Source organism: Candidatus Woesearchaeota archaeon (genome assembly GCA_021735165.1).
Classification (GTDB): domain Archaea; phylum Nanobdellota; class Nanobdellia; order Woesearchaeales; family 21-14-0-10-32-9; genus JAIPET01.
In genome coordinates this window covers 1-57,671 of record JAIPHP010000002.1, presented here as the reverse complement: position 1 = coordinate 57,671, position 57,671 = coordinate 1, and the positions used below count along the sequence as shown (strand labels likewise).

At 31.1% G+C, this 57,671-nt stretch carries 57 protein-coding genes and 7 tRNA genes (1 of these 64 running past the window's edge); 30 read left to right on the top strand and 34 right to left on the bottom strand.

All coding sequences use genetic code 11. The annotated features are described in order from the left end of the window. Positions 1 to 1,272: the 5' portion of a hypothetical protein gene (locus K9L97_00950; protein ID MCF7871576.1), read on the bottom strand. The gene continues 369 nt to the left of window position 1, outside the view; the window shows 1,272 of its 1,641 coding nt (coding positions 1-1,272); its start codon is at positions 1,270 to 1,272; the stop codon falls past the left edge of the window. A 130-nt stretch (positions 1,273 to 1,402) separates the two neighbouring features. Here K9L97_00950 and K9L97_00945 point away from each other — a divergent pair, with 130 nt between their 5' ends. Continuing rightward, the gene (locus tag K9L97_00945; GenBank protein ID MCF7871575.1) at positions 1,403 to 1,759 is read left to right on the top strand and encodes a hypothetical protein; all 357 of its coding nucleotides are present in this window, start codon (positions 1,403 to 1,405) and stop codon (positions 1,757 to 1,759) included. A 46-nt stretch (positions 1,760 to 1,805) separates the two neighbouring features. Here the strand turns inward: K9L97_00945 and K9L97_00940 are convergent, their stop codons facing one another. The 8 genes from K9L97_00940 to K9L97_00905 all read right to left on the bottom strand — a co-directional run bounded on the left by K9L97_00940 (position 1,806) and on the right by K9L97_00905 (position 8,679). Then, positions 1,806 to 2,750, bottom strand: coding sequence for a DUF1385 domain-containing protein (locus K9L97_00940; protein MCF7871574.1), 945 nt, complete (start codon positions 2,748 to 2,750; stop codon positions 1,806 to 1,808). A gap of 40 nt (positions 2,751 to 2,790) precedes the next feature. Beyond that, on the bottom strand, positions 2,791 to 3,966 hold the full coding sequence (locus tag K9L97_00935; protein MCF7871573.1) for a PD-(D/E)XK nuclease family protein: 1,176 nt from the start codon (positions 3,964 to 3,966) through the stop codon (positions 2,791 to 2,793). 91 nt (positions 3,967 to 4,057) lie between these two features. Further along, positions 4,058 to 5,809, bottom strand: coding sequence for a signal recognition particle-docking protein FtsY (ftsY, locus tag K9L97_00930; GenBank protein ID MCF7871572.1), 1,752 nt, complete (start codon positions 5,807 to 5,809; stop codon positions 4,058 to 4,060). 2 nt (positions 5,810 to 5,811) lie between these two features. Further along, positions 5,812 to 6,183, bottom strand: coding sequence for a prefoldin subunit alpha (pfdA, locus tag K9L97_00925; GenBank protein MCF7871571.1), 372 nt, complete (start codon positions 6,181 to 6,183; stop codon positions 5,812 to 5,814). Next, complete coding sequence (locus K9L97_00920) at positions 6,176 to 6,856, bottom strand: translation initiation factor IF-6 (GenBank protein MCF7871570.1); 681 nt, start codon at positions 6,854 to 6,856, stop codon at positions 6,176 to 6,178. Before K9L97_00920 ends, pfdA begins: the two co-directional genes overlap by 8 nt. A 148-nt stretch (positions 6,857 to 7,004) precedes the next feature. Further along, positions 7,005 to 7,790, bottom strand: coding sequence for a segregation/condensation protein A (locus tag K9L97_00915; protein ID MCF7871569.1), 786 nt, complete (start codon positions 7,788 to 7,790; stop codon positions 7,005 to 7,007). A gap of 52 nt (positions 7,791 to 7,842) precedes the next feature. Continuing rightward, on the bottom strand, positions 7,843 to 8,121 hold the full coding sequence (locus K9L97_00910) for a hypothetical protein (protein MCF7871568.1): 279 nt from the start codon (positions 8,119 to 8,121) through the stop codon (positions 7,843 to 7,845). Between the two features lie 483 nt (positions 8,122 to 8,604). Next, positions 8,605 to 8,679 (bottom strand) — tRNA-Glu (locus K9L97_00905). On the opposite strand from K9L97_00905, the gene K9L97_00900 reads away from it, so the two are divergent. Further along, positions 8,652 to 8,897, top strand: coding sequence for a hypothetical protein (locus K9L97_00900; GenBank protein ID MCF7871567.1), 246 nt, complete (start codon positions 8,652 to 8,654; stop codon positions 8,895 to 8,897). The genes K9L97_00905 and K9L97_00900 overlap by 28 nt on opposite strands. A 95-nt stretch (positions 8,898 to 8,992) precedes the next feature. Here K9L97_00900 and K9L97_00895 read toward each other — a convergent pair. The 3 genes from K9L97_00895 to K9L97_00885 form a co-directional block, all read right to left on the bottom strand. Next, a tRNA-Ile gene (locus K9L97_00895) sits at positions 8,993 to 9,098 on the bottom strand. A 3-nt stretch (positions 9,099 to 9,101) separates the two neighbouring features. Beyond that, a tRNA-Gly gene (locus K9L97_00890) sits at positions 9,102 to 9,173 on the bottom strand. Between the two features lie 50 nt (positions 9,174 to 9,223). Further along, positions 9,224 to 9,571, bottom strand: a complete 348-nt coding sequence (locus tag K9L97_00885) for a hypothetical protein (GenBank protein ID MCF7871566.1) — start codon at positions 9,569 to 9,571, stop codon at positions 9,224 to 9,226. A gap of 447 nt (positions 9,572 to 10,018) precedes the next feature. Between K9L97_00885 and K9L97_00880 the strand changes: the two genes are divergently transcribed. Both K9L97_00880 and K9L97_00875 read left to right on the top strand, forming a co-directional pair. Further along, positions 10,019 to 10,127: transfer RNA gene (locus K9L97_00880), tRNA-Thr, on the top strand. 41 nt (positions 10,128 to 10,168) lie between these two features. Continuing rightward, a complete protein-coding gene (locus K9L97_00875; GenBank protein MCF7871565.1) occupies positions 10,169 to 10,348 on the top strand; it encodes a hypothetical protein in 180 nt (59 codons plus the stop codon). 6 nt (positions 10,349 to 10,354) lie between these two features. Here K9L97_00875 and K9L97_00870 read toward each other — a convergent pair whose 3' ends face one another. Next, positions 10,355 to 11,863 (bottom strand): hypothetical protein, encoded by a 1,509-nt coding sequence (locus K9L97_00870; GenBank protein MCF7871564.1) that lies wholly within the window; start codon positions 11,861 to 11,863, stop codon positions 10,355 to 10,357. 197 nt (positions 11,864 to 12,060) lie between these two features. Between K9L97_00870 and K9L97_00865 the strand changes: the two genes are divergently transcribed. The 5 genes from K9L97_00865 to K9L97_00845 all read left to right on the top strand — a co-directional run bounded on the left by K9L97_00865 (position 12,061) and on the right by K9L97_00845 (position 19,283). Beyond that, positions 12,061 to 13,281 carry a lytic transglycosylase domain-containing protein gene (locus tag K9L97_00865; protein ID MCF7871563.1) on the top strand — a complete coding sequence of 407 codons (1,221 nt, stop codon included), beginning with the start codon at positions 12,061 to 12,063 and terminating at the stop codon, positions 13,279 to 13,281. Positions 13,282 to 13,322: 41 nt separating this feature from the next. Beyond that, complete coding sequence (locus tag K9L97_00860) at positions 13,323 to 13,784, top strand: hypothetical protein (GenBank protein MCF7871562.1); 462 nt, start codon at positions 13,323 to 13,325, stop codon at positions 13,782 to 13,784. Positions 13,785 to 13,857: 73 nt separating this feature from the next. Continuing rightward, positions 13,858 to 13,978: transfer RNA gene (locus tag K9L97_00855), tRNA-Leu, on the top strand. A 215-nt stretch (positions 13,979 to 14,193) separates the two neighbouring features. Next, entirely contained in the window at positions 14,194 to 15,072 is an 879-nt protein-coding gene (gene eutD / locus K9L97_00850; GenBank protein ID MCF7871561.1) for a phosphate acetyltransferase, read from the top strand. Beyond that, entirely contained in the window at positions 15,069 to 19,283 is a 4,215-nt protein-coding gene (locus K9L97_00845; GenBank protein ID MCF7871560.1) for a S8 family serine peptidase, read from the top strand. Before eutD ends, K9L97_00845 begins: the two co-directional genes overlap by 4 nt. Positions 19,284 to 19,609: 326 nt before the next feature. On the opposite strand, the gene K9L97_00840 is transcribed toward K9L97_00845, so the two are convergent. Further along, positions 19,610 to 22,276 carry a calcium-translocating P-type ATPase, SERCA-type gene (locus K9L97_00840; GenBank protein ID MCF7871559.1) on the bottom strand — a complete coding sequence of 889 codons (2,667 nt, stop codon included), beginning with the start codon at positions 22,274 to 22,276 and terminating at the stop codon, positions 19,610 to 19,612. A gap of 234 nt (positions 22,277 to 22,510) precedes the next feature. Here K9L97_00840 and gnd point away from each other — a divergent pair, with 234 nt between their 5' ends. The 7 genes from gnd to K9L97_00805 all read left to right on the top strand — a co-directional run bounded on the left by gnd (position 22,511) and on the right by K9L97_00805 (position 27,894). Further along, positions 22,511 to 23,419 (top strand): decarboxylating 6-phosphogluconate dehydrogenase, encoded by a 909-nt coding sequence (gene gnd / locus K9L97_00835; protein MCF7871558.1) that lies wholly within the window; start codon positions 22,511 to 22,513, stop codon positions 23,417 to 23,419. Continuing rightward, on the top strand, positions 23,419 to 24,102 hold the full coding sequence (gene pgl, locus K9L97_00830; protein ID MCF7871557.1) for a 6-phosphogluconolactonase: 684 nt from the start codon (positions 23,419 to 23,421) through the stop codon (positions 24,100 to 24,102). The genes gnd and pgl overlap by 1 nt, the downstream gene beginning before the upstream one ends. Next, positions 24,099 to 25,421, top strand: coding sequence for a hypothetical protein (locus tag K9L97_00825; GenBank protein ID MCF7871556.1), 1,323 nt, complete (start codon positions 24,099 to 24,101; stop codon positions 25,419 to 25,421). Before pgl ends, K9L97_00825 begins: the two co-directional genes overlap by 4 nt. 41 nt (positions 25,422 to 25,462) lie before the next feature. Further along, entirely contained in the window at positions 25,463 to 25,840 is a 378-nt protein-coding gene (locus tag K9L97_00820; protein ID MCF7871555.1) for a hypothetical protein, read from the top strand. A gap of 48 nt (positions 25,841 to 25,888) precedes the next feature. Next, positions 25,889 to 26,233 carry a peptidyl-tRNA hydrolase Pth2 gene (gene pth2 / locus K9L97_00815; protein ID MCF7871554.1) on the top strand — a complete coding sequence of 115 codons (345 nt, stop codon included), beginning with the start codon at positions 25,889 to 25,891 and terminating at the stop codon, positions 26,231 to 26,233. Positions 26,234 to 26,425: 192 nt separating this feature from the next. Continuing rightward, on the top strand, positions 26,426 to 26,839 hold the full coding sequence (locus tag K9L97_00810; GenBank protein ID MCF7871553.1) for a RimK/LysX family protein: 414 nt from the start codon (positions 26,426 to 26,428) through the stop codon (positions 26,837 to 26,839). Beyond that, on the top strand, positions 26,821 to 27,894 hold the full coding sequence (locus tag K9L97_00805; protein MCF7871552.1) for a RimK family alpha-L-glutamate ligase: 1,074 nt from the start codon (positions 26,821 to 26,823) through the stop codon (positions 27,892 to 27,894). The genes K9L97_00810 and K9L97_00805 overlap by 19 nt, the downstream gene beginning before the upstream one ends. On the opposite strand, the gene K9L97_00800 is transcribed toward K9L97_00805, so the two are convergent. From K9L97_00800 to K9L97_00780, 5 genes are all read right to left on the bottom strand, one after another. Then, a complete protein-coding gene (locus tag K9L97_00800) occupies positions 27,891 to 28,541 on the bottom strand; it encodes a GNAT family N-acetyltransferase (protein ID MCF7871551.1) in 651 nt (216 codons plus the stop codon). The genes K9L97_00805 and K9L97_00800 overlap by 4 nt on opposite strands. A 90-nt stretch (positions 28,542 to 28,631) precedes the next feature. After that, complete coding sequence (locus K9L97_00795) at positions 28,632 to 29,186, bottom strand: YdcF family protein (protein ID MCF7871550.1); 555 nt, start codon at positions 29,184 to 29,186, stop codon at positions 28,632 to 28,634. Then, on the bottom strand, positions 29,183 to 29,725 hold the full coding sequence (locus tag K9L97_00790) for a ZPR1 zinc finger domain-containing protein (protein MCF7871549.1): 543 nt from the start codon (positions 29,723 to 29,725) through the stop codon (positions 29,183 to 29,185). Before K9L97_00790 ends, K9L97_00795 begins: the two co-directional genes overlap by 4 nt. A 101-nt stretch (positions 29,726 to 29,826) precedes the next feature. Then, a complete protein-coding gene (locus K9L97_00785; protein MCF7871548.1) occupies positions 29,827 to 30,222 on the bottom strand; it encodes a cell division protein SepF in 396 nt (131 codons plus the stop codon). 104 nt (positions 30,223 to 30,326) lie between these two features. Then, on the bottom strand, positions 30,327 to 32,054 hold the full coding sequence (locus K9L97_00780) for a tRNA uridine(34) 5-carboxymethylaminomethyl modification radical SAM/GNAT enzyme Elp3 (GenBank protein MCF7871547.1): 1,728 nt from the start codon (positions 32,052 to 32,054) through the stop codon (positions 30,327 to 30,329). 77 nt (positions 32,055 to 32,131) lie between these two features. Here K9L97_00780 and K9L97_00775 point away from each other — a divergent pair, with 77 nt between their 5' ends. Then, positions 32,132 to 32,905 carry an HIT domain-containing protein gene (locus tag K9L97_00775; protein MCF7871546.1) on the top strand — a complete coding sequence of 258 codons (774 nt, stop codon included), beginning with the start codon at positions 32,132 to 32,134 and terminating at the stop codon, positions 32,903 to 32,905. Positions 32,906 to 32,909: 4 nt separating this feature from the next. Next, a complete protein-coding gene (locus K9L97_00770; GenBank protein MCF7871545.1) occupies positions 32,910 to 33,407 on the top strand; it encodes an HIT family protein in 498 nt (165 codons plus the stop codon). On the opposite strand, the gene K9L97_00765 is transcribed toward K9L97_00770, so the two are convergent. Further along, positions 33,404 to 34,267, bottom strand: a complete 864-nt coding sequence (locus K9L97_00765; protein MCF7871544.1) for an A24 family peptidase — start codon at positions 34,265 to 34,267, stop codon at positions 33,404 to 33,406. The genes K9L97_00770 and K9L97_00765 overlap by 4 nt on opposite strands. Positions 34,268 to 34,320: 53 nt before the next feature. On the opposite strand from K9L97_00765, the gene K9L97_00760 reads away from it, so the two are divergent. Beyond that, complete coding sequence (locus K9L97_00760) at positions 34,321 to 35,013, top strand: undecaprenyl diphosphate synthase family protein (GenBank protein ID MCF7871543.1); 693 nt, start codon at positions 34,321 to 34,323, stop codon at positions 35,011 to 35,013. Positions 35,014 to 35,020: 7 nt separating this feature from the next. Here K9L97_00760 and K9L97_00755 read toward each other — a convergent pair whose 3' ends face one another. Genes K9L97_00755 through K9L97_00745 form a run of 3 tightly spaced genes read right to left on the bottom strand, consistent with a single transcriptional unit; the run spans position 35,021 to position 37,077 of the window. Next, positions 35,021 to 35,611, bottom strand: a complete 591-nt coding sequence (locus K9L97_00755; GenBank protein MCF7871542.1) for a methyltransferase — start codon at positions 35,609 to 35,611, stop codon at positions 35,021 to 35,023. Position 35,612: 1 nt separating this feature from the next. After that, positions 35,613 to 36,419, bottom strand: coding sequence for a hypothetical protein (locus K9L97_00750; protein MCF7871541.1), 807 nt, complete (start codon positions 36,417 to 36,419; stop codon positions 35,613 to 35,615). Then, positions 36,412 to 37,077 (bottom strand): hypothetical protein, encoded by a 666-nt coding sequence (locus K9L97_00745; protein ID MCF7871540.1) that lies wholly within the window; start codon positions 37,075 to 37,077, stop codon positions 36,412 to 36,414. The genes K9L97_00750 and K9L97_00745 overlap by 8 nt, the downstream gene beginning before the upstream one ends. 83 nt (positions 37,078 to 37,160) lie before the next feature. Between K9L97_00745 and alaS the strand changes: the two genes are divergently transcribed. Together alaS and K9L97_00735 are read left to right on the top strand one after the other, a co-directional pair. Next, the gene (gene alaS, locus K9L97_00740; GenBank protein MCF7871539.1) at positions 37,161 to 39,671 is read left to right on the top strand and encodes an alanine--tRNA ligase; all 2,511 of its coding nucleotides are present in this window, start codon (positions 37,161 to 37,163) and stop codon (positions 39,669 to 39,671) included. 227 nt (positions 39,672 to 39,898) lie between these two features. Then, positions 39,899 to 40,990 carry a hypothetical protein gene (locus K9L97_00735; GenBank protein MCF7871538.1) on the top strand — a complete coding sequence of 364 codons (1,092 nt, stop codon included), beginning with the start codon at positions 39,899 to 39,901 and terminating at the stop codon, positions 40,988 to 40,990. Here K9L97_00735 and K9L97_00730 read toward each other — a convergent pair. From K9L97_00730 to K9L97_00720, 3 genes are all read right to left on the bottom strand, one after another. After that, positions 40,987 to 41,343 carry a hypothetical protein gene (locus K9L97_00730; GenBank protein MCF7871537.1) on the bottom strand — a complete coding sequence of 119 codons (357 nt, stop codon included), beginning with the start codon at positions 41,341 to 41,343 and terminating at the stop codon, positions 40,987 to 40,989. The two genes, K9L97_00735 and K9L97_00730, sit on opposite strands and share 4 nt — an antisense overlap. Positions 41,344 to 41,493: 150 nt before the next feature. Next, the gene (locus K9L97_00725; protein MCF7871536.1) at positions 41,494 to 41,946 is read right to left on the bottom strand and encodes an NUDIX domain-containing protein; all 453 of its coding nucleotides are present in this window, start codon (positions 41,944 to 41,946) and stop codon (positions 41,494 to 41,496) included. A 329-nt stretch (positions 41,947 to 42,275) separates the two neighbouring features. Beyond that, positions 42,276 to 42,527: a hypothetical protein gene (locus K9L97_00720; GenBank protein MCF7871535.1), complete on the bottom strand. Its 252-nt coding sequence runs from the start codon at positions 42,525 to 42,527 to the stop codon at positions 42,276 to 42,278. Positions 42,528 to 42,716: 189 nt separating this feature from the next. Here K9L97_00720 and K9L97_00715 point away from each other — a divergent pair, with 189 nt between their 5' ends. Beyond that, positions 42,717 to 46,229 (top strand): hypothetical protein, encoded by a 3,513-nt coding sequence (locus K9L97_00715; GenBank protein MCF7871534.1) that lies wholly within the window; start codon positions 42,717 to 42,719, stop codon positions 46,227 to 46,229. A gap of 110 nt (positions 46,230 to 46,339) precedes the next feature. On the opposite strand, the gene K9L97_00710 is transcribed toward K9L97_00715, so the two are convergent. Together K9L97_00710 and K9L97_00705 are read right to left on the bottom strand one after the other, a co-directional pair. Further along, on the bottom strand, positions 46,340 to 46,855 hold the full coding sequence (locus tag K9L97_00710) for a HEPN domain-containing protein (GenBank protein ID MCF7871533.1): 516 nt from the start codon (positions 46,853 to 46,855) through the stop codon (positions 46,340 to 46,342). Then, complete coding sequence (locus K9L97_00705) at positions 46,830 to 47,405, bottom strand: nucleotidyltransferase domain-containing protein (protein ID MCF7871532.1); 576 nt, start codon at positions 47,403 to 47,405, stop codon at positions 46,830 to 46,832. The genes K9L97_00710 and K9L97_00705 overlap by 26 nt, the downstream gene beginning before the upstream one ends. Positions 47,406 to 47,720: 315 nt before the next feature. Between K9L97_00705 and K9L97_00700 the strand changes: the two genes are divergently transcribed. Then, positions 47,721 to 48,725 carry a Fic family protein gene (locus K9L97_00700; GenBank protein ID MCF7871531.1) on the top strand — a complete coding sequence of 335 codons (1,005 nt, stop codon included), beginning with the start codon at positions 47,721 to 47,723 and terminating at the stop codon, positions 48,723 to 48,725. 199 nt (positions 48,726 to 48,924) lie between these two features. Here the strand turns inward: K9L97_00700 and K9L97_00695 are convergent. After that, positions 48,925 to 48,998 (bottom strand) — tRNA-Ala (locus K9L97_00695). A gap of 81 nt (positions 48,999 to 49,079) precedes the next feature. Between K9L97_00695 and K9L97_00690 the strand changes: the two genes are divergently transcribed. Next, positions 49,080 to 49,709, top strand: coding sequence for a hypothetical protein (locus K9L97_00690; GenBank protein ID MCF7871530.1), 630 nt, complete (start codon positions 49,080 to 49,082; stop codon positions 49,707 to 49,709). Continuing rightward, positions 49,678 to 49,917: a hypothetical protein gene (locus K9L97_00685; protein ID MCF7871529.1), complete on the top strand. Its 240-nt coding sequence runs from the start codon at positions 49,678 to 49,680 to the stop codon at positions 49,915 to 49,917. Before K9L97_00690 ends, K9L97_00685 begins: the two co-directional genes overlap by 32 nt. A 3-nt stretch (positions 49,918 to 49,920) precedes the next feature. On the opposite strand, the gene K9L97_00680 is transcribed toward K9L97_00685, so the two are convergent. Further along, a tRNA-Ala gene (locus tag K9L97_00680) sits at positions 49,921 to 50,052 on the bottom strand. Between the two features lie 140 nt (positions 50,053 to 50,192). Between K9L97_00680 and gltX the strand changes: the two genes are divergently transcribed. After that, positions 50,193 to 51,866, top strand: coding sequence for a glutamate--tRNA ligase (gene gltX, locus K9L97_00675; protein MCF7871528.1), 1,674 nt, complete (start codon positions 50,193 to 50,195; stop codon positions 51,864 to 51,866). Here gltX and K9L97_00670 read toward each other — a convergent pair. Continuing rightward, positions 51,860 to 52,165, bottom strand: a complete 306-nt coding sequence (locus K9L97_00670) for a hypothetical protein (GenBank protein MCF7871527.1) — start codon at positions 52,163 to 52,165, stop codon at positions 51,860 to 51,862. The genes gltX and K9L97_00670 overlap by 7 nt on opposite strands. A gap of 107 nt (positions 52,166 to 52,272) precedes the next feature. Here K9L97_00670 and K9L97_00665 point away from each other — a divergent pair, with 107 nt between their 5' ends. Further along, entirely contained in the window at positions 52,273 to 52,443 is a 171-nt protein-coding gene (locus K9L97_00665) for a DUF1931 domain-containing protein (protein ID MCF7871526.1), read from the top strand. A gap of 10 nt (positions 52,444 to 52,453) precedes the next feature. Here K9L97_00665 and K9L97_00660 read toward each other — a convergent pair whose 3' ends face one another. Genes K9L97_00660 through K9L97_00650 form a run of 3 tightly spaced genes read right to left on the bottom strand, consistent with a single transcriptional unit; the run spans position 52,454 to position 54,953 of the window. Next, positions 52,454 to 52,699, bottom strand: coding sequence for a hypothetical protein (locus K9L97_00660; protein ID MCF7871525.1), 246 nt, complete (start codon positions 52,697 to 52,699; stop codon positions 52,454 to 52,456). Between the two features lie 4 nt (positions 52,700 to 52,703). Next, a complete protein-coding gene (locus K9L97_00655; protein MCF7871524.1) occupies positions 52,704 to 53,321 on the bottom strand; it encodes a hypothetical protein in 618 nt (205 codons plus the stop codon). A 39-nt stretch (positions 53,322 to 53,360) separates the two neighbouring features. Then, positions 53,361 to 54,953, bottom strand: a complete 1,593-nt coding sequence (locus K9L97_00650) for a thermosome subunit (GenBank protein MCF7871523.1) — start codon at positions 54,951 to 54,953, stop codon at positions 53,361 to 53,363. A gap of 123 nt (positions 54,954 to 55,076) precedes the next feature. Between K9L97_00650 and K9L97_00645 the strand changes: the two genes are divergently transcribed. From K9L97_00645 to K9L97_00635, 3 genes are all read left to right on the top strand, one after another. Then, entirely contained in the window at positions 55,077 to 55,619 is a 543-nt protein-coding gene (locus K9L97_00645) for an AAA family ATPase (GenBank protein ID MCF7871522.1), read from the top strand. Positions 55,620 to 55,685: 66 nt separating this feature from the next. Continuing rightward, a complete protein-coding gene (locus K9L97_00640) occupies positions 55,686 to 56,366 on the top strand; it encodes a ThiF family adenylyltransferase (protein ID MCF7871521.1) in 681 nt (226 codons plus the stop codon). A gap of 97 nt (positions 56,367 to 56,463) precedes the next feature. Beyond that, positions 56,464 to 57,501, top strand: coding sequence for a DHH family phosphoesterase (locus K9L97_00635; protein MCF7871520.1), 1,038 nt, complete (start codon positions 56,464 to 56,466; stop codon positions 57,499 to 57,501). The last annotated feature ends 170 nt before the right edge of the window (positions 57,502 to 57,671 follow it).

Sequence of the window (57,671 nt, the reverse complement as noted above, 5' to 3'; positions counted from 1 at the left end):
TTCTTTTTCAGTAATAAACTTGGCTTTTGCTTCAATTTTTACAAATAATTTGTCTGCATTTTGAGAAATTTCAGACAATTTATCTGCCAAAGAATTAATCTCTCCAGAAAATCTCTCTTGTTTTGCTTTGAATAATTTCTCTGCTTTTTCGGCATTGATGTTCCAAACATGTTCTTCTTCTTCTGCATTTTTAAGGTTTTCTTTTAACTTTGATTTTTTTTCATTTAATTTAACAATTTCTTCTTTTAGTTTTTCCTTATTTTTTTTCATCTTTTCTTCGTCATTGCTAAGCTTCTTAAGTTCTTTTAGTGAATCCGAAAATTTTTTTAATTCGGTATTGGCTTTTTCTCTTTCTTTCTTATTTTTTTTAGTTTCAGCATTAAGTTTTTTTATTTTAGCATTCAATTCAGTACTTTGCTTTTTTATTTTATCCATAGAAGTTTTTAAAACAGATCTGAGCTCTTTATTTTTATTTTTAATTAAAAGCTTGACTTCTTTTTCTACGTGCTTAATTATTTTATCTTGAGAGTCGTCAAAATTAATGGTTTGGCCAATGGTTTCAATTAATTCTTGATGATCAATTTTGGCTGCGTTATGCAAATCTTTCAAATAAATATTTGGGTTAGAAACAACGTCTAATTCATCATTTTGTTCCGCATTATTTTTAGTGTTGTTTTTTTGAACTTTGGCTTTTTTAGAAGAGTGTTCATCAACATCGCTGGTGAAATCAGAGTCTTCTTCATCATAAGGTTCTTCTGATGCGGAATTTGGCATGCTTTCTTCAATATGTGACTCATCATCAGAACCATCAATCCAAGCATCTGTATCTTCGTTTTTCTTATCTTCAAAATCAACATAATTGTTTATTTTGTCTGAATTTGTTGAAATTTTATCTTTAGTTTTAGATAAGCCAATCAAATTTTCTGATTGGTCTAAAGCGTCAGATTCGACTGCATCTTCGAATTTGCCTTGAATGGATTCTTTTTTATTGTCTAAGCCAAATGCATTTCTTAAATTACTGATATCTTCATCAGTCAAAGTATCTTTAGAACTCTTAGCATTTTTCTTTGCAATCTCGCGTTTAGAATTGTTCTTCTTTGGTTTAAATAATTTGGAAAATATGTTTTGCTTTTCTGTCTCATCCTGAGGAATGTCTTGAGAAAAATATTCATCTCCAGTATCTAAATTAGAATCTTCATCAGCAAAAGCATCAATTTTGTCATTCTGACCCTCAAACCCCGGTTTTTTCGGAGGTAGAATATCATCGCTCAAGTATATTACCTCTTTTTTAACTCCCAACTTAATATGCAATCAGAATTTTATTATTTAAAGATTTGCAACTACTCTAAAAAGATAACTACATATGGAAAGATTTTTTAACAAACGCGAAACAAAAAATAATATGACTCGTATAGATTTAGAAGCCGCAAAGGAATTAAGAACAAAACTAGACGACTTAACAAAAAGATATAATGAAATAGCAAAACTATCTTTAGAACTGACAAACCAACAAGATTTAAGAGAATTAAAAGCAGAACAAACTGAACACGAAATAACTGAAGAACTGGATGTGGTAAAAAAAGTTATGGAGAAGATAGATGACGATATTAAAAATTTGACAATAGAGAAAAAAATATTAGGTAGAGAGTTAAAAGAAATAGTAAAAGAAGACCAAATAAAAAATTTAAATAGAAAAATAGATCAATTCAAATTCGAAGAATATGCGTCTAAAGATCAATTTGAACGGGAAACAGAATGAGTTTTTTCTTTATTGCTCCCTAGCATAGGGGTTTAATACTCCGCATTCAGGTTGATAGCACGCAATTTGAAAACGTGAATGTTGTTAAAATGCTCTGTCTTTTAGATCGGGGATTAATCCGCGTTTCTTTATTCATACAAACAACTAATGAATTAATTGCAACTTCTAATTGTTTAAGCGTGGGCTCTCTAGTGGTTAATTTCTGAAATTGCAAACCAGGCCACATGACGATTCTAACGAAAAGATTTTTTTCATAATACTTCCCAGAAAATCTTATGATTTCGTAAGAAATACCTGCAATTAAAGGCAATAATAATACTCTAATCAATAAATTACTCCAAAAATCCAACGATTGTGGAAGCAAAATGTAAACAAAAATGCTCACTACAAAAACAATAATTACGAATGTTGTGCCGCATCGTGGATGTAGTGTTGTAAATTTTTGAGCGTTTTTAGGTGTCAACTTTTTTTTATGTTCATAGCAATTAACAACTTTATGTTCTGCGCCGTGATATCTAAATAAAGTTTTAACATCTGCCATCAAACTTATTAAATACAGATATAAAGAAATAATGATTATTTTAAGAATGCCATCCATTACATTCAAAATAAAGTAATTAGATTTCATGAGATTGGATAAAGAATTTGCCAAAAACCAGGGAAATAACTTAAACAAAGCCACGCCGAATATTATTGAAATTGCTATTGTTAAAAAAATCTCTTTTTTAGATAATTCCTCATTTTCGTCAACACTTTGATTGCCGCTCCATTGAAGCTCAGAAAAACCTATGGACATCATTTCAACAAGATTTACCATCCCCCTAATAAGGGGCCAACCTAGTGGTTTATATTTCTTTGAGACAGAATTAAAAGCTCTGATTTTAGAAACAATAGTTCCATTTTCTTTACGAACAGAAGTGCATACATAATTCTCGGAGCGCATAGTGACTCCTTCAATCACTGCTTGTCCACCAATCTTAATTTCAGACATACAATTTAATAAAAATTAATCATTTATAAGGTTTCTGAAATCAAACATCTCGTTCCTTCAAATAAAGCCTAAATATTGTTTGTTTTTTACCAAATTTTTCTAATACTGATTTATCAATATCTGATAGCTTAGGATAATCTTTTTCAAGAACCCAATTATCAATTTCTAAATATTTTTCGTATAAATTAAGTCCTTTAAGAGCTTCCTTAAATTGATTTCTTAATTCATCATTTTTTCCGGGAAACTTAATTGATTCTTTAGACCAAATAGTCAAAGCGTTATTTGTGCCAAAAAGAACTCTACAATTATTTTTTTCAGAATATCTTTTTATTTTTTCAGAAATTTCATCCATTTTTTTTTGAACTTTTTTTTCGTATTGTTTTAATCTAGCATAATTGTCTGCTAAATCTTTTCCATTTAAAGTTTCTTCTGCAATTTCTTCTTTTTTTTGTTCAAATAAATGTTTCCATAAAGGACAAATGCTCTGATACTCACAGTAGTTACATAATGCAGATTTAGTTGGTTCAAAATTTATTTCTTTAAGCATTAATTCTATTTCTTCAATAATTTCTTTTTTTAATTGATCTAGTTGTTCATTTGTTCTTTCACTTACAACTTCTCTGTCAAATGCAAGCATATGCCAAATTAATTTTATTTTCTTAGCATCAGGATATAATTTTTTAACGCCCATTGCATAAACTGCTAATTGTCTATCAGAATCAGCTTCTTCCTGGGTTTTCATGTTGCTGTTTGTTTTATAATCATGAATTTCATAAACTCCAGGTTCTGGACTTGAAAGTCTATCAATTCTTACGTGAATTTTGTATTTATCATTTAATTCATAGTAATCTTCAGTTTCCAGACCTATAGTTTTTGCTTGATTAAATGGTTGATAGTGTTTATAGTAATCTTCAATCATTTTTTGACCCATGATCTTGTAATTTTCTGCTGTGTATTGTTCTTTAACTATTAGAATTCCATCTTCCCAGTTTTTTATCCATAAATTGTTATAAAACTCTATTAATTCTTGCAGCTCATTTAATTTCTGAAATTTTAAGTCTTTATACAATTTTTCAAGGGTTTGATGAACTATATCGCCCATGAAGGTTTCTATAGTTCTAACAATTTCTGTTTCGACTTTGTCAATATAGTGGTATTTATATTTGAGTTTGCATTGTTCAAAACTAGATATTCTGCTATGGGAAAAAGTTGTCATTAGTAAGATGAGTATTTAATCATTAATAAGGGTTTTGGTAATTTGTCTAGTGGTGAAATTGTTTATTGGGATGTTTTTATTGGCGTGTTTTTTATAATCCCAAACTTTCAAGAATTTTTTCTTTATCAAATGTTTCTAAATCTTCGTATTTTTGTCCTGTTCCTAGAAACAATATTGGTTTTCCTGTAACATGACTTATAGATATTGCTGCTCCGCCTTTTTCATCAGTATCTGCTTTTGTTAATATTATTGCATCAATACCTATTTGTGCATCGTATATTTTTGCTTGTTCTACACAGTCATTTCCAGTTATTGATTCTCCGACGTAAATTTTAAGGTTTGGAGGGTTTACACGAATTAGTTTTTTTAGCTCTTGCATTAAATTATCATTTGAATGCATTCTTCCTGCAGTGTCTATCATTACAACGTCTATTTTTTTGGCTTTTGCGTGTTTTATTGCGTCGAATGCTACAGCTGCAGGGTCTGATTCATAGTCGTGTTTTATTAGTTTTATTTCTAATTTGTTTGCGTGTTCTTCTAATTGCTGTATTGCTGCTGCTCTGAATGTGTCTGCTGCAGCCCATACTATTGAAAATCCTTCTTTTTTTAGTTTGTTTGTTAGTTTTGCTATTGCGGTTGTTTTTCCAGCACCATTTATGCCTATTACAGATATTATGTATGGGTTTCCTTCTGCTTTTGATTTTTTTATATCTTCTTCTAGGTTTATTTGATATACAGTAAGCACTTTGTCTAATGTTTTTTTTAAGGTGTCTTGTATTATTTCAGACACGTTTTTTCTTGATAGTTTTCCCGTTGTCAGTTCTTCTTTGAGATCTTTTTTTATTAGATCTATTACTTGTAATGCCACGTTATTTTCTAGTAGTGTTAATTCTAGTTCCCAGAATAGTTCTTCGAATTTTTCTTCGCTTAGTTGTACTTTTGTGAATGTATCTGATACTTTTGAAAAGAATGATTTTTTTTCTTTTTTTATTTCTTCTATTATTAAGTCCTGATTTTTTGTTTCTGGTTCTTCTTTTTTTTCTGCGGTTTTTTGAATGTTTTTTTCTTTTTTATCTTCTGAGATTTTTGTTAATTCTTCTTTATTTTTTTTATTTTCTTCATCTTCTTGTTTTTTTTCGGTTTCTTTTTTGAGTTCTTCTTTTTTTGTTTCAGTCGTTTTTTCTTTTTCGATATCTTCTTTATTTAATTCTTGTTTTTCTTCTTCTGCAAGTTCGTCTATTTTTTGTTCTTCTTTTGTTTTTCTTTTGAATAATTTTGAAAAGAAACTCTTTTTTTCTTCGTTTTTCTTATTGTCCTCTTCGATTTCATCAAATTCTTCTGTTTCTTCTATTTCCTTTAAGTTTTCCTGATTTTTAGATTCTTCAGGTTTTATTGAGTCTTCATATTTTTTTATATCTTCTTTTTCAACTCGGTGTTCAATTTTTTTTGATTCTTTTTCTTTTGTTTTTTGAGCAATTTCTTGTAGATTTTGTTTGCTCTTTGGTTTTTCTGTCGTTATTTCTTCTGCTTCTTTTTTAAGCGCTACATCCCTCTCTAATAGGTCAACATTTTCTTCTTTTTTTGGTTTATGTGTTTGTTTGTTTGATTCGAATTCTTCTTTATTTTTTTTATTTTCTTCATCTTCTTGTTTTTTTTCGGTTTCTTTTTTGAGTTCTTCTTTTTTTGTTTCAGTCGTTTTTTCTTTTTCAATATCTTCTTTATTTAATTCTTGTTTTTCTTCTTCTGTAAGTTCATCTATTTTTTTCTCTTCTGCTTCTGCTTCTACTTCTTTACTGAATTTTTTTACTACGCCATTTAGTTTTTGTTTTAAGAATTTGAACATTTTTAATTTCCTTGAAACATCATTTCTATTTCTTTCAGTTTCGTTGTTGCGTCTTGCAAACTTTTATCTATTTCTTTTTCTTGTTTTTGAAGTAATTCTCTGGTTTCATCTATTGTTTTATCAATCACTAAATCACTGCCGACATTTACTTTTAGTTTTTTTGAATCTAATAACTTTGCGTTTATGAATATTCCATTTGCAATTGGTGCTAATATTTCTTCGTTTCCTTGTATCTTTTCGAATTCGTCAATTGCTTGTTTTGTGTTTTCTAATTGTTCTTTTGCATTGTTTAGTTTATTTATATGGTCATTTAGTTGTTGGTATTGTTGGTATAGTTGTTGCATTATTGCTTCTTGATTTTTGTCTTCAGTCATTGTCTAATCCTCCAAGAGCTTCTTCTGCATTTGCAACTTCAGGTCCTCCGCTTGCTTTTCCAACGGCTAAACCGTTGACATTGACTAGTATTCCTGATTTTAAGTATGGACTTCCCATATTTATTGAGCTAGGCGTAAGTTCGTATCCAATTAAATTTTTCATTAAATCATACTGCTCATCAGTTATGTCGTTTCCTATGATTGCTTTTTGTTTTGCGTGATTTATTGCGACTAAGGATCCTATTGCTTTTAAATTTAAATTTTTTAATTTTATTACAGGTTTTTCAAAAAAGGATTCTATTTTTTTTATTTGAGGCTCTGTAAAATCATTATTTACTAATATTTTTTCTTTGGCGATAATTATGTTGTTTCCCAAGCATGTTTGTTTTGTTTCAAGTACTTCTACTTGGAGATTCATGTTTTTTAGTTCTTGAAGTTCTTCTTCAAATATTATGCTTGGAACCATTATTTTTTTGCCATCTCCTATTATAAATACGTTGATAAATGATGCTCCTGCTATTGTCGTTTTGCAGATTGGAACTTGAAAAATGTTTTTTAGTTCTTCATCATACTCTTCAGGAATGTCTTTTCCGACTAGCATGATGTTGTCATTTACGTAGGCGTATAAACCTATGTTGCTGTTATTTTGGAAATCTATTATCTTTGTTTTCATATTTATTGGAAAAAAATACCCTTATAAAAATGTTTACTTTAATAGGTCTTTATTGTTAAATTGTCATTTAAATTTAAAGATAATTGCTTTTAGTTAGTGTTATGGCGCGTTTTAGAATGTCATAAATGTGTGTTGAGTAGATATTAGTTTAATTATAATCCTTTATGATGCCTGTTAAAGAGATGCTTATATCTCCAAAGTGAGATTTTTGGTCAATATCTATTTTTCTTTGAGTATCTAAGTGTAACAGAGGCACAAATGCCGTTATTTTATCTGATTTGTCGGTGGTTGTTAATAATTCATGAAACCATACAATTTTTACTTTTTTTAGCGTTAATCTTATTTGTTGGTATAAATCATTCATGATTATAGTCATATCTTTTGATTTTGCTGGTCGCTTTATTTTTGGGGTGGGTTTTATTCTTATTATTCTTTTTTGTTCTGTTTCTAGAGCTTTTTCTAACGCGTTAATTAAGTCATATACAGATACCTTTCTTTTTCTTGGTTGTGGTGTTCGATATTTTAATGTTGGTTTATTGTTTTTATCTTTTAAATGTATTTGATCGGGAAAGTCTTCCATTAAATCCATTAATTCATCGGGATTATCTGTGCTGTTTATCAAAGAATCAAGTGCTGCTATGTCTTCGTTTAATAATTTGTCCGATTTTAGTTTTAAGAAAAAAGCTGCTGCCAATATTATTTTGCCTGATATTCTAAAATCCATTTTTTTCATGTTTGATAAAAGACCAATGAATTTTTCTGAGATTATTGAAACATCTATGTTCCAGGGATCCATTTGTTCGGATTTAATAAGTTCCATAATTATATTTTGCCAAGTTAATTCATCTTGATCTACTAAGATGTTTATAATTGCTTGTTCGTTTCTTTTTCCTGCTCTTATTTGCATTTCCGGTTTTTGAGCTACAGTTACCATAATATACCTTTTATGTATACCAATATATAAATATTGTTATGTTGTTTTTTCTTTATAAATTATTCGGTTGTTTTATTTCAGAATCAGAAGAACGTTCCTCAGATTCATCTTCATCATCGAAATCTTCGCCGACAACCTCAGAATAAACTTCCTCTATTTCTTCTTCTGTAACGAGATTCTTTTTTAATAACAATCTTATCAAAGCATCAATTTTATCATTAGCATACTCAACTTTATCTTCAACAGAATCTTCTTCACAACTACAATCTTCGCCACAAGCTTCATCATGACAATGACCGCCGCAACATCCTAATTTAAAATCTTCATCCATTTTATGCTTCCCTCCATGCACAGAATTTATTTTTTATTAAATGTAGTGCCCTCTCTGCTTAAAAGACCTGATAGGTCACTAAAAACATAGAAAAACAGGCTATTTAAATAGTTTACGAGCGTTATTTGAAAAATAAGTATCCTAGTTCTAATGGCTTGACTATTCCAAACAAAATCTTATATTGACTTCGCCCCCCCCCCGAACAAACCAAAAAAAGCACCGCCTCTTACGAAGAACTATTTACTTACACAAATCTAGAGCTAGCATTTCTTAGAGCAAGAAAAGGCAAAACCAAAAAACAATATGTAGTTGATTTTGAAAAGAACAAAAAAGAAGTCTCCTAAAATTTATCAACATCTAATTCAATAGTTCTTTTCATAGAAACAAAAAGGCGCTCATAATATAAAAATTGATGTCGAAGAAAGACTCCTTCAAAGGCACCTTAGAAGCGGATGACTCGCAGTCAAGACCTGAATGGTAAAGTGCCCCGTCCGGGATTCGAACCCGAGTCTTTGCCTCGAAAGGGCAAAATGATTGGCCGGACTACACCAACGGGGCATAAACCAACGGATTTACTTTCCATTTATAAAGTTATTTCTTTAATAAGCCAACGTACTGCTTTAGTTTTGTTCTTAAGTAATGTAAAATTAATATATAAAAAAGTAAATTATCAACTGATTTGGCATGTTGTGATCAAAGCCAGTATTAATAACAAAAAAATAAAAAAAGGAGTTGGAAGATTACCTGAAAGAAAAACAAGATTGAAAGAAGAATAAAACTAAAAAGAATGGTTGAAATAATGCTAAAAGAATAAAAAAACAAGTCAAGGATTAACAAAGACCTAAATCTTTGAAACCCTTGACTGAATTCATGGGCCCGGGGAGATTTGAACTCCCGACCACTGGCTCTCTTCGAGCTATTCGCGTGAAACGTAGTCATATAAGACCAGCGCTCCAACCAGGCTAAGCTACGGGCCCATATGCGCGAGCTGGGATTTGAACCCAGGTCACAGCCTTGGCAAGGCCGTATACTAACCACTATACTACTCGCGCAGATAGTGATTGACATAAGAATAAATAAGCGTCTTTTAAAAGTTTCGAAATTAAACCTTCTTTCTCATTAATTTTTTGCCATAATTTTTAGATTTTACAATGATGCGTCCTTGCTTATGCATTAAATGGAACTGGAAAATGAACACATATAACACTAATCCAATAAACAATGTTTGGAGAAAATCACTCAATTCAGGCCAAATGCCAAAAGAAAAAACGCCAATCATTTTACAAAGCTGAAAAAAGAAAAACACAATCACTGCTATAAATAAAATCACCCAGGGCTTTCTATCGTTCATAGGAGCTGTTTTTTTTAAAAAAAGAATAGCAAACGCCAAAACAAACAAACCTATGAAAACATTTGCAATTCCAAGAATTTCTCTCCAAAACTCTAACATGTGAAGACCCCCGCAACCTATATTTAAAAATTTTTTTAAAATCAAGGGTGTGTCCCAAATATCTGTATTGCCCTAGAGCTCAATTGAGAGAAACACAACGTGGAACACGTTAAAGATATGTGTTTCTTCGGTAAAAAACTTAGACTGCAAAACAGCTAACAATATTTCGCAATACGAAAAAGAAAGACTTGAGACACACCCTAAAATCAACAAATGTCTTAAAGTAAGCGTCTGGAAGAGAATTTTTTTTAGGAGAATACTTGAATTCATTATTAGATTGTATTTACAAAGGAAAAGAAGACTTTAAATTAATAAATTAGAATATTTTAGTCTACTTAACGAAGCGAAATTAAAGACTTGAATCATAATTGATGTATGAACAAAATGTTTAGAACGATGCGTTCAATGAGTAAATTTTATATATACGATAAAAGTCTCACGATTTGTGCCTCCGTAGCTCAGCGGTAGAGCGCTACCTTGGTACGGCAGCGGCCAGGATATCTGAACGCAGCTAGCAAAAAGGTAGAGGTCGCGAGTTCAATTCTCGCCGGAGGCTTTCAAAAAAGAATGTTGAAAAAGAATACACAGGGATTGTAAGTGGAACTTGATGTTAAGCAAAAACAAAAACTAAAATTAATCATTCATAAGCATTCCAATAATTATGTGCATTTTTTACATCTATACGATGATATATCTAAGTTTTTACAAGAAGAACTAAAACCAAAGAATTCTATAAAAAAAGAAGTTATTATGTTGATGCAACAAATGCTCAAGTAATGAGAATTACTCTGTTTTTCTTTCCTTAAGCATTTGTTTAATTCTTTCTAAAATTTCTGTTAAGTGCGCACTCACAAATTTAATAGTTCCTGCTTGTTCATGACCTCCTCCATCGACATTAGCTTCCGGAAACTCTTTTTGCAGCCGTTCAATAATTTTTTGTACCGGAAGAACTAATTGATTAGCTCGAATAATAATCATATCAGACAAATGCCCTACAGAAACAACAGGACTATTTGAATAATCTTCTACAACTTTATCGTGAATTGCGCCGATAACTCTTCCAGGAGCGGGAAATGTGAATCTCAAAGTATATTTTTCCAAATCAATATGTGAAAAAATAACTCCGTTTATCTCTTGCGTTCTAAGATATGGGAGTGTTGATTGAAGTTGAGTTTCAGTTCCTTGTTTAACTTTTTCATTTATCATATCAACCAAATCAGGTTTTTTATAAATCTCTTCAAAAACACCTTTTCCAGGGTCAAACTTAAAATGATAAGCCATAAAATCAATAGCCACGCCCATCTTTCCTAACTCTTCTCTTGTTTTTCCTGCATTTTCAATATATCTTTTTGTTTCAGAAATATCGCATCTATCTGTTATGGCGGCAATCGCAGGCATTAAAGGATTATCAAAACCTTTGTAAATCATTCTACTAATTTCATAACAAAGCATTCCCGCGCTAGTTTGAGAATCCAAGCCATAAAGGTATGGATTAACATGGTCAACTAAATAAGGACAAACTGCCGTTTTTCCATTCACTAATTGGACAGGATTATGGTGGTCTATAACAATAACTTCAACACCCATCAAGCTCATGGTCTTCATACCAAAAACATCTTCTGGAGTGCTGCCATTATCTAAAACTAACAACAAAGGATTAATCTGATCAAATCCTTCAAGTCGCTTTATCATTGTCAAGTCTTTAAAAACATCAGTAACTTCATAAAAAGGGGCTTTACTAGGGCTTCTATAAAGATTATAACTGGGATCTACGCCTATTTCTTTCATCAAACCCTTTATTGACTGTTCAATAGCAAGTCCTGAATTTATTCCATCACTGTCATTGTGGTGCCTTATAATTATGGGTCTGTTATTAAGAACTGCTTTTCTTATTTTTTTAGCAACCCTTAACATGTGGTCTTTCATAATTTCAAACCTATCAGATTTAATACTAAAAGAAGTCCAATCAGGATTTGCTTTTTCATCAAGAATAGAATCAAAATCCTTTTCTTCCTTTTTTATTTTATCGATATCAATTTGAAGCTTTCCAGCTCGTTCACTGACTTTTCCTTCTATATAAACAACGTCGTTTTCCTCAAAATCAGAATCTTTAATTTTTGCATCTATCATGCCTGTTCCATCTGTAACAACAAATATTACTGGGCCTGGAACTACTTTTCTTGTAATCTTGACTATCCCTTTAAAGTAATCTCCTTCAGTAAGTTGAAAAACTTCTGCTTTAGAATCCTTTTTTTCATTATTTTTGCTATTATTAGCATTTTTTTTATTCATTTTTTTAACCTCTTGAAAAGAAATCTTTTTTCCATGGAATTCGTTCTTCCAAAGTCGACATCTCGTTCATGCCGATGCGCTTCTTTTCTCTTATATTTGTCTGAAAACAAGCATTATTTATAAATCTTTTGAAAATAATCGATATTTTACTTACTAATAAGTGATAAATATTTAAATGAATGGTTGCAACCCATATTATGATTAAATTAAATGAAGCAATTCTAAGCATAATACTAGCAACAACACCAATATCCTCAACAACAATAACACAAACAACGCCTCAAGAAGCAAACGCTAAACAACTACCAGTACAAACATACAAAAGCACAAACCCTGATAAATTAGCAAAGAAAATAACAAACACATACTACAAATACTTGGACGACAGACTAGATCAAGACAACATAAAAGAACTAAAAAAATCATTAAGAAAATCATTAAGCACAATAATTTACAAAGATGAAAATGCAATACTAGAAATAAAAGATAAAATACAAAACATAATCTACGATAAAAACGAAAAAGCCAAAAGCATCAGAGAATTCAAAAAAGACATAAACAAATTCATAAGAAAAATAGATGAAGAATCAAAAATAAACAATATACTAAAAGAATACTATTTAGAAAACACAATTAACAAATATATAGAAATAAAATCAGGAAATAAAACAACAAAAATAACAAAAAAAGAAAAAAAACAATTCAAGCAAATAGAAATAATAAACAAACTAAGAATGACAAGAGATTTTAATGAAAAAGAACTAAAATACTTAGCAACAAACAAAGACCAATTCGAAAGTAGGCTAAAAATCCTAAGAAAATTCTTGAATCAAAAACACAAAAACCCCGAGGAAACAATATATGAATATATAAAAAAGAAAAATCTAATAGAAAACGGATACTCGCTCATAGAAGCAAAACAAATAATATCTGGAAACTATGAAAAACTAACACTTACTGAAAAAATATTAAATCGTGCAAAAAAAGTCCTCAAACCGACAAACTTCTTAAACTTGTGTGAAAAATACGATACAGACCCAGCAAAAGAAATGGCAATAATTGCAACAGAATCAATGTTCAACCCAACAGCAACATCCTGGATGGGAGCATACGGTCTAAGACAGTTATTAAAAAGCACAGCAGAAAAACTAGGTGTAGATCGACATGACATAAATCAAAACTTGGAAGGAGGAATAATGCACATTAAAAATTCATATGAAGAACTTAAAGGAAAGGGATACAGCGAAGACGAACTATTCACTCTAGCACTAATAGATTACAACGCAGGACAAACAAACAGAAATAGATACTTAAAAACAGGATACTTGCCAGAAGAAACAAGAAAATACATACCAAAAGTAAAAAAATATTATGAACTATTCAAAGAAATAGACATAAAAACGCTACTGACAGAATAAAAACACAAAACTTAAAACAAAAATAAGACTTCTAACAACGCATGAAACAAAACAAAAAACTAAATATAATAATGATCATAATCATAACAATACTAATAATTGCAACAGGACTAAACAACTATGAAAAATACACGCTGCAAAATATTCCCAAAATAGAATGTGAACAGACAAATCAAATAAATAACTCAACACCATACATCCAAACATTCACTCAATATGTCTGTGAAAACTATAAAATAACACAAACGTTATTTACCAATAAAAAAACAGCGAAACTAGCATCGCAAAAAACAATACAAGAACAAGAAAATGTAAAAATAAAAAAATGCCATAAAGATAAAACAATATACAAATACGAAGAAGAAAACCCTTACTTAATAATACTTGAAAAAGAAGGATCAAGAAATGAAATTCAAACAAAAATACTGGTGCAAGACTACTCACTAACAACACTTATAGAAACAACTAATCAAAAAACAATAAATCAATATTCAAAATGTTAAAAATTAAGTATGTTGTAAATAAACAAACTTTTATAAATAAATTACCAGTTTCTAAAAGAAAAAAGACATAAATGCGGGGGTAGCAAAGCCTGGTCAAATGCGCAGGACTTAAGCTTCACCAAAAATGACACTCATACGTGTATGAGACATCCTGTCACTTAGTGTGTTCGAGGGTTCGAATCCCTTCCCCCGCACTCCTTTTTTTCTAAAAATAAAAAGAATGCACAAAACAATTTATTGCAATCTTAAAACAAAATTAAAAGAAAAAACAATACAAATAATCAAAAAATCTCATTTCAGCATTTTTTTTTAACAAATTATAAGATTCTTTGATTTTTTGCTGCAAAATTTTATTATATGCGCATAAAATAAATAAAAATTTATATACCTGCACTCATCAAGCAACAATATGGAACCAAGAATAATACAAGAATTAAGAGAAAAAGCTAAAAAACTTCAAAAAACAATAATTCTGCCAGAAGGCAATGACCAAAGAATACTGGAAGCAGCAAAAAAAATAACGGATATGAATTTAGCAAACATAATATTGACTGGGGACAAAGCAAACATAGAAAGAAAAGCAAGAATACACCAAATAAACTTAGAAAAAGTAAAAGTAATACAAGCAAAAGGAATAGAAGAAGGACTAAAATTACTAAAACAAGAAAAAGCAGACGGATTAGTAGGTGGGGCAACAATTACAACAGCGGAACTTTACAAAACAGCATTTAAAATAATAGGAAAAAAAAACAAAAAAGCATCCACATATTTTTTGATGGCAGAAGAAAAAAAATCATTTTTATTCACAGATTGCGCGTTAAATATAGACCCTGATGAAGAAATGCTAGCAGAAATAGCAACAGAAACTATAAGATCAGCAAAACAACTAAATATTATTCCAAGAGTAGCATTTCTTTCATTCAGCACGAAAGGATCTGCAAAACATCCCTGTTTAGAAAAAATAAAAAAAGCCGTGCAAATTACTAAAAAAAACCATAAAGAAATACCTATAGATGGAGAAATACAAGTAGATGCAGCAATAGAACCAATGATAGCAAAACAAAAAAATCCGAATTCTGAAATAAGAGGGAACTCAACAATACTAATTTTTCCAGACTTAAATTCTGGAAACATAGCGTACAAGTTAGTGGAAAGACTAGCAGGATATAAAGCAATAGGTCCAATAAGTCAAGGACTGAACAAACCAGTCAATGATTTAAGCAGAGGCTGCAAAGTAGACGACATAATAAATGTTGTTTGTATAACTGCAATCCAAGCAGGAAAATGAAAGGAAAACAAACAAATAAAAGCAAAATAATAACTGCATTACTTGTATTGACAATTCTTATTCTAACTAGTTGCACAACACAATACTTAGAAATGCAAAACATGGACATAGAATTCGAACAAGAAGACACGCAGCAAAACAATCAACAACAAACAAATCAAGCCACAAACCCAACAAATACACAAAACCATGAATACGCAACATCAGAAACTCTAAAAATCTCTCTTGCAACTTTAAAAGATTTTTACTCTGTTGGAGAACAAATAAAATTAACAGACCCTCCGGAGAAAGGTTTAACAGGAGATTCTGTTTCTGATTTTGAAACTCCAAAATATTCCGGATATATTGTTGAATTTGAAGAAGAACCTTTGGCTAAAGAATACTCTAGATTAAAAAAACTTGCAAAAGAAAATGAAAATTCTTTTTTAGAAGAAAACATTGAGGATAGATTAGAAAATTACAAATTAGATTTGGAAGAAAAACATGAACAAACAAAATCAGAAATTTTGCAAAAAACAAATAATGAAATAAAATCAAGTTATACAAAAGTGTTTAATGGAATAAGTTTAGATCTTTTACCTTCAGAAATTCAAGAAATAAAAAATATTGAAGGTGTGAAAAGAATCTATCCTGATTACGAAGTAACAGCCTTTTTAATGGATTCTATCCCCTTAATCAATGCTGACGATGTTTGGGAACTAGATGAGAATCTTAATCCTTGTTTGGAAGAAGAAAATTGTTTGACAGGTAAAGATGTAATTATTGGGATAATTGATACAGGAGTGGATTATACTCACAGAGATTTAGGAAGTTGTACGACAGAAGAATTTTTAGACGAAACTTGTGAAAAAGTTGTTGGGGGTTATGATTTTGTAAACGATGATGGAGATCCAATAGATGATCAGGGTCACGGAACACATGTTGCTTCAACTGCTGCTGGAAATGGGGTTTTGAAAGGTGTTGCTCCTGATGCAAAAATTTATGCATACAAAGTTTTGAATTCATTAGGAGGGGGTTCTTTAGGAAATGTTATCTCTGCAATTGAAAGAAGTTTAGATCCTAATGAAGATGGAGACTTTTCAGATAAATTGGATGTTATTAGTTTAAGTTTGGGAGGTTCTGGCAATCCAGATGATCCAATGAGTTCTGCAATTGATAATGTGGTAGATGCAGGAGTCGTTGCAGTCATAGCTTCAGGAAATTCTGGTCCAAATGAACGAAGCATTATGAGTCCTGGAAATGCAAGGAAAGCAATAACAGTTGGTGCAACGTATAAGAAAAATTATGATGGAAGTTACTGGGATTTTAATCCTCGTGTAGATCAGGTAACTTCTTTTAGTTCTAGAGGCCCTGTTCTTTGGGAAAATGAAGAAGGAAACATTATGGCGTTAATAAAACCCGATATCGTTGCTCCTGGAGCAATTATTTGTGCTGCAAGATATGATTCTATATTTCCTCCAGGAGAAAACGAATATTATTATCCCTGCTTAGATGAAGATCATGTCCAATTAGCAGGGACTTCTATGGCTACTCCAATTATTTCTGGAGCAGTTGCTTTGTTAAAACAAGCACATCCTACTTGGAATGCTTTCGACATGAAAGGCTCTTTAAGAAATAATGCTGTTTCTTTGAATCAAATAAGAACAATTCAAGGTAGTGGAAGAATTGATATTTTTGAATCTCTTTTAAATACAAATGATGAAAGCGCATTAGCTTTTTTAGATCAATTTCCCTATTTTTCGGAAGGAATTTTGGAAGTTAGAGGTACTGCAAAGGGAAATTTTGATTCCTACAAAGTCACTTATTCTAAAGAATCTTCTTTGAGTGGACCAAAATTAATCTGTGAGGGAACAGAAGAGATTATTGAAGGAGTTTTATGTCCTGAATTTGATACTACCCGTCTTATGGATGGAGACTATTCTTTACAGATTAATATTTACAAAGAAAATCAAATTGTTTCTAATGATATGAATATTTTTTCCATAAACAACCTTGAAATAATTTCTCCTAAAGAGCCTGGAGTTTATAGGTTCGGGGAGACTATTCCAATTTTTCTTAACATTTTAAATCCCTATTACGAATTATCTTCTTTCGAAGTATTTTCAATGGACAACTCACAAATTATAAATGCAGTAGGAATAACTCAAATAAATAAAACTTTTTTTTCTTGGGACACATCTCTTCTAGATCAGGAGGGTTTTTATATAATTAATTTTAATTTTAATTTTTTTGGAGAAACCTTTACCGAAAGCACCCCTATTCTATTTATTAGCTCTTCTTTGAAAGAAGGCTGGCCGAAAGAATTAGATTGGCAAGGAGGAACTTTTGGAGGAAATTCACAGGATTCTCTTATGCTTTTTAAAGATAAAACTTTTTTATCTTTTATCCCTAACAATAATAGAAATTCTTTTTCCTTTTACACTTTTGGAAATGAGAGTGTTTTTATCAAATCCTCTGAAAATAATTTGGAAGTAACATCAACTACAGAAGATTTTAGAGTTCTTGATAATACAGAGCAAAATTTTGATTTTTATTACTGGCCTGGAAAAGTTGAACCAGTTATAGAAGATTTGGAAGGAGATGGATCTAAAGAAATTTTGTTTTATTACGCGGGAAATCCTCTAAAAGTCTATGCATTTAAAGAAGATGGCTCTCGTTTAGAAGGCTTTCCAATCGAGGTTGATGTATATAGCCCTCCAGGATCTAACGGTGGACTTCCGGGAGGAAATATAGGCCCCCCCTCAGTTATAGATTTTAATAATGATGGTTTGAAAGAAATTGTCGTAAATGGAATTTATAATTTATTTGTCTATGATTTATCTGGGAGCCTTATTAGAAAGATTCCTTTAGAGATTTCTTCTCAGCCAAACAGTTTAATTGTTTTAAAAGATCTTAATGGAGATGGAAATATTGAAATACTCAAAGTTTATGATTCTTTTGAATTTGAAGGAGTTCCAGAAAGCGCTTTGAGATTGGCAGTTCTTGACTTAGATGGAAATTTTCTTCCAGGATGGCCAAAAATTGTGTATAATAAACAGTTTGGTAATGGTTCTTTCTCTTGCGGTATACTTGGCGGATATGAGACAAGCTCTCTTATTGCTAATTTAGACGATGATCCAGAATACGAGGTTGTTGTGCCTTCAACAAGAAATGTTTTTGACGAAGGAGTGTTTACTCTAGAAAATTGGCATTGCGAGGGAAGAATTTTTGCTTTTAATTTTGATGGCTCTCTAGTTGAAGGATTTCCTGTTAATGTAAATGGTTTTGCTCTTGAACCTGGAGTTATAGGTGATGTTGATTCAGATGGATATGATGAAATAATTTTTTATACTAATAAAATGAATCGCCCAAACGTTTTTGGAAATGGAGTTTATGTCCTCGAAGAAAATGGGTCTATAAAAACAGGTTGGCCTCAATTTGTTTCTTCAGGACATCTTTCAAGTCTTTCTTTATTTAAGCAAAGAGATTATCTTAACATTTCTATAAAAAAAGGTTTTTGGAACTATATCTTAGATAGAAATGGAAATGTTGTTTTTTCTGGAGGAGAACCAGTAAAATCAGTTCCCGTTCTTTTTGGAAAAATTGAGAACAATATTTATGGGTTTATAGGAAAATATTTTACTTTTAGAGGTTTAAGTCTTATTTATTTATCAAATTTCTCAGACAGCTCTATTGAAAAGAAAATTGTTTATCCAGAAATCAGTATGTATTCTGTTTTTGATCTTGAAGGAGATAATTTTAATGAATTAATATCTAGTTCTGTAAATTGGAACATTCGTAAAACTTTTATTCAGGTTTTTAATTTAGATTCTCCTTTTAGGGATGTAGAAATGGACTGGCCAATGTATCAACACGATTCCCAACATACAGGTTGTTATAATTGTGAAGATATCTCAGTCCCCCTTGGAAATCCAAGACCTCAATCAAAAATAGTTAATTCAGGAGATGTTGATGTACGAGGAATCTTAACTTTAGCTTTACAGAATAAAATTGAAAACCATTGGAGAAATATTCGCATTGTTACAAATGAAAAAGTAAATATTTCTGCAAATAATTTAATAAAACTAGATATTGGAAAATATTACGGATGGAATTTAAAAAATGTTTCTGTGGAATCCCCTGGAAAATACAGGGTTTATGGAAGTTTTCAATACGATGAAGTATTTATCGAAGATTCTTGGGAGTTTGAAGTTTTAGAAACTTCTAACTGAATAATTCTAAACATTTAATTTATTTTTTTATTGTGCGCTAGCGTAAGGAGTTTAATAAAAATAAATGCTTTGCATTTATTGTACACAAAAGCTTTGCTTTTGTCGTACCCCTATTTGCATAAAAATATTTGTTTATTTTTGTTGTATTAGAAACTATGTTTCTGTGCATTTAGGCTGGAGATACACAATCGACACTTTTCGTATCTTTGTGCGTTGGATACGCCTTTGCGTTTCTAAGCAGACTCGGAGCAGGGATTTTCATCATACTAGACAATTTCTAATCTTAAAAATTAATGTCAAAAACATAAACGTAACCATAACATAAATCACTCAATATACTTAGAAATAAAATATTTTTTAAACATGTGATTGGCAATGCCTACAATTAAAGCAACGATAAAAATCATCAACCAATCAATCCAAAGTAATGGAACTGTTCCAAAATAATTATTCAAAGGACTATAAATAACTAACAACTGCAAACTAAAGCTGACAAGAACAGCATAAATTAACCACTTATTGCTAAAAACGGAAAGATTATATTCAGACCTGATATTATGCAGTCTAACAATTTCTAAAACAACCAAACTTGTGAAAACAAGTGTTTGAGCTTTAGGCAGAGAACCAGTATTCGCAAAATCAAATCCTAAGCCCCAATCAAATAAAAACAAAACCCCTATTGTAATCCAAAAAGCAACAAAAACAATATTATAAATCATAGATTTGTCCATTATAGGATCATTTTTTTTCTTAGGAGGTCTATTCATCAAATCAGAAGGATTTGGATCTACACTTAAAGCCAAAGCAGGCAACCCATCAGTTACAAGATTAAGCCAAAGTATCATAATTGCAGTCATAGGCAATGGCCAACCAAAAATAATAGCAAAAAATATTACTAATACTTCGGCAACATTGCTAGATAATAAATAATTAACAAACTTCTTAATATTTTGGTAAATGCCTCTGCCTTCTTCGACAGCATTAACTATGCTGGTAAAATTATCATCTTGCAAAATCATGTCGCTAGCTTCTTTTGTAACATCAGTTCCAGTAATGCCCATACTGATTCCTAAATCCGCACTTTTAATTGCGGGGGCATCATTAACACCATCACCCGTCATAGCAACAACTTCACCAATGCCTTGCAGAATATCAACAATGGCCATTTTATGACTTGGTTCAACACGAGCAAAAACACCGACATTTCTAATAATTGTTTTTCTTTTTTCAGGAGATAATGCCATAAAATCCGAGCCAAGCATAGCATCTCCTTTAATACCTATCTCAGAAGCAATGCCTTTAGCAGTATTAATATTATCGCCTGTAATCATGATGACTCTAATGCCTGCTTCATAACATTTTTTAACAGCACTTTTTACTTCTCTATGAGGAGGATCTATCATTCCTTGTAAACCAATAAACACCAAGTCATCTTCAATAACATTAGAGGAATACTTTTTATACGCAAAACCTAAAACTCTCAAAGCTTTAAGGGCATATTCATCATTTTTATCTAAAATTTTCTTTCTTAGTGAAGAAGTTAATTTTTTTTCTTTTCCGTTAATTAAAATTTTTTTACATTTATTAAGCAATAATTCAGGAGCACCTTTGCTAAAAACAAATTTTCCCGACTTATTCTCAACAACAACACTCATCATTTTCCTCTTAGAATCAAAAGGTAACTCATTAACACGTTTATAACTCTTAAAAAATAAATCATGTGCCATACCACTTTTTTCTGCGCTAACAAGTAAAGCAGCTTCTGTAGGATCTCCTGTAATTCCTGAACTAGAAACACTAGCATTATTACAAAGAACGCCGCATCTAAAAAGTAACTTATCGTTTTCATTTAAAGAACCTTGGTGTGCAACGACTGCTCCATGTAAATCATACCCCAGACCCGTCAATTCAAATTCTTTATTATTTACAAAAGCAACACGCACAGTCATCTCATTTTTAGTTAAAGTTCCTGTCTTATCAGTGCAAATAATTGTTGCTTCTCCCAAACTTTCAACACTTGGCAACCTTCTGATAAGAGCATTTTTCTTTAGCATCTTCTTAACACCGATAGCTAAAGCAATAGTAACAACCGCGGGTAGCCCTTCAGGGACAGCAGCGACAGCTAAACTAACTGCAGTTAAAAGCCACTCTTTAGAAGCCAATAAAAAATCAATGATTGAACCTGAACCTAAAACTCCGAAAATATTATCTCTTATTTCACCTGCTAAAAAAATAACTAAACACAAAGCCAAAGTAATCCAAACAATCTTGCTACCAAGAACCTCAAGTTTTTTCTGAAGAGGAGTCATTTCTTTTTCAGTAGATGAAACCATATCTGCAATTTTTCCTAATTCTGTTTTCCTGCCTGTTTTAACAACCACAGCCAAAGAATTTCCTTTATTAATAGAAGTGCCTGAAAAAACCAAATTTTTACGATCTGCTAAAGATAAACCGCTTTTTAAAATACTAGAAAACTTATTTACAGACAAACTCTCTCCTGTCAAAATACTCTCAGACACGCCCAAACCATTAACTTCAATAAGTCTGGCATCAGCAGGAACTTTATTACCTTCCTCTAAAAAAATAATGTCTCCAGGAACTAAAAACTTAGAATCAATAACGCTTTTTTCTCCAGATCTAATAACAGTAGCCTTCAAACTTGTTAATTTTCTTAAACTTTCCAAACTCTTCTCTGCCTTATATTCTTGAATAAAACCAAAAATTGCATTAAACAATAAAATTATAAGGATGACGACGCCATCAACAAATTCTCCTGAGAGAAAACTAATTATTAATGCAAACAACAAAACATAAATAATGAATGATTTGAATTGAGAAATAAATAAGACAAATGGATTAATACCTTTATTATCAGCTAGAACATTCAAACCATGAATTTTTCTTAGTTTAACAACTTCTTGCTCAGAAAGACCACTTTTAGAAACATTAAAATGTTTCAAAACATCTTCAATGGACAAATCATAAAAATTCAAACCCTCACCTCTAAAATATAAAATATGACACAGACTTTTTAAAGGTTTTTAATTAGCTTATTAGCAACATAATTATTTTGTAAATTTTTAATGCGAAACTTTTTTACGCAAAATTAAATTTAGTTATTATGTTAACTAAAAAATAAGGATTTTTTAGAAAATTCCTTTTTTAGCTGAATAATGACCCACAAATTATATAAAATACATTACGATTCAAGAGTCTAGGTGGAAGAAATGAAAATAGGATTCGTGGGTTTGGGGAAAATGGGTTATAATATGGTTGAAAAACTTCTAGAAAAAGGTCATGAAGTCGTTGTATATAATAGAAGTCCTGAAAAAGTAGAAAAAATAAGTAAAGAAAAAGGAGCTATACCTTCAAAGAGTTATCAAGAACTAGTAAATAATTTAGAAAAACCAAGAATTATTTGGTTGATGACACCTCACAAAACAGTAGATGAAATAAAAAGCAAAATAGTGCCTTATTTAGAAGAAGGAGACTTACTAATAGATGGGGGAAATTCTAAGTATACAGAAACAATAAGGCGTTCAAAAGAACTTCAAGAAAAAAGAATACGATATTTTGATGTGGGAGTATCAGGAGGTCTAGCAGCAGCAAAAACAGGGTATTGTATGATGTGCGGAGGTGCTGAAATTGACTTTAATAAAATAGAGCCAATAATAAAAGCTATGTGCGTACCAAAGGGATATGGTTATTTTGGTCCAAGCGGTGCAGGGCATTATGTAAAAATGATTCATAATGGAATAGAATACGGAATGATGCAAGCTATAGGAGAAGGATTTCACGTCATAAGTGAAGGACCATTCAAAGAACTTGACATGGAAAAACTATCTGACTTGTGGAATAACGGAAGCATAATACGAGGGGCTTTAATGGAATGGGCTAGAGATGCATTCATACATCATCCGGGAATGAAAGACGTGGATGGATTTATCCCTCACAGTGGAGAAGGTCTATGGACTGTTGAAGAAGCAGAAAAAAATAATGTGGAAATACCCATAATAAAAAAAAGTTTGGAAATAAGAGAAAAATCAGAAACTAAAAAAAATTTTGCAACAAAAATAGTGTCTGTACTAAGAGATGAATTTGGGGGCCATGGAGTAAAAAAGAAAGAGAACAGATGATGAAACTACTAAAATATCCTAAAAGAGAAGAACTCATAAAACACGCTGCTTCATTCATAACAGATGAAATAGAATTTCTTGCCAATCAACAAGAAAAAATATTCATAGGCTTGGTTGGCGGAACAAGCACAGGAAAACTGTACGAAGAATTAACTAAAAAAAATATTAAATCATGGCAGAAATGTCATTTTTTCATATTAGACGAAAGATACGCACCTATAACTTCAAATGAAAGCAATTATAAAACAATAAAAGAAAAACTGCTAGAACCGCTATTAAACAAGAATTTGATACAAAATAAACATGTTCACAGAATAAAAACGGAATTATCAGGAGAAAAAGCAGCTTTTGATTACTCGAAAAAATTCGAAGAATTCGCAGGAAGAATAGACATAGCAATTCTGAGCAGTGGAGAAGATGGGCACGTAGCAGGAATATTTCCTGAAAAAGAATATACTGACAAACAAGCATACGAATACTTTGAAGATTCTCCTAAGCTTCCCAAAAAAAGAATAAGTATTGTTCCTGGAGCATTAGCAATGACAAAAACAGCATTCGTACTTTTTTTAGGAAAAGAGAAAAAACAAGCATTAAAATCATATCTTAACAATACAGAAAAAACAATACCGCAACAAATACTAGATGAAATAGAAAACACAATAATCGTAACAGATCAAAAATGAGATATCCAAGTAATAATGAATATGTGGAAAAAATGATAAACATAGTAATATTTGGAGGAACAGGAGATTTAACAAAAAGAAAATTAGCTCCTGCACTAAATAATTTAGCAACAAACAAAAAATACAAAATAAACCTCATAGGCGTAGGAAGAACAAATCTGGACAACCAACAATACGAAAAATATTTGAGCATACCAAAAAAAAACAAAAACCTTAAAATACAATACTTCAAAGGGGATGTATCTGATAAAAATTCAATGAAAAAATTCTACGAATTTGTGCATAAAGAAAAAGCAGATCAGACAATATATTATTTAGCTACATCATATAATTTATTTGATAAAATATTCAATATAGTAAAAGACTGTAAATATCAAAATATAAAACTGATGATAGAAAAACCTTTTGGCTCAGATTATAATTCATGGGAAAAATTAAACAAACTAATGAAAAAATATTTCACAAGAGAACAAATATACAAAGTAGATCATTACGTGGCAAAACAAACAATAGACAACATACTGCGCTTAAGATTATCAAACCCTTTTTTTGAAAACATATGGAATTCAAAATTCATAGACAAAATAAAAATAGTCTCAAAAGAAATTAACGGCGTTGAACAGAGATTAGAATACTATGATGGTTCTGGAGCAATAAAAGACATGATACAAAATCATTTATTACAAACAGCTTCATTAATCTTGATGGACCCGCCAAAAAATACTTATGCAGACGAAATAAGATACCAAAAAACAAGAGCAATAAAAAAACTCGAATTTGAAAAAGCCATCCTTGGTCAATATGAAGGATATGAAGAAGAAGTCGAAAAAAAATTAGGAAAAAAAACAAAAACAGAAACGTATTCAAAAATATTTTTTAAATCAAAAAGTAAAAGATGGGAAAACTCACAAATAATATTAGAAACAGGCAAAAAAATGAATAGTGATGAAGCATACATAGAACTAGAATTCAAAAAAGAACCCTGCACAATATACTGCGACTTTAATACTGCACCCAACAAGATAAGAATCGATATTCAACCAAGGCAAAATATATCATTAACAATAAATGCCAAAATGCCCGGAGAAACTCCGGACTTAAAACCAGTGCAAATGCTTTTTTGCCCTACATGTGAATTCAAAGGAAATACGCCGACAGCATACGAAACAATAATTGATGAATGTATAAAAGGAGAAAAAAGACTATTTATAAGAGCAACAGAACTAAACGAAAGCTGGAAACTTACAGATAAAATCATAAACAAAACAAAAAATAAAAAACTAATCAAATACAAAAAAGGAAGTGAAAGCATGAATTAATTTCATTAAAATATAAAAATAAACAACGATTCTCTAAAACTATGAGTTTTAAAACATATGCATCTATAGGAACTATTGTAACCTCTCTACTCGTGGGAGGCTGTAAATTAGGAGAAAAAAACAATACAGAACTTCTTTTGAAAACAGAAGAAACTTATAAAAATGTTCCTGCTCCAGGAAATGTGCCTGGCATTCTTGTTTTTACGATAGGAAGAATTATAGATAAGAATTCATTTGAATACGCAGTTTTTAAAACAACCAAAGACAAATATGCATACATAAAAATGAGTGATTGGAAAAACATAAAAGAAAGCTTGAAATATAAAGATACCTTAAAAGTCTCAGGATTTGGAAATAAGTATAGCATAAAAATTGGAAATGAAACCACAGACATAATAACACACAATACAAAATTTTAAGCATTAAAAATAAAAGAATATAAAAATAGCACCCACATTTCTAAGATTATGGAACTAAAACAAGTAATAATAGCAAGAAATGATCTTAAAATGCCAAAAGGAAAATTAGCTGCGCAAGTTGCTCATGGCAGCGTTCAGGCATTGATGCATTCAGATAAAAAATTAGTAGAAACATGGTCAAAACAAGGCATGAAAAAAACAGTGCTAAAAGTAGATTCTGAAAAAGAATTAAGAGAACTATTAGTTTTAGCAAAAAACGAAGGACTGGCTTGCGGACTAATAAATGATGCAGGAAGAACATTTTTAACACCTGGAACAACAACAGTTTTGGGAATAGGTCCTGATATCGAAGAAAAAATAGATAAAGTTACAGGACACCTTAAGTTGCTGTAAAAGAACTCAAATAACAACTAAGTTTTCCCTAAAAGAAAATATTCAGATTTAAAACTTGGAACTTTGAAAGATAATTTCTTTTATTGTGTGATTTTCCCTAGTACAAAAAAAGAGAATTATGTAAAGCCTGCAAGCAACATTTATAAACAAATCATAATAAGCTTTAAAAAGAAGCATTTATTCTTGAAAAACATGGAGGAAGAGAGTAAAACAATATTGGGGATGGCAGAATTTATAACAATAAAAGGTAAAGACAAAAGAAAACAACTAATCCTTCCTGCAAGAATAGACACTGGGGCAACTAGATCTGCAATACACACAGAATTTGTAAAAGAACTACAATTAGGTCCTGTAATAAAAGCAAGAAAAGTAAAAAATGCGAATGGAACAACAGTAAGACCTGTAATCGAAGTGGAATTAATAATAAAAAACAAAACACTAAGAGAAGAATTTACTGTGGCAGACAGAACACACATGAAATATCCTGTTCTGATAGGAAGAAACATACTAAAACATGATTTTTTAATAGATGTAACAAAAGATCCGACGAAAGATCCGGATCATAAATACCAAAAGAAAGTGATAGAATGGTTAAAGCAGCAATAATAAGTTTAGGAAGCGTAAGCAGTAAATGGACGTACGAAGCGATGAAAAAGTACTTTGACGAAGTAGAAGAAATACAATTAAAAGATATAGAAATAAATATATCTGGAAAAAAAGCAGAAATATTATACAAAGGAAATCCTCTTGATGAATATGATTGTATAATGCCAAAAGGAAGCTTTAGATACGCACAAATACTAAGAAGCCTAACAACTATATTAGAAGGAAAATGTTATATGCCTATAGATCCAAAAGCTTTCACAATTGCTCATGATAAATTACTCACACAATTAATGCTACAACAACACAGCATACCCATGCCAAGAACCTATATTTCATCAACTATAGAAGCTGCTAAAGAGCTACTTGGAACTATGAATTATCCTATAATAATGAAATTTCCCCAAGGAACTCAAGGAAAAGGAGTTATGTTTGCAGACTCATACGCATCAGCAGTAACAATACTTGACGCTGTAAGTAGTTTAAATCAGTCACTTATAGTCCAAGAATATATAGAAACTGAGTCAACAGATATACGCGCATTTGTAATAGGAGAAAAAGTAGTAGCATCAATGACAAGAAAAGGGAACACAAATGAAAAAAGATCAAACACGCACCAAGGCGGGATGGTTGAACAAATAGCTCTTGATGAGCAAACAAAAGAAATAGCTGTAAGGGCAGCAAAAGCAACGGGTGCAGAAATATGTGGGGTGGACATACTAGAAAGCATACGTGGTCCATTAGTAATAGAAACAAATATCAGTCCTGGATTACAAGGTATAACAAAAGCAACAAAAGTAGACATAGCAGATTTAATAGCAAAATATTTGTATAAAAAAACAGTTGAATTTTTAGAAACAAAAGATGGAAAAAATAAACAAAACGTAATGACTGAAATAGATAACGAAGGAAGCATAATAACAGGGTTAGATTATAGAGGAACAAGAATATTGTTGCCAGAAGTAGTAAGTAAGGCTGCAAGACTTGGAAGTGAAGATCAAGTAGAAATAAGAATAAAAAAAGGAAAAATAGTTATAGATAAATTTGAAGTGAATTAAAGTTCTTTTACATAAACAGTTAAACCAATCTTTTCATTTGGAAGGAGATATTTCCAAAAAAAAGTATTTTCTATTTCAGAATATTTCTTAAAACCATTTTTTAGCCAGAAAGTCTTGTTGTCATTAAGTTTTGTTTTCCACGTACCCGCACTTATTCTTTTACAACCATTTTTCTTCGCGTGTTTAAAAAACTCTTTCAAAAGCTTTGAACCTGTTCCTTTACCTCTTGCTTCAGGAAGAATATTGATATGAAGACTTCCTAAATTTTTAGGATATTTAATATTTATTTCATCAGATTTGCCAAATATTGCACTAATTATTACTTTAATATTCCAATTGCACCAGAATTTTCTGTCTTTCTTAGACATCCACAAAGATCTTGCTATTGTTTTGAATAATTTTGATAATAATTCTTTTCTATCATCGTGCCTAACATTTAGACATCCAAGCAAATAACCAACAACTTTTCTATTTTCTTCAGCAACAAAACAATTCTCAGGTTCTTCTTCCAAATAATATTTTATTTCTTCAGCAACATATTTTTTATTATCAATAAAACCTTTTAAAGATTTACCAAGAAAAAAAGTTTCAAACTGGATATTTTCAACAGCTTTTCTGTCTTTAGAATTATATTTGCGAATAAGCATAAGTCCATATTTTATAATCTATTATTAAAATATTTTTGTTTTTTTATAAATAGATTGGAATGATTGATAGGGCAATTATTAATAAAATATTTATGATTTATCAGAATATAATTTTTTAATTAACAAATATATGGCTTTATGGTCTCCATCCCTTATAGGATCTAACCAGTTTTTTGTTACCTTCAGAATTGATGTTTCTTTCTTATAATTATTTTCAACATCACTAATGTTCTCTTCAGACCCAACAAATCTTAGATTATGTGAAGGACCAAAAACTTTCTTAAAAATATATTCAGATCTTTTAATATGAGATTTTGATGTAATGACACAAATTTCCTGAATAGGCTTCAAATTCATAATCAATAACTTTGTATAATACGCGTTACCTATAGTATCTTTAGATTGCTCTTCTAAAATAATTTTATCTTCAGTTAGTCCGTTTAAAACCAAATATTTTTTAATAGCATTAGCTTCAGTTAATTTAGGTGTGAAATTCAAAGATATGCTATGATTTCCTGAAGCAATAATAAAATCATAATTTTCTTTTGAAAATTTTTTAAATGCTAGATCCGCTCTAGCTTTCACTTTAAAAGCTAAAGAACCATCACTCTTTAAAGAACCACCAAGAACAACTAAAATCTTCATTTCCCATTTTTAAATTCGGTTTTCTCACTTATTATTGCAGAGTTACCTGTAGGATCATCAAGAGTTATTTTTATTTTTTCAGAACCCATCATGACTTTGGTAAGTTTTTTTATTATATTTTTTGCTTTTTTCTTTTCAGAATCATCATCAGTATTATCCCTAATCTTTTCAACTTGAACTTTCATACGATTAAGAATGCCTTCTATATTTGTCACATATCCGTTACTTGCCTCGCCAGGTTCAATACTTCCAACGTGAGCAATTTTTATAGTAGCGCTACTAGATTTTACAACTCTAACTTTAAGATCTTCTTCGCACGTAACTTCAAAACTTGCTTTGACCGGACCCTTAGATTCGGAAGCTTCAACATCTGCTTTATGATATCCGCAGTCTTCATTTTCGCAGTCCATTGAAAAAATTATTAAATTCCCAAAAAACGGAACTTCTCTTTCAGCTTGTCTTAAAGTCAGTGTTTTCTTATTACAAAAAGGACAATGTTCTCCCTCTAAAACTTCCGAATTAAAATCTTCTACACTCATACACAGACGAACTTATTCATTTATTTAAAAATATTGTTGTTAAAGAAAACAACAAGGAAAAAGAAATAAAAATTTTTAAGAAAAATTAAGAAAAAAATAACTTAGTCATCAAAGTCCTTAGCTTCGCCAGAAGATCTATAGATTCCTGCAAAACTTGGCACAACAACAATATAATCCTCGCCAAAACCAGCAATGTCTCCGCCAATAGCTTCGATTGTCTTTTTTAATTTATTTATAGCTCTCTTTAGCTCAACCATATCTTTCTCCCGCAAAGGACCTATGTTTAACAAACAAATAGTGTATCCTTCTCTTAAGACTTCGATAACATTCTTAACATCAGTGAAATCATCAAGAACAAAAGGCCTTACCATAACACGCGAAGATGCTCCATGATCCATATCTGTATTCAATTCAACATACTCATCTTCTGTTTCGCCCTGATCTTCTTCATCATATCTTGTCTTTTTGAACGATTTAAGACTGAAAAACTTCTTCATACACATTCCCTCCAAATCAATTTAAGCTTAACAATGAACCCGAAGGCATTCATTAATTACCTCTACACAGGACTTAAATTTATTATTATTTAAACCTTTCGCTTCTAATCTAGTTGTTTGAACATATAAGGGCCTTTTAATTCATATCCAAGCTTTCTATAATATTCCCTTACACCAATACCTGATATTACCAAAATTTCATTTTTATTATTTGAAATAGCAATTTCTTCGGCTTTAGACATTAGTTTTTTACCAAATCCTTTATGTTGCGAATTACCAGCTTCATCTCCAATAGCAATTGCGGTTCCATAAACATGCAACTCTCTAATAATTGCTGTTTTATCATTAAATTCATCTCTTAAAGAACAAGAAGGTATTCTTAATCTGACAAATCCTAATAATTTATCATTAGCATCAACCAAACTAATAAAATACTCAATTCCTTTAGAAGCAGAATATTCAATAATTTCAAAATCTACAGGCTCTAAAATAGGATTTTTTCCTATTTCTCTTGAACGTATATCTTTTAAAACAATTCCTTTTTTCTTAATTTTTTCTTCTACTATTTGACGCAAATTATTCTTTTTAATACCATCAAAACTATACTTAACAGGAATATCTCTTTGCACCCTCATAATCCTACAATACTTAGGAACAAATCTGCAAGATTCCGCAATAATATCTGAAGCATCTTCAGTGTTTAAAGGTGTGTATTTGCCTTGCTTAAAATCTAAATAAAGCTTAGTGCCAGGCATAACCATTGTAGGATAGACCTTTAACATATCAGGTACATAATCCGAGTTTTCAAACAATTCCTTAAATGTTCTAATATCTTCTTCTTTACTAATGCCTGGAAGACCGGGCATCATATGGAAATTCAGTTTAAAACCTAAATCTCTAAGGATCTTAATGCTGTCTTTAGTGTCTTGCAAATTATGACCTCTATGTACTTCATTCAAGACATTTTCGTTTAATGTCTGAACCCCTAATTCCACTCTAGTACAACCAAGTTTCAACATTTGATTACCATGTTCTAACAACCCCCAATCAGGTTTTGTTTCAATAGTCAAACCAACACACCTAATGATTGTTGTCTCATTTTTCTTCTGCGCTTCAATCAAAGAACATCTTTTTTTCTCCTTTAAAGCAAGTAATTTTCTATGAATTTCATGTTGTCTATGCTTATCATTAATATTGCCTGGCAACAAAAAAAAATCTTTAAATTTTTCAATATCTAAATCATCCAAATTATGACCTTTCCCGGAAAAAAACAGTTCAGAAAAATCATTCATGGCTAAAAATGCATCTCTTACAAATTCATCTTGATATTCCTTAGAAAAACTAGGGAATGTACCCCCCATAATTATTAATTCAACTTTATCAGGGCTCTGGCCAATAGCTATATATTGCTCCAAACGATTCATAACTTGTAAATAAGCATCATAATTATTTCTAATACCTCGCATAGTTGCCGGCTCATTACCAGTATAAGACTGAGGAACGTTTCCAAAATAACTATCTGGTCCCCCAGGGCAATAAGTACACTTACCATGAGGACATCTAAAAGGAGCACTCATGATTGCAATAACTGCAACACCACTACCAGTTCTAACAGGTTTAGTAGTTAAAAAACGTCTAAAAAACGACAAATCTTCTTTGTCAACATTAAGTAAAATCTCAATATCAGTAGGGATAAACTTTAAACCATATTTCCTACACAAACTCACTTTAAATTTAGCAATTTCATCCTTATTAGGAGAATTATCTATCAAAAAAGACTTCAAATCCTCAAAATAAACATTTTTCAATTCCCCAAAATCATTATTTGTCATTAAAAAACAGAAAAAAACCGCAGTTTAAATAAGTATTGAACAATAAGTTTATATAAAATTACTGACAAACCAACATCATGAGTGAACAACCCGACTTTTCAAAGATGACCCCTCAAGAAATAGCAGAATACCAAAAAAAAAATTGTATATTCTGTAAAATAATAGCTGGAGAAATACCCTCAAAAAAAATATATGAAGACAAAGATTTCTACGGAATATTAGATATAAATCCTGCATCACAAGGACACATACTTCTACTACCAAAAGAACACGTTCAAGTAATGCCTCAAATGAAATCAGAAATAGTTGCAAATTTAGGAGAAACAATACAAAAAGTCTCAAAATTAATATTAGAAAGCTTAAATTGTAAAGGAACCAGCATATTCATAGCAAACGGAGCAATTGCAGGACAAAAAGCGCCACATTTCATAATACACATAATACCAAGAAATGATGATGATCAAGTACCTTTAAATCCCAAATTCGAAAAAATACCTGATCAACAATGGGCCGAATCTTATGAAAAAATGTACGAATCAATATATGGAAAAAAACCACAGACAGAAGAAGAAAAAACAAAGAATAAACAAGTAACATCAAAAAACAAAGAAACACAAGATGCAGATGATAAAAAAGAAGACGAGAACCTCAAAGAAAACGATGAAGACATGATTGAAACAAAAGAAAATGAACTCGACACTCAAGAAGAAAACAAAAAAGAAGAACAAGTAACATCAAAAAACAAAGAAACAGAATCACAAGAAAATTCAAAAGAAGATGAAACGATAAAAGAAGATGAAACCATAGAAAAAGAAGTAGATTTAGATAAAATATCAGAATTATTCAAATAAAAAAATGTATTCGGAAATAATATTAGAGGATGAAGAATTATTTGTAATACAACCACAAAATGCTATTACGAAAGGACATACAATAATAGTTCCTAAAGAAAAGTACACGATATTAGAGGAAGTGCCGAAAGATCTAATAAAAAAAATGTTGCAAACAGCAAACAAAATATCATCGATATTATTTGAAACAATGCAATGCCACGGAACAAATATATTGATACAAAACGGTACAGCTGCAGGACAGCAAAACCCGCAATTCTCAATAAACATACTGCCAAGATATGAAAATGACGATATAAATTTCGAATGGACTCCAAAACAAGCAACCCAACAAGAACTCGCAGAATCAGAACAACTCTTCAAAAATAGAGAAGATGAAGAAAATAAAAAGAAATATTTAGAAGAACAAAAAAATAAAACACAACCAAAAAAAGAAGAAGAAATAAAAGAAGACGATGAAAAAGAGAACTACCTAACAAAATCACTTTCAAGAACAGCCTAAAAAAACAGACTAAGCCACGCTCCAAAAAACAAACAAATCAAATAAGCAAACAAAAAACTAGGAACAAAAGGAACGCCTTCTCTAACATCGACAAAATCAACATTTTTTTTCAATAAAAAAATATCCTTCTTCTCCAAACCCGTTTTACTAGAAGAAAAAAATTTACCATTCTTTAACTTAACTTTACCAACAATCCAATCTCCTTCAACAAGACTATTCACAGGAATTCTTTTAACCATACAATACTTCTCCACGACCTTGGAAAAAAAATACAGATAAAAATACAACATACAAAACAAAAGTAAAGACCATAAAATCACCTTAAAAAACAAACCCAATCCTAAAAAAAACACTATTAAAATAAAAAAAACGAATGCTCCTAAAAACCAATTCTTAAAAGAATACAACTTAGAACTTTTAGTAAAATTAGCATAGCCTCTCAAAAAAACCTTGAAATTCTTAAAAACAAGAAAAAAACTCCAAATTAAACCCCATAACGCACCAACTAAAAAAATAGAAATAAAAAAAGAAATAAAAAAATTATCAAAAAATCTCAATCTAAATAAATCAACACCAAATAAAAAACCTAAAGCCATCAATAATTTAGCATCTCCACCGCCCCATTGACCAGTATAATAAAACAATAAACTAAAAACTAATGCGAACAAAAAACCAAAGATACCACTAACAAAAAACATATAATCATAAAAATAAGCTGATAAAAAAAGAGAATGAATAATTCCAAACGCAAATAAACAATAACTTAAAACATCAGGAACTTCTCTAATCCTAATATCTACAATACTTGCGATAACTAAAGCAAAAACAACAATCAACGAAACACCATCAAAAATAACCATAAAAACAATATCCAACTAAATATTTAAATACTTTACTCATCTACTAGAAAAAAATGATAATCCCCAACATTCTAAAAGGAAAAAATATGCCAAAACACCTCGCAATAACAACTCATAGAATAAGAAGCTGGGCATTAAAAAACAATAAAGACATAAAAGAGGCAACAAAACAAAACGTGAACAAAATAAAAGAACTAATAAAATTTCAACTAAAAAAAGACATACCTATACTAACAATAATGGTTTCAACACAAACAGAAGAAGAAATACAAGCACTAAATCAATTATTTTTAGAGTTATCTAAAGATGAAATAATACACCATAAAAAAGTAAGGATATACGCAACAGGAAACTGGTACGATGCAGAAGCTACAATGGTTGATCAAATAAAAAAAATGCTAGAAACAACAAAAGATTATGACAATTATTTCATAAATTTTTGCATAAGATATGATGGACAAAACGAAATACTAACAACTGCAAAATTATTAGTTAAAAAAACGATTTACCAAGAACTAAAAATAGATGATTTAACTAAGGACTCCTTCAAAGAAAATATGCCAACGAGTAATTTTATGCCCCCAGAAATCATAATAGATAACAATTGGAAGTACTCAGGATTACTACAATGGGACTCCCAAAATGCACATATAATATTAACAAACAAATTCTGGATGGACTATGACTTAGAAGAAATAAGTAAAATAATAGACCAATATAACAAATACAAAGAACAACAGGATTAAAACTCAATCAAACATTTTCAGAGATATAAACCCTAAAACCACCTTTCTTAACTAAACACTTAACATTACCGAAAACATCCTCCATTTTTTTCTCAAGAGTAAAACCGCCTTTATTGTGCCTGGCAACCAACTGCAAATTACCTCCTTTAACCAAATAATTTTTAGAATCTTCTATCAATTTAAAACAAACACGCCTTCCAGCTGCTATAGGAGGATTACTGATAATAACATCGAATTTATCATTAATTTTTTCAAACAAATCAGACTGAACAACTTTACCTTTTAATTTTAACAACTTCAGATTTTCCGCAGTAACTGAAATAGCTCTCAAATTTACATCGCTAAAAAATACATTTAAATCAGAAAATTTTCTTATTAAAGAAATACCTATAACTCCACAACCACAACCCAAGTCCAAAACTTTACTAAAATCTGAAATTACGGCGTTTTCAATTAAAAGCTTAGAAGCAAAATCTAATTCATCTCTGGAAAACAAACCACTAGCAGACCACAAAGAAAATGAATCTTCTTTTAAAAAAACGTTAATTTTAAACTTTTTTAAATCTGACGTAGGATTTTCAGAAAAATAATGATCCATTTTAATCCATCACACCAATAACATAAAATGCGAAAGTATCTGCTAATCGTAGAGTCTCATTCACGTCAGATCCCAACAATCTAACACAATAATCCTCATAATAAATGCCTGAAAGATTAGACATGCCTATTTCCACAACAAATCTCATAGGATTAGCAGTATCACAATTGGCAATAGTGCTATTAACACCTTCAAGTTTTTCAGTTAAAGCACTCTTAGTTCTGCCATCTGAAAAACCAACAACATGACTTAAAATCTTAGCAACTTCAATGCCTGACAACGCAAAAGAACCGCTGGTTAAAGCTTCAGGTCTTACGGAAACAAAAGCATTCCCTCCAAATTTATGAACAGTTCTCAAATCTTTAGTAATATTGCCATCAAAATAAACATCTTCTAAATCATATGGGTTATAATGGAACAAAGCAGATCTTACACCCGAAGGAGTATCAATAATAGTCTCCCAAAAACCATCAGACCTTAACTTAAATGTATAGTTATTGTAATTAATAGGCACAACAGATTCATTATATTCAACTACAGGGGATTCAAAAATAGAAAAAGACACAATAATAATGAACACCACTAAAACAAATAATAAAAAAACAAATTTCAAACTAACCTTTTTTTTATTTTTAACACTTTTACGTTTAATGTTTTTAGCTTTAACATCTTTAGGTTTAACATCTTCAGGGTTAGCATCTTCAATATTTACAACTTTATTCGTATCCCCTAATTTATTTTTAATTTTACTAGAATTATTTGTCTTAATTGCTTTCTTATCTTTAATGTTATCTTTAGAATCACTCATTCAAAATACCCCAATGAACATAAACCAAGTAATCCCTCAACAAAATCAAATCAGCAGCACTAACATACATATCAAAACAACCACTGATATTTGACGAATAAATACCTGCACTTGTAACATTATTTGGTTCGCCTGCATAAACAACGACAGAAGTACTATTACTAGCATCATCACAAGTAATAACTGTACCCTCATTAAACATATCAGTCTTTAAATATCCGCGCATAATAGGTCTATTAGTACTACTCATAATATCAGGAACTATTAAATCTAAATACTGTTGATACAAGGGTACTTGGCCATTGACAGGCAAAGGCTCAGATGAAAAATAAATGTTGTCCCCAAACAAGAAAGATTCTAAAAAATCCTCATCTAAAGAAAGTTTATTAACTTGATAAGGTGTCGAATAAAACGCAACCTCAAAACCATTAATCTTAGTAACATAAAAGTAATTGCCATTATTCTGACGAGTCTCAAAAGAATAATCCTCGTAGTCAAACCCACTAAAATCGGCATTAACAGGGGCATTATTATTGCTTAAAGCATATCCTGCCATGCTAAAAATCATTAAGCCAACCAAAATAATACCTATAATTATGCTATTTCTTTTCTTTTTCCTATCAGCTAATTCAGCTGAAGATAATTTTCTTTTACTCATAAAACAACAAAAACCAAATAATATTTATATACTTTGCGCAAACATAACATATAAAAAAGAAACAAAAATATCAAAAATAAAAAATGATGCCTGACAAACAGCTAAAAAAACAATTCAAAAAAGAAACAAGCAAAGACCCTAATAAATATTATGCTGTAAAAACACTAAAAAATGAAGGTTATATAAGAAAACAATGCAGTTGTAAAACATATTTTTACACGCACAACAAAGAAAGAACTACTTGTGGAGACCCATCGTGCAGTGGAGGATTCACATTTCTCTCAAAAAAAATATCAAGCAAAAGCATGAATTACATAGAAACTTGGAAGGAATTCTCAAAATTTTTCAAAGAAAAAGGTTACACTCCTATAGAAAGATACACTGTAGTTGCAAGATGGCGAGATGATACAGATTTCGTACAAGCAAGCATATACGATTTTCAACCTTACGTAGTAAATGGATCAATAGATCCTCCAGCAAACCCTTTAGTAGTTCCACAATTCTGTCTCAGATTTAACGATGTAGATAATGTAGGAATAACAATGAGCCATAATACAGGATTCGTAATGATAGGACAACACGCATTTCAGAAAAAAGAAGAATGGGATCAAGAAAAAGTATTTAAAGATCTCCTAGACTGGTTTCTAATAGGTGTTGGGATTCCTAAAGATGAACTAATATTACATGAAGATGCTTGGGCGGGTGGAGGCAACTTCGGACCTTGCATGGAATTCTTTTCAGGAGGAGTAGAACTTGGAAACCAAGTATATATGCTATTTGAACAAACAGAAGATGGTAACAAAGAACTAAATCTAAAAGTGCTAGATATGGGGATGGGTCAGGAAAGAGTAGCCTGGTTCACACAAGGTCAAGGAACTATGTATGATGTAGCATTCCCAACAGTAATAAAAAAATTAATCGAAAAAACAAAAATAGAATACGATGAAGAGTTCATAAAAAAATATGTGCCTCACGCCTCTTATTTAAATCTTGATGAAACAGAAAACGTTAACGAAGAATGGAATAAAGTAGCACAAAAATTAAACATGGATTTAGTCGAATTAAAAAATAAATTGTTGCCTTTAAGCGCTATGTATTCGGTAGCAGAACATTCAAGATCGCTGTTAATTGCGATAAGCGACGGAGCACTTCCTAGCAACGTAAAGGGAGGGTACAATTTAAGAGCAATACTAAGAAGAGCACTAAGTTTCATAGATAAATATTCTTGGGATATTGATTTAGGAGATGTTTGTCAATGGCATGCAAAATACTTAGAACCACAATACCCAGAACTAATTAAAAACATAAATCATGTAAGAAAAATTCTTGAGGTAGAAAAAAGAAAATACGATGAAAACAAAGAAAGAGGGAAAAAACTCATAGAAAAAGCAGTCAAAAAAGAAGTAACCACTCAAACACTAATAGAACTTTACGATAGTCATGGAATGAATCCTGAGGAAATAGAAAAAGAAGCAAAAAAACAAAATAAAGAAATAAAAATACCTGAAAACTTCTATTCTTTAGTTGCAGAAAAACACGAACAAAAAGAACAAATAACTCAAACAAAGAAAAAAGAAATTTTTCCTGTAAAAGAAGAATTAGAACCTACACAAATATTGTACTATGACCACTGGGATTATTTAGAGTTTAAAGCAAGGGTTTTAGAAATCATTCAGGATTATGTCATTCTTGATAAAACAGCATTTTATCCCACAAGTGGAGGCCAAATACACGACATAGGAACAATGAATGAAAAAGAAATTATAGATGTAATAAAACAAGGAAATTTAGTATTGCACAAAGTAAAGAATTTACAAGTAAAACCAGGAGATTTTGTTGAATGCAAAATAGACTATGCAAGAAGACAGCAACTAGCACAACATCACACAGCAACACATATAATGACTGGTTCTGCACGCAGAGTCTTAGGAGATCACATATGGCAAGCTGGAGCAAGCAAAAAACTTGAAAGTTCAAGACTAGACATAACTCATTACGAACAATTAACTGATCAAGAAATAAAAAAAATAGAGGAACTTGCAAATAAAATAGTTGAAGAGAATAGACCAATATACAAATCATTTATGAAGAGAAACCTTGCAGAAGCAAAATACTCTGTTAGAATATACCAAGGAGGCGCAGTGCCCGGAAAAGAATTGCGCATAGTAAACATAGAAGGATTTGATGTAGAAGCATGCGGAGGAACACATTTAGATGTAACTGGAGATGTAGGCCATATAAAAATATTAAGAACATCAAAGATACAGGACGGGATAGTAAGATTAGAATTTGTGGCAGGAAATGCGGCAGAAAAAGAATTTGAAAAAGAAAGAAAAATAATTGCGGAGTCAGAACAAATACTTGATTGTACAAAAAATAAAATACCTGCAAGAGCAGAAGAAATGTTTCAAAAATGGAAAAAAATAAAGAAAAACAAACTCGAAAAATTCAATCTTGAAAGTCAAGAAACCATAGATGGAAATGATGCTCAAATAATACAAAAAACAGCAGATATACTAAAAACTCAACCAGAACACATAATAAAAACATTAAAAAGGTTTAAAGAAGACATAAATAAAAAACTAAAACTATAACAAAAAACTAATTGTGCTAAAGTATAATAAAAATATAAAATCTGAAGATATAATGAAAATTTAAAAAATAAATAATAAAGCACGTAAAAATATTAAACAAAACAAATATTTTAACAGAACAAAAAAATAAATGAACTTTTCGTCAAATAATAGTTACTAAACACAAAAAAAAATTCTTGAGCTAAGGAAAAGCTTAAATACTAACACAATAAAAAAAGTAAACAACAATGATTGAATTAAACACTCTTCTAAACACAGAAATAAAAAACCGAATGGCTTCACAAAACAAATTAAAACTACACGTTCAATCATTCATATCAAAATATCAAATAAGAAAAAAAAATAAAATGAAATATCAAGAGAAAAAATTTCTGGAAGGCATAAAACAAAAAATGTTTTGGGAAACAATAACGACAATAGAAGAAATACTAAACCAAAAAAATAACACAATAGATTTAACAACAAAAGAAATAGAAGAAGCACTATATCTTAGCATAAACACAGCATTCATAGCAGAACCGATAAAAAGACTCAAAACCTCAAAAAAACCAAACACAACACTCTATGACATGCTAAAAAACATAAAAACACCAATATACTCAATATTAAACGATAAAATATACGAACACATAATAAATGGAAGATTCTGGGAAAATCTGTGTAGCACAAAATACAAAAAAGAAATGAACGACCAAGAACTCAAAGACAAGGAAGAACAAGAACAAATACTAAAAGAATACCTCAACAACGAAATACCTTTAGAAATAAAATTCATAAACGAAGGAATAGAACTACTGTATACCCAAACAGAAGAATTACCAATAATGGAATTTGAGACTCTAGACGAAATAGAAATAATGCAGTACGAGAAACTCATAAAAAAAATAGATGAACTAGACGAAAATAAAAAACCATATGAATACGATATGGCGCTGCTATTAACTCCGCTAGTAAATTACATACTAGATGAAGAATTAGAAAATAAAAAACTAACAGAAAGCAGCTACAAAATATTAGCTGAAAAAATACAAGACCCTCTATTCAAAAAATACGAAGACGAATACCCCCTAATGAGTCTATATTCTTCAAGAATAGAAAATGAATTAAAACACGAAATATATGAAACGATAAAATTAATAGAATATTTACCAAATAAACTAGACATATTGTATTTAACAGCAATAGAACAAGGAAATCCAAAGAACTGGCACAAAGTAATATCTGAAGAAATAGTAAAAATAGATGCCTGCAACTACAATATAAAAAAAATAATAATAGGAAAAACAAAAGATCAACAAAAACAAGGAAAAACAAATTAAATCAAATTTCTAATATTTCTCAAAGACAAATAACCAAACAACAACAAAACAACACCAACAAAAATAAAACTAGCACTTCTAGGCACAAACAAAACATCAATCAAAAAATAAGCAACACCTAAAAAAGCCAACAAAACACCAACAGCAACTATCAACAAACTAAAAGAATGACTAGCAATATCAAAAACCAATTTATCAACTCTTTTTTTAGTCAATTCAATAGTTTCATCAATTTCTTCTTTAATTTCTTCAACGACCTTACCGACTTCAGAACCAAGAATGGCTCTCTTAAAAGAACGCGCAGCAACACCAACAGTTCTTCTAATAATGCTTTCTTCTTCTTTTTTTCTCATAATAAAACAATTAAGACGCGTATTTAAATATATTTCTATATGAATTTGCTTTCACCCCTAAAAAATATTTAAAGAATTCTTCTATACTTGCTCATGTACGAAATCATTTAATGTAAACAATCCTAATGTTTGAGTGAAATTTTCAGTTTATCATCGTTTTTTAAGTAATGTAGAGGCCCAAAATGCTTTTGCGTTCTTGGAGTTGATATGTCTAATAAGTTCAACAACTGGTGAAGGTTTAATATTTATTTTATCAAGATCATCAATATTTTTCCATTGAAATTCTAATTCAGTTTCATTTGAAGATACTACATCCGAATCAATATCTTTGATATCAATAAGAAAAAAGTTTCCTATTTCATAATATTGTTTTCCTGAGTAATGAATAAAATCGTGTTCAATTGCTCCAATATATCTTATGATTGAAGAATCTTTATTCAATTCCTCTTTTATTTCTCTAATAAGAGCATCTTCACAACGTTCTCCTTTTTCCACTCTTCCTCCTGGTAAAAAATAGTGACATTCTCCTTTTTTATTCAGGATTAGAATTTGGTTTCCTCTAATACAAACGCCTCTAGTTACAAATTGTCTTACAATATTCATAAAAGAATAATTGGATTAGACACTTAATAAATTTATTGAAATATTTATAATTATCAGATAAATTGCTTAAATGTTTAATTGCACACAAAAGCTTTGCTTTTAGGGTGGAAATACACGAAGAAATCAGTTTTGATTTCTGTGCGCAAGAAACTTAGTTTCTTAGAAGACTCGGAGCAGGGATTTTCATTATTCGGCGTTTTACAATATAAATATTATAATTAAGTGTTTCGAATCTTTTTTATACTGATGGGCTCTGCGATGGCAAGTTAAAACGGGTCGCAACAAAGGAACTGTGAATGAAAAAATTATTTCTATTAAATCACAAAGAATTAACCTATTTTTTTATATGGCTTATCTGGACCGCCTATTACTTTAGTATATTTTTTCCCGTTTTTTTCATATACACCGACAGGATTTAAAACGCCGCCTTTTTTCTTTTCTGTATTATCCTTAGAAAGAAAATTTCCATAAGTTTCATGAAAAAAACCATTTTTTATACGTTTTCTAGCTTCTGCATTCATTATTTTTAATTCGTCTTCTGTTTCTTCTTTTTCGTTGCAGGTATTATCGATTGAGCTCATATTACGCTGTTAGCTAAGAGATTATATAATTCTTTCTAAAAATTATGATGTTAAGTGTTGCAGATGTTACTGCAAATTGTTGAAACATGAATAATGAACTCTGCGTCTATCATACCATTTTGGCATAATTTAAAGTATTTTTCAAATTTAAAAGCAATATTTAAATATTCTTCAGGCTAAAAATGAATTATGTCTATATTCAAAACACCACCAAAGCAATTAAATGCTAGATTGGTTAAGCATTTGAATCAATTAGCCGAAGCTGGTTTAAACATTTCTGATTTTGATAAGAAAAAAATTTTAAGATTGGAGGAAATTGATGTTCTGGTAATTCAAGATATTAATGAGTTTCATAAAAATAATATACATCACTATGACAAGATTTACACATATTTGCAAGCTTTAATGAAAGACCTAGAAAAAGTTGTAAATGAACCCAGTAAATATGATAAACAAGAAAAGAACCGGATAAAAGAACTCATTGAAGGAATAGCAAACATTGAGCAAAAGCCAAAACAAATCGATGAAAAAACTAGACAAGAAAGACGGGAACAGCTTAATCAAATGTATTACTCCTTAAATGAATATCCTGATTTAGAAAATGTTTTAATCAATAATTGGTCGCAAACGCTTGAAATAGCTAAAGCTGCAGGAGACCGTAAATACGATGTCTTCGTGCGAGGTTTGCCTTTAATGAAAGAATCCATTAATGAAAATAATTTACTATTTATTGGGCTACAAATGGCAGAACTATCTAAATCCTTGTGGATTCACTCACATGTATTAGAATTTTATTTGCCTGATATAAGGGAGATATTAAATGAAAAAACTTTGCCCTACATAGTAGAACTAGTAAAAGCCTTGGGGGTTGATCAAACAGAATCTGTTTTTAAACATTATTTGCCTGAACTGGTAGATATTCTTAATGAAAATACTTTGCCTGACATGGTAAAACTAGTAAAATCCTCGGGAGATCAAGCAGGAGAGGTCATAAGTTTTTGTTCATATCAAATAGAAAATATTCTTAATGAAAAAACTTTCCCCGACATAATAAAAATAGTAAAAGCCGCTGGAGACTATAGGCTCTTAGTCTTGGAAAAGGGTTTGTCTAAAATAAGAGATATACTAAACGAAAATAACTTACTATCAATAGGACTACAACTAGTAAAAATAGCCAAAGTCTCAGGAGACCAAGCAGAATCTGTACTCAAGAGTTTTTATTATGTAAAATTCAAAATCAACCAAAATAACGTACTATCTATAGGACTACAACTATCAGAATTATTCAAAGCCGAAGGGGAGTTATCAAAACATGTCCTTATGTTTGGGTTTCGTGAAATAAAAAATATTATTAACGAAAATAACATACTATCCATAGGACTATCACTAGCTGAACTAATCAAATACTTAAAATTCAACTCAATTAATTTCTTAAAATATTGGGGTTTGCATAAAATAAAAGACATACTTAACGAAAAAAAACTATTTTATTTAGCAGAAATATCTAAAGCCGCTGGAGACGAAAAAAACGGTTTTTTCTTTTATGGTTTGCTTGAAATAAAAGATGTGCTTACTGAAAAAACTTTGGCCTATTTAGTAGAAATAGCTAAGGTCATAAGAAGTGAAACACACAGTTTCTTTAATGATGGTTTGCTCGAAATAAAACCCGCACTTAATGAAAAAACTTTGCCATATTTAGTAGAGATGGTCAAATTAACAGGAGATCAAACAAACCACGTCTTCAAGCACGGTTTGTCTTCAATAAAAGAAATAATCAATGAAAAAACCCTCCCGCACATATTACAAATAGTCAAAGCTTCAAAAGAACATACAAAAGTGGTCTTTTGTGAGGGTTTGCCTACAATTAAATATATGATCAACGAAGAAAATCTACCAAAAATAACAGAATATTTTATACACATCTTACAAAAAACAAAAGGAGCGGAATGGGAAAATTTCAGTAAATTCGAGCTTCTACTACCGTATTTTAATCGATTTAAAATATTGACATTTCCATTACTAATAATTCCTACAGTAGAATCACAAGGACCTGCTTCATTCATATGCATAGAGTGTTATTCAGGAATTGCCAAATACGAAGGAGTATACAACGAAAAAGACCTGGAACTATTAGTATGGATTACAAGTAAAAAACAAAGAAAAGCACCAGACATATTACATAACCTAATTCTTGAAGGATTGAAACAAAACATCATACAAAAACCAATAAGCCATGATGCAGAAATAATAAAACAATTCCTTGAAAACAGTCCAGCTTACCTACTAGAAATCTACACAGAATTCAGAAACATCTATATAGGAACTCATGAAGATAAACATATACACTACGAAAAACTTTTCAAAGATGTAAAACAATTAAAAAAAGAAATTTTAGATGGCAATTTGACCAAGGATTATGACGAAAACATACTTCTAGGCACCTTATACTCTGTATTTGCACCAGAAGTAACTGTAGATAGACAACAATATAAACGAGCAATACAAAACAGGCAAGACAGACAAAGTGACATACCTGGAGAGCTAAATAAACTAAGCGGCTTAACAGTAAGAATATCTAAAGGAGGCTTTGTACTTAAAGAAGAAGTAAACACTCAATCATGGAACAACCTTGTAGAAGCAGTAACAGAAATCAACCAAAAACCAATACATATAGACCCAGCAGAAACCGGAATGCACATACTAACAGACTTTCTACACGGAGACCTGAGAAATAAACAAAAAGAATACCTAAAATACATATACTCCTACAACATACAACTAGGAAACCAACTACCAAGCTTTAGCAGTGAACATGAAACGCTGATGAAATACAAAGAATTCATAGGAGACAGACTAAGAAATGACTTGATATTATCCTTGTTATCAAAAGCACAAGAAAAATACAAAAACGAATTCCTAGTACTAACAAACACAAATAAAGATTACAGACAATTCGCAAAAACACTCTTTGGAATCTGGAAATCCAACATGAACAACAAAGAAAACAAAATCATAGAAATCATCAACTCAAAAGGATTCAACATCCAAGAGATTAACTGGCCAGAAAACATCGACGTAGATCAAATAAACCAATTCCTAATACAAAACTCTTCAAACATAATAGATAAAAGCCTAGTACAACAAATATTTAATCAATTATATGGAGAACAATACGAAAATATGCAAAAAGAGATGACAAAATTCGAATTCAAAAAAGAAGGACGAAGCCTAACAGGCACACCCTTCAAATTCATACTAACCAAACACAAAATGCACTCAGTAGCAATGTTCAACTTCGGAGTATGCGTTGCAATAGACGACAAACTATGGAATCAACCAGATATGTGGCTAATGATAATACTTGACGAAGAACAAAATGCGTGCGGAGGAGTAATCTATCGAACCATACAAGAACAAGGAAACACTTATTTAATAGCATCAATACAACCCTCATCAAGTATCCTTGCAAGCGTATCACCAGACAACCTATACAAAAAAATTATACAATACTCAAAAACCATGGTAAAAAAACTAGGCTACACCTCTCTACTAATACCAACAAGCTCAACAATACACAGCAACAGAGGCTCAATTCAAGAACTCATCAACGCCCAACAATACCCTCAAATAACACTAAAACAAGAATACGCCTTCTCATACAGTCCATACCACTACACATACCAACAATTCTACATAGTTTAAACCCAATAAAAATACCAAAATGATTAAGTGGACTCACACGAACGATGAGACGAAACAGGTCACAACAAAGGGACAGCTGGGTGTCTACATTTGGCTGTTTTTGTAGTCACCTATTCTTTTATTATCTCACTTATCTTATTTATGAATTTCTTAGCATTTGAGAGTATTTCATCTACTCTTCTTTCTGTGTAGCTTGGTCTTGCTTGGTATCTTGCAGTACTACTTTCTTTTCTTGCGTCTTCAAAATATGTTACATATTCATCTTCGAATATTTTATGAGTTTGATTTAGTATTTCTAAGTCTTCTTTTTCTAATTCATCAGGCACTAATAAATGTCCTAACGCTATTTGCGCTGATTCGTGTGTTTTTACTTCGTAGCCTTTTTTTAGAAGTATTGCTTTTGTTGCATAAAGCATTGCGTAGTACGCAATTGTTATCGACCATTGTAGCCAATAGATTTTTTCTGGAGTTTTAGATGGATTTCTTTGATTTATTGCGATTAGTAAACTTGCCTCTGCTTTTTTAAAGAATAGATTTATTTTGAAAGTTGATGTTGATTTAACTATTAAGTGTTGTCCTTTTAGTTCTTTAAATTTTTCTTCATATTTTTCTTTTATAAATTCCATTTTCAACTAGCCTCCAAAAATCTGAAAATCCCGATAGCAAAATATGAGCTTTTAGTGCTTGTTTTCCTACATTTTCTTCTTTATCCTTCAACATATCTATGAATTCTTTTTCTGTAAAAAACATAGGATTTATTTTTATATCGTAAAGCATTTCTAAATCAGAGAAACTTACTGTTTTTTCTCCAGTTTTGTTAATTATCATCAAATCAACATCGCTAGTTTTATTTTGTGTTTCTTTGGCATAACTTCCAAAGATTAGAGTTATATCTTTAGATTTTTCTTCAATTCTTTTTATTATGTGGTGCTTTTTTATGAATTCAAGTTTTTCTTCGTAGGACGCTATTGTCAAGTATGCTTTCGTAATTTCGTTCCATTTAATCTTAATTAATTTAGATTTCCCTTTGCTTTCTATTTCTGTTGTGTCTTGCATTTTAGCAACAGTTCTGTGAAGAGATGCGTAGGGTATATTGATAGATTTACTTAAATCTAGCAAAGTAAATGTTTCTCCTTTATTTGCTAAGTATAAAATAATTTTTAGCTTATTATCCATATTTGGTTAATATTATCCATATTTGATATATAAATGTTTTGGTAAAACAGACTTCGTCGTAGGGCTTCATGCCCTACTGGAGATTGCGTTCAAAAAGCGAAACTTTTGATGGACTCTGCGATGTGGAGTTAAGACAGGTCACTGAGAGGAGATAGTCACATAACAATAATTTTTACCCTTTATTTTTATATAAGTTGATACAAAGGGTAAAAATTAAATTTTTTTAAATTCAAAAATACCAAATTACCCTTTATTTATATATTCGTCTATTTAAAGGGTAAGATTTATATATTTAGACATTATACTTGATTAAAGATGGTATTTATTTATAAAAAAAGCATAGGAAATAAAGAATATTATTATCTTAGAGCTTCTTTAACAAAAAATGGAAAACAAATAACAAAAGACATAGCATACTTAGGAAATAATCCATCAAAAATCAAAGAAAAATTAGCTCTCCTTCCACAAATTCATCAAAAAGAAATAAGAAAAACCTACAAAACTATTCATAAATTCTTGGAAGTGAACCATTATTTAGAAAAAATAAAGAAAGAAAAATTAAAAAAAGATCAGTATTTGGATGAATCATTAAATGTTGTCGAAGCATGCAAACTTCACTGGAACAACGTTTTTCAAAAATTAGATATTAATTCTAAAGATGAATTGCTTAATGATTTTGTAGTTTCTTTTTCTTATAATACAACTTCCTTAGAAGGAAACACAATAACTCTAAAGGAAGCAGAAAATTTACTAATCAATCAAAAAACTCCTAAAGATAGAACTCTTAGAGAAGTATATGATTTACAAAATACAAGAGTGGTTTTTTTTAAGTATTATGAAAAAATTCCAAACGTCCTTACTCATGACGTAATTCAAGACGTTCATTCGCTTTTGATTGACAAAATTGATGTGCGAAAAGGTTATAGAACACAAGATATTAGAGTTACCAAAACTCGATTTAAATCAAGTCCGGCACAATATGTAAAAACAGACATGACTCTTCTTCTAAAATGGCTCAGGGAGCATAAAAATAAATTGCACCCTTTAGTTTTAGCAACAATATTTCATCACAAGTTTGAAAAAATACATCCCTTTTTTGATGGTAATGGAAGAACAGGAAGGTTGCTTGCAAACATAATTTTGTTACAAAATAATTATCCTCCTTTAATCATACGAAAAAAGAACAGAAAAAAATATTTAGATGCATTATCAAAAGCAGATATTCTTGACTTAAATTCTTCAAGTATAGATGGATATTCTGCTCTAGTAAAATTTAGTGCAAATGAATTTGTTGAAAATTACTGGAACACATTTCTTTAATACATACATGCGATGTGGAGTTAAAACAGGTCACTGAGATGGGACAGTGATTTATCTTAATTTGTTTTTATATTCAGGATATAATTCTAGGAGTTTTTCTTGTGCTTGGGCAAAGAAAATAACTGCAGAGTATTACAGGGGATGGTATGCCTGAATAACTTATGAGTTTAAGTTCCTGCAATGTGGCCTGATGGCTAAATGGACAAGTTGGGATTTGAACCCAAAATCTCTTCGTTGCGAACGAAGCATTCTACCAGATTGAACTACTTGCCCGTAACCAGTTTTTCTGTTCATTTCTCACTTAAGAGTGCTTAAATTAGATAATTTTAAATATGTTTTGGGATTAGCTAATACATGGGGGACAAAATCTATTTATCTAAGAAGGATAATTGTGAAGCAGATATACACGTTGAGAAAGCGATTATTCTTGCACATGAATATCATTTTAAATATCCTGAGAACTACTTAGGATTGCTTGCATGGAGACCAAATCCAGGTGTAAAAGAAGCTATCCACATTTCGCCAATTCTAGCATCAGTATTAGATGAACTTTCCGATTTCAAAGAAGGAACTACACGTGTAAAAGAACAGCATGAGTGGAACATTGAGAGCATTAAAAGAGAATCGACTGCTAACATTGAATTTGGCATGATGCTGGACGACTTTGTGAACGCATTATACCATAAGAACGAATTTGTTTTTCTTAATCATGAAATAATTTTTCCTGTCCTATCAATGGAAGGATTAAATAAAACGCTTGAAAGTAAAGAAGATATTTATGATAATGATATTCATTACGCACAAGATTATAAATATCCAACTTTGAAAAAAGAACTAATAAAATATCTTTTGAACGAGATTCTTATAAATGGAAACACATTTGAAATAGACAACTTTTTCTACCACCCTAAGAAATTTGAAGGAAAACAGATTAAGTTTTCCTGGAAATGGAATGGATTTTTTAGAAGCAGGCATTATGGGTGAGTGGGAAGATAACATTAAGGAAGCAATTGATAAAGCAAATTCATACAGTAGCATAATTCCTGATGGAACGCCTCCCCTAGTGAAACAGTTAGCAAAAGAGGGTCTCTACAATTTGATTGAACAAAATTATGAGGAACACATGAAAAAATTACCTCTTCACGAATCCCATCAAAAAAAGTATGCCCGATACTTACAAGCTGAATTCTAAAACTGGACTCTGCGGGATTTGAACCCGCGGCCTCCCGATCTTTGGACAACAATTTTTCTGGCCGCGTCATGATTTCTGAACACAGCTTACCGTTGTATGCCAACCGAGCGCTCTACCGAACTGAGCTAAGAGCCCAAAATGTATGTGTGGGCTTGACCAAAGGGAAACCCACCTTGGTACCAATGGACGAAACCACTGGAGCTTATAGCCCGAATTTTTTCTTTTCCTTGTTTACAATCAAAGTTTTTATAAATCTTGCCTTGTTATCTTAGCCCATGGATGATGAAGTCTTATTGTTGATCAAAAAGTTGGCGTTATTAAACGCGGTCAAGCATAATGGTAAGGCTAATCCTGGTGCTATTGTTGGAGGCGTTATTGGTACATTTCCTGATTTAAGGTCTCAGATAAAGCAGGTAATGCCTAAGATTAATGAACTTGTTGCTGAAATTAATTCTTTGGATTTTGAGTCTCAGGAGAAGCAATTGCTTGAAATTGATCCTGATGCTCTTGAAAACAAGAATGAGAAAAGGGGTATTTTTGATTTTCTTAATATTAAAGAGGGTGAACAGATAATTACTGCGTTTCCTCCAGGTCCTGAGAAATATCCTCATATTGGTCATGCAAAGGCGTGTCTTGTTAATTATTTGTTGGCTAAATCGTATAATGGTAAATTTATTTTGAGGTTTGAGGATACTAATCCGGATCTTGTTAGGAGCGAGTTTTATGATATTATGCAGGAGGATTTTAAGTGGTTGGGTGTTGAGTGGGATGATCTTGTTTATGCTTCAGATTATATGGATTTGTATTATGGTCATTGTGAAAAATTGATTAGGTCAGGGGATGTTTATGTTTGTGATTGTTCTCCTGAGGAAATTAAGAAAGGTAGGGAGACTGGCGAGTCTTGTTCTTGTAGGGGTTTGTCTGTTGAAGATAATTTGAAGCGTTGGGCGGAGATGATGTTGTCTGCTCAGGGTTCTTTTATTGCTCGTTTAAAGATTGATTTAAAGCATAAGAATTCTACGATGAGAGATCCTACTATTTTTAGGATTATTGATAAGGAGCATGCTCGACAAGGCAAAAAATATAGGGTTTGGCCTAATTATGATTTTCAGAATTCTATAATGGATGGTTTCTTGAAGGTTACTCATAGGATTAGGAGTAAGGAGTTTGAGATGAGGAATGAGTTGCAGAGGTATTTGCAGAATTTGTTAGGTTATAATGAGACTAATATTTTTGAGTTTGGAAGGTTTAATCTTAAAGGTGTTGAGGCTTCAGGAAGAATTATAAGGGAAAAAGTTAATTTAGGAGAACTTATTGGTTGGGATGATCCTTCTTTGACTACGCTAAGAGCTCTTAGAAGAAGGGGTTTTTTGGCTGAGGCAATCAAGAATTTTGTTATTAGTACAGGGATTACTAAGAATGAGCCTGTGCTTACGTGGGATGATTTGATTTTACATAATAAGCGTTTGCTTGATGCGAGTGCTAATAGGTATTTTTTTGTGGATTCTCCTGTTGATGTTCGTGTTAGTGGTGCTCCTCATAAGGAGTTTAGTTTGAATTTGAATCCTTCTATTAAGGGTGGTGAGCGAAAGTTTGTTAGTAATGATTTTTTCTTTATTTCCAAAAATGATTTTAATGAGTTAGAGGAAGGTTCTTTGTATAGGTTTATGGAGTGTTTTAATGTAAGGTATTTGGCGGGTTCTGTTTTGGAGTTTGTTGATGAGGATATTGATACTTATAGGCGAAGTGGTGTTGGTATGCTTCATTATTTGCCTAAGGATATGGATCTTGTTAGTGTTAGTGTTTTGATGCCTGATAAGTCTGTTAAAAAAGGTTTTGCGGAGCCTTTAGTTAGAAATGTTTCTGTTGGGGATGTTGTTCAGTTTGAGAGGTTTGGGTTTTGTCGTTTGGATAATAAAGAAAATTTTAGTTTTTGGTTTACTCATTGAGAATTTTTTGTATTTGTTTTAGGTCTCCTGTTACCAGTATTTTGTTGTTTGAGTTTATTGTGTCGTAGTTTTTTTTTCCAGTTTCCGTTGAGTCCGTCTATGAATGTTATGTCGTATTGTGTTTTTTGTAATGTTGTGTATGTGTTTGTGTTGTGGTTGTTTTTTATGTTTTGTATTATTTGTTGTGTTATTTTTTTGTTTTGTGTTAGTATGTATATGTCTGTTTTGTGGTTTTTTATTGTGTGTTCGTAGTATTTTTGGATATCTTCGTTATTGTCTTCTAAAATTGCGATTTTCATATACTACGTTGCAGTGGGTTTATTTATAAGTTTTTTTTCTTTTTTTCGATATGTTTATAAATAATTGTTGGATATTTAGTTATTAGAATATTTATCGGAGGGATAATATGAGTGATTCAGTTGTAGTGAAATCAAAAGTTAAGGAGTTAGTTACTGGTTATAATTTGGCAAGTGATTTTGCTGATGCTCTTGATGAGAAAGTAAAGCAGCTTGTTAAAGAGGCTGTTAGAAGAGCTGAGGGTAATAGCAGAAAGACTGTTATGGCTAAAGATTTATAATTTGTTTTTTTTAATTTATTTTTTGTTGTATTTCTCTTACTATTGTTTTTAGGTTTAATATTTTTTGTTGTATTCTTATTGATTGTAGTAAATTGACGTGTTTATTTTTTAGGAGGTCGTACATAAGTTTTTCTGCGATTTGTATTTCTTTATTTATTGCTCTTATGTTTTCTTTTTTTTGTTCGTTTTCTTTTGTTATTAGCACGTATTCTTTTTTTAGTCTTTTTAGGTAGTTTGTGATTTTTTGTTTGTTCATTTTTTTAGAATAAGCCGAGTATTTTTTTATGTTTTTTTTCTGGTTGCGGTTTGTTTATTTGGCTGAAATTAGGGTTTTTTTGTTCAAGGGGTGTTTGTTGAAAGTTAGGTTTTGGCAAGTTATAGTTATCGTAGGGTTCTGAGTTTTGAGTGTTGTTGTTTGGTGGTCTGATTTGGTTGTTTGGATATGGTTCTTGTCCGTATGGGTTTTGATTGTATTTATCTTGTTGCGTTAGGTCTATTTTTGAATTATTTTCGTCATTGTATTGGAATTGGTCGTAGTATGGGTCTTGCATTTCTTGATCTGGTGTTTGTTGAGGGTGTGTTTGATTTTCTAAGTAGGGGTTTTGTGTGTTTTGGTTCGTAGTTGTTTGTTCTAGTTGTTCTTTTAGTTGTTGGTTTTCTTTTTTTAGTATATTTATTTCATCTGTATCTGTTGTTAGTTCTTCTTGTGCATGTTCAAATATTTTTGTTAGGGTTGTTATTGACGCGTTTAGTCTTTCCATGGAGTTAATTAGAATTTTTTGATCTTGTCCTAATATTGAGTTGTTTTTTTTAATATCGTCTAGTTCATTTCTTAGTTTTTGTATTTCTTCGTGTGGTAGAAGTTCGTATTCGTCCATAAGATAACCTCTTTTTTTATTTAATTTATTTTTTATTATTTAAATGTTATCTATATCTGGTTGATTTTGTTGTTTGTTGTTTGTGTTTGCTAGTATTACATCATCTATTCTTAGTATCATTGTCGCAACTTCTGTGCTGCTCATTATTGCTTGTGTTTTTGTTTTTAATGGTTCTATTATTCCTGCTTCCCATGCATCTATAACTTTTCCCGTTGTTATATTTATTCCTGGCCAAGTTATTTTGTTTAGGTTGCTGTTTAGCTCTGTTAGTACGTCTATTGGGTCAAGTCCCGCGTTTTCTGCTAGTGTTTTTGGTATTATTTCTAATGATTCTGAGAATGCTTGTACAGCTAGCTGTTCTCTTCCGTTTAGTTCTTGAGAGTATTCTTTTAGTTTTTTGCTTAGTAGAATTTCTGTTGATGCTGCGCCTCCTACTGCTTTTTTTTCTTTTAATGCGGTTGCTATGTCTCCTAGTGCGTCTTCTGCGGCTCGTGCAGCTTCTTCTACTATGTGTGTTGTTGTTCCTCGCACTAGTATGGTTACTATTTTTGTATTTGTGCAGTCTTCTATGTATGTCATGTGTTCTTCGTTTACTTTCACTTCTTTTATTGTTCCTGCGGTTCCTAGGTCTTCTGGTTTTATATCGTTTATGTCTGAGATTAGTGATGCTCCTGTTGCTTGAGCTATTTTTGCCATATCGCTTTTTTTAACTCTTCTGCACGCATATATTCCTTTTTTTTGTAGTAGGTGTTGAGCTAAGTCATCTATTCCTTTTTGGCAAAAGATTACGTTTGCGTTTGTTTCTGTTATTTTGTTTATCATGTTTTTTATCATTTTTTCTTCTACGTCTAGGAATTCTTGTATTTTTGCGGGGTCATTTATTGTTATTTTTGTGTCTATATCTGTGCTTTTTACTTCTATAGGGCTTTCTATTAGTGCTATTTTTGCATTAGTTATTTTTTTTGGCATTGAGCTGTGTGTTTTTTCTTTGTCTATCACCAAGCCTTTTATTAGTTCTGAGTCTTTTATTGTTGTTCCTGTCTTTTTTTGGATGATTATTTTTTCTCTTAAACTCTCTGTTTCGTTGCTAAGTATTTTTGTTGCTTTTATTAGTAGTTTGCTAAGTGTTTCTTTTGAGTCTTCAGAGCCTTTTCCAGTCATTGCGGTTTCACATATTTTTTTTAGTGTTTCTTCATCTGTGTCTTTTGCCATGTTGTTTAGTATTTTTATGGATTGTTCGGCAGCCATCTGGTATCCTTTTGTTATTATTGTTGCATGTATATTTTGGTCAAGTAGTTGTTCTGCTTTTCTTAGTAGTTCTCCTGCTAGTATTACTGCAGTTGTTGTTCCATCTCCAACTTCTTCTTCTTGTGTTTTTGCTACTTCTATAATCATTTTTGCAGCGGGATGCTCTACATCCATTTCTTTTAGAATTGTTACTCCGTCGTTTGTTACTATTATTTCTCCTAGTGTGTCTACTAGCATTTTATCCATGCCTTTTGGTCCTAGTGTTGTTCTTACGGCTTCGGCTACTAGTTTTGCTGCTAATATGTTCATTCTTTGCGCGGTTTTACCAGTGTTTCTTTGTGAATTTTCGGATAGTATTGTATCGTTTGAATTGTTATTTTTCATGTTTTCTCCACCTTTTTGGAGAAATGTTTGTTTGTTTATATACCTTTTTATGTTTCTTTTTTTTGTTATTTAATGAAAATTTAATAGAAATTTTTATATTGTAGTTGTTTTTTTGTTTATTTTATGATAATTTCAGTTTCTGGAACACCAGGTAGTGGTAAGAGTACTGTTTGTGATATTGTTGCTAAAAATTTGGGGTTGTCTAGAAAGTCTGCGGGTTTTTTTATGAGGTCAATTGCTAAAAAAAAGGGTTTGACTTTGTTAGAGTCTGCTAGGTTAGCTGTTGAGGATCCGAGTTTTGATAGGACTGTTGATAATGCTTTGAGGGATTGGGGTAGGGAGAATGATGATTTTGTTGTTGATTCTAGGTTAGCATTTTATTTTATTCCTACTAGTTTTAAGGTTTTTTTGAAGTGTAATTTGGAGGTTGCTGCTCAGAGAATTTTTTCTGATAAAAATCAGATTCGAAAAAATGAAGCTGATAATTCTTCTGTTAAGGATACTTTAAAACATGTTGTTGAGCGTGAGGATCTTGAGCGAAAGAGGTATTTGAAGTATTATGGTGTTGATTTTTTGGATGAGTCTCATTACGATTTAGTTGTGGATACTGTTAATCTTTCTCCTGAGCAAGTTGCTAATATTATTATTAGTTCTTTGAAAAAGTGATTTTAATCTATTTTAATCCATAATCTTTATATAAAACTTGTATTTTCCTATTTTTGTGACTATATTATGGCAAAAAACAGATATTCTCATCATGAATTAGTGGAGCAGTTAGGTGGAAAAGCGGAGATTATGAGAGCTAAGACAGTTACTGTTGTGGGTATTGGCGGGGTTGGTTCCGTTGTTGCTGAAATGATTGTTAGAGCAGGCATTAATCTTAGGATTGTTGATAAGGGTCGTGTTTTTGAAGAAGAATTGCAAAGACAAGGTTTGTTTTTGGAAGAGGATATTAATAAGTTTAAAGCAAAGCAAGCTAAAAAACGTCTTCAAGCTATTAATCCTAATATTGCGGTTAAGGCTTTTCATGAGGATTTGACTGAGCAAAACGTTTATTTGGTCGAGTCTGATTTGGTTGTTGATTGTTCTAATGATATGGATGTTTCTTTAATGCTTGATAAGTATTGTTATAAAAAGAACATTCCTATGATTTATTGTTATGTGTCTGGTACTCAGGGTCAGGTGTTTATTGTTGATAAGAAGGTTTCTTTGTCGGAGATTTCTGATTACATAGAAAATACGAGGATTAGGGAAGCTGGAATTTTGAGTGCTACAGTTCATACTGCTGCAGGTATTGTGGGTGCTAAGGTTGCCAAGGTTCTTTTAGGAGCTAGTCATCAGGATAATATGCTTTCTTTTGATATTTGGGATATGAATTTTGATAAAAAGTTTGTTAGAAAGAATAAAAAATGATGTGTGTTTTGTTCTTAAACTTAGATTTTTAAAATGTTTATTAGGCTATTTTTAATGTATACAAAACTTTTTAAGTGTGTTCTTTGTCTTGTTTTATATGATTTCAGATACTGATTTGGCTTATATTAGGAAAAGGTTGAAAGAAGCAGTTAGGCCTTTGTTTTTTTTTGATGATGATGCTGATGGTTTATCTTCCTTTTTACAGTTGTATGCTTTAGTTAAAGAGGGAAAAGGCGTTGTTGTAAAGGGAAAGCCTGTTCTTGAGGCTCGTTATGCCAGAAAGGTTGAGGAGTATTGTCCTGATCTTGTTGTTATCTTAGATAAGCCTTTGGTTGAGGATGAATTTTTTGATAAAGTTAGGCAGGATATTATTTGGTTGGATCATCATCCGGTTCCTAGTAATTTTAGAAGGGCTAAGTATTTTAATCCTAGAATTCAAGATTCTGAGGATGGTAGACCTACTAGTTTTTGGTGTTATTTGATTGTTAAAAATGATGTTGTTGATGTTTTATGGAAAGCTATGTTTGGTGTTGTTGGTGATTGGCATTTGCTTTTAGAGGATGAGTGCCGAGAAAAGTATCCTTATTTGTTGCCTGAGAACATTAAGAGTCCTGAAGATGCTCTTTTTAAGACTGATCTTGGTAAATTGGTTAAAATTATTAATTGGAATCTTAAGGGTTCTACTAGTGATGTTATGAAATCTGTTAAGGTTTTAACAAGGATTAATGATCCTTATGATATTCTTGATCAAAAAACATCTAAAGGTAAGTTGATTTTTAAGAAGTTTGAAAAGTTAGATTCTTCTTATAATGATTTGATTAGTCGTGTTAAGCCGGGCAAAGATAAGATTTTGTATTTTTGTTATGATGATTCTTCTATTGCTATAAGTTCTGAGCTTAGTAATGAATTATTGTTTTTATATCCAAGTAAAGTTATTATTGTGGCTCGTAGTGTTGGTGGCGATTTAAGGATGTCTATTCGTTCTAAGGGCATTAATGTTGCAGGGATTGTTGAAAAGGCTGTTCAGATTACTGGTGGGCATGGAGGGGGTCATGATAATGCTTGTGGTGCTAACATTCCTGAGGATCGTTTAGAGGATTTTTTGAGCGTTTTTAGAGATGCTTTGAAACAGTGATTCGTTTTTTTTCTTTTGTCTGTTGATTAATAACTGTGTTATCCTGTAAGTATTTCCCTTCGATACCTTTTTTCGTTTTATCATTTATTAAACCTCCGCTTTCAACTTTCGTTGAAAGGCTTGTTCTGGTGTTTCCAGAACATTAAATCTAAGAGCCATGTGTGGCCTTA

Bases quoted from the DNA above. Each gene is read 5' to 3' on its own strand.
- K9L97_00945 (MCF7871575.1), top strand. From the start codon at position 1,403: ATGACTCGTATAGATTTAGAAGCCGCAAAGGAATTAAGAACAAAACTA.
- K9L97_00940 (MCF7871574.1), bottom strand. From the start codon at position 2,750: ATGTCTGAAATTAAGATTGGTGGACAAGCAGTGATTGAAGGAGTCACT.
- K9L97_00935 (MCF7871573.1), bottom strand. From the start codon at position 3,966: ATGACAACTTTTTCCCATAGCAGAATATCTAGTTTTGAACAATGCAAA.
- ftsY (MCF7871572.1), bottom strand. From the start codon at position 5,809: ATGTTCAAATTCTTAAAACAAAAACTAAATGGCGTAGTAAAAAAATTC.
- pfdA (MCF7871571.1), bottom strand. From the start codon at position 6,183: ATGACTGAAGACAAAAATCAAGAAGCAATAATGCAACAACTATACCAA.
- K9L97_00920 (MCF7871570.1), bottom strand. From the start codon at position 6,856: ATGAAAACAAAGATAATAGATTTCCAAAATAACAGCAACATAGGTTTA.
- K9L97_00915 (MCF7871569.1), bottom strand. From the start codon at position 7,790: ATGGTAACTGTAGCTCAAAAACCGGAAATGCAAATAAGAGCAGGAAAA.
- K9L97_00910 (MCF7871568.1), bottom strand. From the start codon at position 8,121: ATGGATGAAGATTTTAAATTAGGATGTTGCGGCGGTCATTGTCATGAT.
- K9L97_00900 (MCF7871567.1), top strand. From the start codon at position 8,652: ATGATTGGCCGGACTACACCAACGGGGCATAAACCAACGGATTTACTT.
- K9L97_00885 (MCF7871566.1), bottom strand. From the start codon at position 9,571: ATGTTAGAGTTTTGGAGAGAAATTCTTGGAATTGCAAATGTTTTCATA.
- K9L97_00870 (MCF7871564.1), bottom strand. From the start codon at position 11,863: ATGAATAAAAAAAATGCTAATAATAGCAAAAATAATGAAAAAAAGGAT.
- K9L97_00865 (MCF7871563.1), top strand. From the start codon at position 12,061: ATGATTAAATTAAATGAAGCAATTCTAAGCATAATACTAGCAACAACA.
- K9L97_00860 (MCF7871562.1), top strand. From the start codon at position 13,323: ATGAAACAAAACAAAAAACTAAATATAATAATGATCATAATCATAACA.
- eutD (MCF7871561.1), top strand. From the start codon at position 14,194: ATGGAACCAAGAATAATACAAGAATTAAGAGAAAAAGCTAAAAAACTT.
- K9L97_00845 (MCF7871560.1), top strand. From the start codon at position 15,069: ATGAAAGGAAAACAAACAAATAAAAGCAAAATAATAACTGCATTACTT.
- gnd (MCF7871558.1), top strand. From the start codon at position 22,511: ATGAAAATAGGATTCGTGGGTTTGGGGAAAATGGGTTATAATATGGTT.
- pgl (MCF7871557.1), top strand. From the start codon at position 23,419: ATGAAACTACTAAAATATCCTAAAAGAGAAGAACTCATAAAACACGCT.
- K9L97_00825 (MCF7871556.1), top strand. From the start codon at position 24,099: ATGAGATATCCAAGTAATAATGAATATGTGGAAAAAATGATAAACATA.
- K9L97_00820 (MCF7871555.1), top strand. From the start codon at position 25,463: ATGAGTTTTAAAACATATGCATCTATAGGAACTATTGTAACCTCTCTA.
- pth2 (MCF7871554.1), top strand. From the start codon at position 25,889: ATGGAACTAAAACAAGTAATAATAGCAAGAAATGATCTTAAAATGCCA.
- K9L97_00810 (MCF7871553.1), top strand. From the start codon at position 26,426: ATGGAGGAAGAGAGTAAAACAATATTGGGGATGGCAGAATTTATAACA.
- K9L97_00805 (MCF7871552.1), top strand. From the start codon at position 26,821: ATGGTTAAAGCAGCAATAATAAGTTTAGGAAGCGTAAGCAGTAAATGG.
- K9L97_00800 (MCF7871551.1), bottom strand. From the start codon at position 28,541: ATGCTTATTCGCAAATATAATTCTAAAGACAGAAAAGCTGTTGAAAAT.
- K9L97_00795 (MCF7871550.1), bottom strand. From the start codon at position 29,186: ATGAAGATTTTAGTTGTTCTTGGTGGTTCTTTAAAGAGTGATGGTTCT.
- K9L97_00790 (MCF7871549.1), bottom strand. From the start codon at position 29,725: ATGAGTGTAGAAGATTTTAATTCGGAAGTTTTAGAGGGAGAACATTGT.
- K9L97_00785 (MCF7871548.1), bottom strand. From the start codon at position 30,222: ATGAAGAAGTTTTTCAGTCTTAAATCGTTCAAAAAGACAAGATATGAT.
- K9L97_00780 (MCF7871547.1), bottom strand. From the start codon at position 32,054: ATGACAAATAATGATTTTGGGGAATTGAAAAATGTTTATTTTGAGGAT.
- K9L97_00775 (MCF7871546.1), top strand. From the start codon at position 32,132: ATGAGTGAACAACCCGACTTTTCAAAGATGACCCCTCAAGAAATAGCA.
- K9L97_00770 (MCF7871545.1), top strand. From the start codon at position 32,910: ATGTATTCGGAAATAATATTAGAGGATGAAGAATTATTTGTAATACAA.
- K9L97_00765 (MCF7871544.1), bottom strand. From the start codon at position 34,267: ATGGTTATTTTTGATGGTGTTTCGTTGATTGTTGTTTTTGCTTTAGTT.
- K9L97_00760 (MCF7871543.1), top strand. From the start codon at position 34,321: ATGATAATCCCCAACATTCTAAAAGGAAAAAATATGCCAAAACACCTC.
- K9L97_00755 (MCF7871542.1), bottom strand. From the start codon at position 35,611: ATGGATCATTATTTTTCTGAAAATCCTACGTCAGATTTAAAAAAGTTT.
- K9L97_00750 (MCF7871541.1), bottom strand. From the start codon at position 36,419: ATGAGTGATTCTAAAGATAACATTAAAGATAAGAAAGCAATTAAGACA.
- K9L97_00745 (MCF7871540.1), bottom strand. From the start codon at position 37,077: ATGAGTAAAAGAAAATTATCTTCAGCTGAATTAGCTGATAGGAAAAAG.
- alaS (MCF7871539.1), top strand. From the start codon at position 37,161: ATGATGCCTGACAAACAGCTAAAAAAACAATTCAAAAAAGAAACAAGC.
- K9L97_00735 (MCF7871538.1), top strand. From the start codon at position 39,899: ATGATTGAATTAAACACTCTTCTAAACACAGAAATAAAAAACCGAATG.
- K9L97_00730 (MCF7871537.1), bottom strand. From the start codon at position 41,343: ATGAGAAAAAAAGAAGAAGAAAGCATTATTAGAAGAACTGTTGGTGTT.
- K9L97_00725 (MCF7871536.1), bottom strand. From the start codon at position 41,946: ATGAATATTGTAAGACAATTTGTAACTAGAGGCGTTTGTATTAGAGGA.
- K9L97_00720 (MCF7871535.1), bottom strand. From the start codon at position 42,527: ATGAGCTCAATCGATAATACCTGCAACGAAAAAGAAGAAACAGAAGAC.
- K9L97_00715 (MCF7871534.1), top strand. From the start codon at position 42,717: ATGTCTATATTCAAAACACCACCAAAGCAATTAAATGCTAGATTGGTT.
- K9L97_00710 (MCF7871533.1), bottom strand. From the start codon at position 46,855: ATGGAATTTATAAAAGAAAAATATGAAGAAAAATTTAAAGAACTAAAA.
- K9L97_00705 (MCF7871532.1), bottom strand. From the start codon at position 47,405: ATGGATAATAAGCTAAAAATTATTTTATACTTAGCAAATAAAGGAGAA.
- K9L97_00700 (MCF7871531.1), top strand. From the start codon at position 47,721: ATGGTATTTATTTATAAAAAAAGCATAGGAAATAAAGAATATTATTAT.
- K9L97_00690 (MCF7871530.1), top strand. From the start codon at position 49,080: ATGGGGGACAAAATCTATTTATCTAAGAAGGATAATTGTGAAGCAGAT.
- K9L97_00685 (MCF7871529.1), top strand. From the start codon at position 49,678: ATGGATTTTTTAGAAGCAGGCATTATGGGTGAGTGGGAAGATAACATT.
- gltX (MCF7871528.1), top strand. From the start codon at position 50,193: ATGGATGATGAAGTCTTATTGTTGATCAAAAAGTTGGCGTTATTAAAC.
- K9L97_00670 (MCF7871527.1), bottom strand. From the start codon at position 52,165: ATGAAAATCGCAATTTTAGAAGACAATAACGAAGATATCCAAAAATAC.
- K9L97_00665 (MCF7871526.1), top strand. From the start codon at position 52,273: ATGAGTGATTCAGTTGTAGTGAAATCAAAAGTTAAGGAGTTAGTTACT.
- K9L97_00660 (MCF7871525.1), bottom strand. From the start codon at position 52,699: ATGAACAAACAAAAAATCACAAACTACCTAAAAAGACTAAAAAAAGAA.
- K9L97_00655 (MCF7871524.1), bottom strand. From the start codon at position 53,321: ATGGACGAATACGAACTTCTACCACACGAAGAAATACAAAAACTAAGA.
- K9L97_00650 (MCF7871523.1), bottom strand. From the start codon at position 54,953: ATGAAAAATAACAATTCAAACGATACAATACTATCCGAAAATTCACAA.
- K9L97_00645 (MCF7871522.1), top strand. From the start codon at position 55,077: ATGATAATTTCAGTTTCTGGAACACCAGGTAGTGGTAAGAGTACTGTT.
- K9L97_00640 (MCF7871521.1), top strand. From the start codon at position 55,686: ATGGCAAAAAACAGATATTCTCATCATGAATTAGTGGAGCAGTTAGGT.
- K9L97_00635 (MCF7871520.1), top strand. From the start codon at position 56,464: ATGATTTCAGATACTGATTTGGCTTATATTAGGAAAAGGTTGAAAGAA.